The organism is Stenotrophomonas sp. 86156_Sma (assembly GCF_056481625.1).
This window is the reverse complement of sequence record NZ_CM151157.1, coordinates 2,424,987-2,481,469: the sequence shown is the minus strand read 5'-3', so window position 1 is coordinate 2,481,469 and position 56,483 is coordinate 2,424,987. Positions and strand designations below refer to the sequence as shown.

At 66.3% G+C, this 56,483-nt stretch carries 55 protein-coding genes (1 of these 55 only partly in view); 32 read left to right on the top strand and 23 right to left on the bottom strand.

Annotation, left to right across the window (positions count from 1 at the left end):
* Positions 1–13: 13 nt before the first annotated feature.
* The 9 genes from ACZK33_RS11625 to ACZK33_RS11585 form a co-directional block, all read right to left on the bottom strand.
* Positions 14–286 carry a hypothetical protein gene (locus ACZK33_RS11625; RefSeq protein WP_005409616.1) on the bottom strand — a complete coding sequence of 91 codons (273 nt, stop codon included), beginning with the start codon at positions 284–286 and terminating at the stop codon, positions 14–16.
* Positions 287–539: 253 nt separating this feature from the next.
* The gene (gene fusA / locus ACZK33_RS11620) at positions 540–2,576 is read right to left on the bottom strand and encodes an elongation factor G (RefSeq protein ID WP_423174100.1); all 2,037 of its coding nucleotides are present in this window, start codon (positions 2,574–2,576) and stop codon (positions 540–542) included.
* Between the two features lie 441 nt (positions 2,577–3,017).
* On the bottom strand, positions 3,018–3,776 hold the full coding sequence (locus tag ACZK33_RS11615; protein ID WP_313215791.1) for a hypothetical protein: 759 nt from the start codon (positions 3,774–3,776) through the stop codon (positions 3,018–3,020).
* 103 nt (positions 3,777–3,879) lie between these two features.
* Positions 3,880–4,503, bottom strand: coding sequence for a hypothetical protein (locus ACZK33_RS11610; RefSeq protein ID WP_423174099.1), 624 nt, complete (start codon positions 4,501–4,503; stop codon positions 3,880–3,882).
* 107 nt (positions 4,504–4,610) lie between these two features.
* Positions 4,611–5,372, bottom strand: a complete 762-nt coding sequence (locus ACZK33_RS11605; RefSeq protein ID WP_423174098.1) for a heme ABC transporter ATP-binding protein — start codon at positions 5,370–5,372, stop codon at positions 4,611–4,613.
* Entirely contained in the window at positions 5,369–6,412 is a 1,044-nt protein-coding gene (locus ACZK33_RS11600) for a FecCD family ABC transporter permease (RefSeq protein WP_012511012.1), read from the bottom strand. The genes ACZK33_RS11605 and ACZK33_RS11600 overlap by 4 nt, the downstream gene beginning before the upstream one ends.
* Positions 6,409–7,455, bottom strand: coding sequence for a heme/hemin ABC transporter substrate-binding protein (locus tag ACZK33_RS11595; protein WP_100434612.1), 1,047 nt, complete (start codon positions 7,453–7,455; stop codon positions 6,409–6,411). The genes ACZK33_RS11600 and ACZK33_RS11595 overlap by 4 nt, the downstream gene beginning before the upstream one ends.
* A 51-nt stretch (positions 7,456–7,506) precedes the next feature.
* A complete protein-coding gene (locus ACZK33_RS11590) occupies positions 7,507–8,883 on the bottom strand; it encodes a YncE family protein (RefSeq protein WP_423174097.1) in 1,377 nt (458 codons plus the stop codon).
* A 122-nt stretch (positions 8,884–9,005) separates the two neighbouring features.
* Positions 9,006–10,034: an alpha/beta hydrolase gene (locus ACZK33_RS11585; RefSeq protein WP_423174096.1), complete on the bottom strand. Its 1,029-nt coding sequence runs from the start codon at positions 10,032–10,034 to the stop codon at positions 9,006–9,008.
* 278 nt (positions 10,035–10,312) lie between these two features.
* Between ACZK33_RS11585 and ACZK33_RS11580 the strand changes: the two genes are divergently transcribed.
* On the top strand, positions 10,313–11,083 hold the full coding sequence (locus ACZK33_RS11580) for a class I SAM-dependent methyltransferase (RefSeq protein WP_182267782.1): 771 nt from the start codon (positions 10,313–10,315) through the stop codon (positions 11,081–11,083).
* A 126-nt stretch (positions 11,084–11,209) separates the two neighbouring features.
* On the opposite strand, the gene ACZK33_RS11575 is transcribed toward ACZK33_RS11580, so the two are convergent.
* The 5 genes from ACZK33_RS11575 to ACZK33_RS11555 form a co-directional block, all read right to left on the bottom strand.
* The gene (locus ACZK33_RS11575) at positions 11,210–11,599 is read right to left on the bottom strand and encodes a DUF805 domain-containing protein (protein ID WP_058982716.1); all 390 of its coding nucleotides are present in this window, start codon (positions 11,597–11,599) and stop codon (positions 11,210–11,212) included.
* Between the two features lie 189 nt (positions 11,600–11,788).
* Positions 11,789–13,066: a replication-associated recombination protein A gene (locus ACZK33_RS11570; protein ID WP_423174095.1), complete on the bottom strand. Its 1,278-nt coding sequence runs from the start codon at positions 13,064–13,066 to the stop codon at positions 11,789–11,791.
* A gap of 230 nt (positions 13,067–13,296) precedes the next feature.
* A complete protein-coding gene (gene lolA, locus ACZK33_RS11565) occupies positions 13,297–13,935 on the bottom strand; it encodes an outer membrane lipoprotein periplasmic chaperone LolA (RefSeq protein WP_108269874.1) in 639 nt (212 codons plus the stop codon).
* Between the two features lie 111 nt (positions 13,936–14,046).
* Positions 14,047–15,990, bottom strand: a complete 1,944-nt coding sequence (locus ACZK33_RS11560) for a DUF3857 domain-containing protein (protein ID WP_423174094.1) — start codon at positions 15,988–15,990, stop codon at positions 14,047–14,049.
* A 39-nt stretch (positions 15,991–16,029) separates the two neighbouring features.
* Positions 16,030–18,390, bottom strand: a complete 2,361-nt coding sequence (locus ACZK33_RS11555) for a DNA translocase FtsK (protein WP_423174093.1) — start codon at positions 18,388–18,390, stop codon at positions 16,030–16,032.
* 233 nt (positions 18,391–18,623) lie between these two features.
* On the opposite strand from ACZK33_RS11555, the gene trxB reads away from it, so the two are divergent.
* Together trxB and ACZK33_RS11545 are read left to right on the top strand one after the other, a co-directional pair.
* Complete coding sequence (gene trxB / locus ACZK33_RS11550; RefSeq protein ID WP_423174092.1) at positions 18,624–19,595, top strand: thioredoxin-disulfide reductase; 972 nt, start codon at positions 18,624–18,626, stop codon at positions 19,593–19,595.
* A gap of 101 nt (positions 19,596–19,696) precedes the next feature.
* Positions 19,697–20,821, top strand: coding sequence for a GNAT family N-acetyltransferase (locus ACZK33_RS11545; RefSeq protein WP_423174091.1), 1,125 nt, complete (start codon positions 19,697–19,699; stop codon positions 20,819–20,821).
* 123 nt (positions 20,822–20,944) lie between these two features.
* Here ACZK33_RS11545 and ACZK33_RS11540 read toward each other — a convergent pair whose 3' ends face one another.
* Positions 20,945–22,213 (bottom strand): hypothetical protein, encoded by a 1,269-nt coding sequence (locus ACZK33_RS11540; protein ID WP_313215814.1) that lies wholly within the window; start codon positions 22,211–22,213, stop codon positions 20,945–20,947.
* Between the two features lie 72 nt (positions 22,214–22,285).
* Here ACZK33_RS11540 and aat point away from each other — a divergent pair, with 72 nt between their 5' ends.
* From aat to ACZK33_RS11520, 4 genes are all read left to right on the top strand, one after another.
* Positions 22,286–23,026 (top strand): leucyl/phenylalanyl-tRNA--protein transferase, encoded by a 741-nt coding sequence (gene aat, locus ACZK33_RS11535; protein WP_313215816.1) that lies wholly within the window; start codon positions 22,286–22,288, stop codon positions 23,024–23,026.
* A gap of 86 nt (positions 23,027–23,112) precedes the next feature.
* Complete coding sequence (infA, locus tag ACZK33_RS11530) at positions 23,113–23,331, top strand: translation initiation factor IF-1 (protein WP_005409596.1); 219 nt, start codon at positions 23,113–23,115, stop codon at positions 23,329–23,331.
* A gap of 171 nt (positions 23,332–23,502) precedes the next feature.
* The gene (locus tag ACZK33_RS11525) at positions 23,503–23,775 is read left to right on the top strand and encodes a hypothetical protein (RefSeq protein WP_032127354.1); all 273 of its coding nucleotides are present in this window, start codon (positions 23,503–23,505) and stop codon (positions 23,773–23,775) included.
* A 129-nt stretch (positions 23,776–23,904) separates the two neighbouring features.
* On the top strand, positions 23,905–24,282 hold the full coding sequence (locus ACZK33_RS11520) for a hypothetical protein (RefSeq protein WP_032127355.1): 378 nt from the start codon (positions 23,905–23,907) through the stop codon (positions 24,280–24,282).
* 48 nt (positions 24,283–24,330) lie between these two features.
* Here ACZK33_RS11520 and ACZK33_RS11515 read toward each other — a convergent pair whose 3' ends face one another.
* Entirely contained in the window at positions 24,331–24,618 is a 288-nt protein-coding gene (locus ACZK33_RS11515) for a HigA family addiction module antitoxin (protein WP_032127356.1), read from the bottom strand.
* 292 nt (positions 24,619–24,910) lie between these two features.
* Positions 24,911–27,196, bottom strand: coding sequence for an ATP-dependent Clp protease ATP-binding subunit ClpA (gene clpA, locus ACZK33_RS11510; protein WP_049421950.1), 2,286 nt, complete (start codon positions 27,194–27,196; stop codon positions 24,911–24,913).
* A 138-nt stretch (positions 27,197–27,334) separates the two neighbouring features.
* On the opposite strand from clpA, the gene ACZK33_RS11505 reads away from it, so the two are divergent.
* A complete protein-coding gene (locus tag ACZK33_RS11505; protein ID WP_423174090.1) occupies positions 27,335–28,147 on the top strand; it encodes an APH(6) family putative aminoglycoside O-phosphotransferase in 813 nt (270 codons plus the stop codon).
* An 80-nt stretch (positions 28,148–28,227) separates the two neighbouring features.
* Here ACZK33_RS11505 and clpS read toward each other — a convergent pair whose 3' ends face one another.
* On the bottom strand, positions 28,228–28,554 hold the full coding sequence (gene clpS / locus ACZK33_RS11500; protein ID WP_006444529.1) for an ATP-dependent Clp protease adapter ClpS: 327 nt from the start codon (positions 28,552–28,554) through the stop codon (positions 28,228–28,230).
* Positions 28,555–28,666: 112 nt separating this feature from the next.
* Here clpS and ACZK33_RS11495 point away from each other — a divergent pair, with 112 nt between their 5' ends.
* The 10 genes from ACZK33_RS11495 to ACZK33_RS11450 all read left to right on the top strand — a co-directional run bounded on the left by ACZK33_RS11495 (position 28,667) and on the right by ACZK33_RS11450 (position 34,718).
* On the top strand, positions 28,667–29,140 hold the full coding sequence (locus tag ACZK33_RS11495; protein ID WP_088025914.1) for a hypothetical protein: 474 nt from the start codon (positions 28,667–28,669) through the stop codon (positions 29,138–29,140).
* Position 29,141: 1 nt separating this feature from the next.
* The gene (locus ACZK33_RS11490; RefSeq protein ID WP_071227431.1) at positions 29,142–29,603 is read left to right on the top strand and encodes an NUDIX hydrolase; all 462 of its coding nucleotides are present in this window, start codon (positions 29,142–29,144) and stop codon (positions 29,601–29,603) included.
* Positions 29,600–30,742 carry a tRNA 2-thiouridine(34) synthase MnmA gene (gene mnmA / locus ACZK33_RS11485; RefSeq protein WP_107431878.1) on the top strand — a complete coding sequence of 381 codons (1,143 nt, stop codon included), beginning with the start codon at positions 29,600–29,602 and terminating at the stop codon, positions 30,740–30,742. Before ACZK33_RS11490 ends, mnmA begins: the two co-directional genes overlap by 4 nt.
* Positions 30,739–31,353: a high frequency lysogenization protein HflD gene (hflD, locus tag ACZK33_RS11480; RefSeq protein WP_032127363.1), complete on the top strand. Its 615-nt coding sequence runs from the start codon at positions 30,739–30,741 to the stop codon at positions 31,351–31,353. The genes mnmA and hflD overlap by 4 nt, the downstream gene beginning before the upstream one ends.
* A 164-nt stretch (positions 31,354–31,517) precedes the next feature.
* Positions 31,518–32,708, top strand: coding sequence for a methyl-accepting chemotaxis protein (locus tag ACZK33_RS11475; RefSeq protein WP_049421939.1), 1,191 nt, complete (start codon positions 31,518–31,520; stop codon positions 32,706–32,708).
* 98 nt (positions 32,709–32,806) lie between these two features.
* Positions 32,807–33,022: a hypothetical protein gene (locus ACZK33_RS11470; RefSeq protein ID WP_049399379.1), complete on the top strand. Its 216-nt coding sequence runs from the start codon at positions 32,807–32,809 to the stop codon at positions 33,020–33,022.
* Positions 33,023–33,119: 97 nt separating this feature from the next.
* Positions 33,120–33,467, top strand: coding sequence for a hypothetical protein (locus ACZK33_RS11465; protein WP_423174089.1), 348 nt, complete (start codon positions 33,120–33,122; stop codon positions 33,465–33,467).
* A gap of 119 nt (positions 33,468–33,586) precedes the next feature.
* Positions 33,587–33,739, top strand: coding sequence for a hypothetical protein (locus ACZK33_RS11460; RefSeq protein ID WP_423174088.1), 153 nt, complete (start codon positions 33,587–33,589; stop codon positions 33,737–33,739).
* A gap of 6 nt (positions 33,740–33,745) precedes the next feature.
* Positions 33,746–34,051 carry a hypothetical protein gene (locus ACZK33_RS11455; protein ID WP_423174087.1) on the top strand — a complete coding sequence of 102 codons (306 nt, stop codon included), beginning with the start codon at positions 33,746–33,748 and terminating at the stop codon, positions 34,049–34,051.
* 139 nt (positions 34,052–34,190) lie between these two features.
* Positions 34,191–34,718 carry a hypothetical protein gene (locus ACZK33_RS11450; protein ID WP_182267772.1) on the top strand — a complete coding sequence of 176 codons (528 nt, stop codon included), beginning with the start codon at positions 34,191–34,193 and terminating at the stop codon, positions 34,716–34,718.
* Positions 34,719–34,835: 117 nt separating this feature from the next.
* Here the strand turns inward: ACZK33_RS11450 and ACZK33_RS11445 are convergent, their stop codons facing one another.
* Positions 34,836–37,595: a bifunctional diguanylate cyclase/phosphodiesterase gene (locus ACZK33_RS11445; protein ID WP_423174086.1), complete on the bottom strand. Its 2,760-nt coding sequence runs from the start codon at positions 37,593–37,595 to the stop codon at positions 34,836–34,838.
* Between the two features lie 131 nt (positions 37,596–37,726).
* Here ACZK33_RS11445 and ACZK33_RS11440 point away from each other — a divergent pair, with 131 nt between their 5' ends.
* Both ACZK33_RS11440 and ACZK33_RS11435 read left to right on the top strand, forming a co-directional pair.
* Entirely contained in the window at positions 37,727–39,829 is a 2,103-nt protein-coding gene (locus tag ACZK33_RS11440; RefSeq protein ID WP_423174085.1) for a sensor histidine kinase, read from the top strand.
* 4 nt (positions 39,830–39,833) lie between these two features.
* The gene (locus ACZK33_RS11435; protein ID WP_032127372.1) at positions 39,834–41,606 is read left to right on the top strand and encodes an EAL domain-containing protein; all 1,773 of its coding nucleotides are present in this window, start codon (positions 39,834–39,836) and stop codon (positions 41,604–41,606) included.
* Positions 41,607–42,016: 410 nt separating this feature from the next.
* Here the strand turns inward: ACZK33_RS11435 and ACZK33_RS11430 are convergent, their stop codons facing one another.
* From ACZK33_RS11430 to flgA, 4 genes are all read right to left on the bottom strand, one after another.
* Entirely contained in the window at positions 42,017–43,237 is a 1,221-nt protein-coding gene (locus ACZK33_RS11430; RefSeq protein ID WP_019337422.1) for an ATP-binding protein, read from the bottom strand.
* A gap of 91 nt (positions 43,238–43,328) precedes the next feature.
* The gene (locus ACZK33_RS11425) at positions 43,329–43,667 is read right to left on the bottom strand and encodes a flagella protein (RefSeq protein ID WP_049399388.1); all 339 of its coding nucleotides are present in this window, start codon (positions 43,665–43,667) and stop codon (positions 43,329–43,331) included.
* The gene (gene flgM, locus ACZK33_RS11420) at positions 43,664–43,969 is read right to left on the bottom strand and encodes a flagellar biosynthesis anti-sigma factor FlgM (RefSeq protein WP_049421929.1); all 306 of its coding nucleotides are present in this window, start codon (positions 43,967–43,969) and stop codon (positions 43,664–43,666) included. Before flgM ends, ACZK33_RS11425 begins: the two co-directional genes overlap by 4 nt.
* A gap of 75 nt (positions 43,970–44,044) precedes the next feature.
* Positions 44,045–44,701 (bottom strand): flagellar basal body P-ring formation chaperone FlgA, encoded by a 657-nt coding sequence (flgA, locus tag ACZK33_RS11415; protein ID WP_049421927.1) that lies wholly within the window; start codon positions 44,699–44,701, stop codon positions 44,045–44,047.
* Between the two features lie 162 nt (positions 44,702–44,863).
* On the opposite strand from flgA, the gene ACZK33_RS11410 reads away from it, so the two are divergent.
* The 12 genes from ACZK33_RS11410 to flgL form a co-directional block, all read left to right on the top strand.
* Positions 44,864–45,808, top strand: coding sequence for a chemotaxis protein (locus ACZK33_RS11410; RefSeq protein WP_032127374.1), 945 nt, complete (start codon positions 44,864–44,866; stop codon positions 45,806–45,808).
* 137 nt (positions 45,809–45,945) lie between these two features.
* Entirely contained in the window at positions 45,946–46,341 is a 396-nt protein-coding gene (gene flgB, locus ACZK33_RS11405; RefSeq protein WP_005409576.1) for a flagellar basal body rod protein FlgB, read from the top strand.
* Between the two features lie 3 nt (positions 46,342–46,344).
* The gene (gene flgC, locus ACZK33_RS11400; RefSeq protein WP_010485892.1) at positions 46,345–46,752 is read left to right on the top strand and encodes a flagellar basal body rod protein FlgC; all 408 of its coding nucleotides are present in this window, start codon (positions 46,345–46,347) and stop codon (positions 46,750–46,752) included.
* A 23-nt stretch (positions 46,753–46,775) separates the two neighbouring features.
* Complete coding sequence (locus tag ACZK33_RS11395) at positions 46,776–47,459, top strand: flagellar hook assembly protein FlgD (RefSeq protein WP_049421924.1); 684 nt, start codon at positions 46,776–46,778, stop codon at positions 47,457–47,459.
* Between the two features lie 32 nt (positions 47,460–47,491).
* Positions 47,492–48,715: a flagellar hook protein FlgE gene (gene flgE, locus ACZK33_RS11390; protein ID WP_107431886.1), complete on the top strand. Its 1,224-nt coding sequence runs from the start codon at positions 47,492–47,494 to the stop codon at positions 48,713–48,715.
* 32 nt (positions 48,716–48,747) lie between these two features.
* The gene (locus tag ACZK33_RS11385; RefSeq protein WP_032127377.1) at positions 48,748–49,497 is read left to right on the top strand and encodes a flagellar basal body rod protein FlgF; all 750 of its coding nucleotides are present in this window, start codon (positions 48,748–48,750) and stop codon (positions 49,495–49,497) included.
* A gap of 102 nt (positions 49,498–49,599) precedes the next feature.
* Positions 49,600–50,385 carry a flagellar basal-body rod protein FlgG gene (gene flgG, locus ACZK33_RS11380; RefSeq protein ID WP_005409571.1) on the top strand — a complete coding sequence of 262 codons (786 nt, stop codon included), beginning with the start codon at positions 49,600–49,602 and terminating at the stop codon, positions 50,383–50,385.
* 22 nt (positions 50,386–50,407) lie between these two features.
* Positions 50,408–51,100 carry a flagellar basal body L-ring protein FlgH gene (flgH, locus tag ACZK33_RS11375; RefSeq protein WP_423174084.1) on the top strand — a complete coding sequence of 231 codons (693 nt, stop codon included), beginning with the start codon at positions 50,408–50,410 and terminating at the stop codon, positions 51,098–51,100.
* Between the two features lie 2 nt (positions 51,101–51,102).
* Positions 51,103–52,239, top strand: coding sequence for a flagellar basal body P-ring protein FlgI (locus ACZK33_RS11370; RefSeq protein ID WP_049421917.1), 1,137 nt, complete (start codon positions 51,103–51,105; stop codon positions 52,237–52,239).
* A 1-nt stretch (position 52,240) separates the two neighbouring features.
* Positions 52,241–53,440: a flagellar assembly peptidoglycan hydrolase FlgJ gene (gene flgJ, locus ACZK33_RS11365; protein WP_329913552.1), complete on the top strand. Its 1,200-nt coding sequence runs from the start codon at positions 52,241–52,243 to the stop codon at positions 53,438–53,440.
* Between the two features lie 8 nt (positions 53,441–53,448).
* Complete coding sequence (gene flgK, locus ACZK33_RS11360) at positions 53,449–55,329, top strand: flagellar hook-associated protein FlgK (protein WP_423164022.1); 1,881 nt, start codon at positions 53,449–53,451, stop codon at positions 55,327–55,329.
* Positions 55,326–56,483 carry the 5' portion of a flagellar hook-associated protein FlgL gene (flgL, locus tag ACZK33_RS11355; RefSeq protein WP_189719489.1) on the top strand. 51 nt of this gene lie beyond the right edge of the window, so the window shows 1,158 of its 1,209 coding nt (coding positions 1–1,158); its start codon is at positions 55,326–55,328; its stop codon lies off the right edge, out of view. Before flgK ends, flgL begins: the two co-directional genes overlap by 4 nt.

Here is a 56,483-nt window from a genome sequence, read left to right as displayed (position 1 = left end):
CCCCACCGACGGCCTATTTCAACTGCAGGGGGTAGCGCTGCCAGAGGACGTGGACCAGGAACCCGGCCAGCTCGGTGTCGCGCGCGCTCACCGCAGCGCGGATCTTGTCCAGCAGCACCATGTCCGAGCAGGAGCGCACATCGGCGTGGTTGGCCTGCCCGGCCCGGCGCGCGCGGTAGCGCGCTGCGCGCTGCGCGTCACTCATTGCGTACCCGAACTTGGGCGGACGACCGCGCTTTCGCGGCAGGGTCAGCTCCAGGGTTCCGGGGTCTTTGTCATCACGCATGAGAAGGGTGCGGGCGGCGGCGAGCAACGGGGGGTGCGCAATTTATCGTGAGGCATCACTTTAATCCAGCTTTTTCTGCAGTTTTGTTGCGATGCAGTGCATTATCCCGGTGTCGATGCGAATTCATCCACGCATGGCGTGGATCTACTGCAGGGCCTGCAACCCGATCACCCGGTAGATCCACGCCATGCGTGGATGGGCGCTCCCGACGACAAAAAAAGGGAGCCCGCTCACGGGCTCCCCTCGCCTTTCCTCATGCAGCGCGTACCGGCTCGTAACCATGCAGGTGCGCCTCACTGCTGGCCCGCCCCTGGCTGAGAGACCGCAGCGAGGTGGTGTACCCCACCAGCTGCGCCAGCGGTGCGAAACCACTGACCTCGGCACGACCGTCCTGGTCCTCGATGCGGGCAATACGGCCGTGGCGGCGGTTGAGGTCGCCAACCACGTCACCCACCGACGCTGACGGCGAATGCACCGTCACCGCCATCACCGGCTCCAGCAGCTGCGTACCGCCCTCCACCAGCGCCACCTTGATCGCCTCGGCACCGGCACGGTGGAACGCCATCTCCGACGAGTCCTTGGCATGGGTCTGGCCATCGACAAGACTGACCTCGATACCGACCACCGGATGGCCCTGCGGACCTTCCGACAGCGCGGCACGCACGCCCTTTTCCACCGCGGCGATGAAGCTGCGCGGCACCACGCCACCGACGATGCGGTCGTTGAACACGACCTGGTCGTCCTCGCGCGGCGATACATCCAGCACCACGTGCGCGAACTGGCCCTGGCCACCGGTCTGCTTGACCAGCCGCCCCACCACGCCGGCCATCGCACGCAGCGGTGTCTCCTGGTAGGCCACGCGCGGCGAACCTACGCCCACCTCGACCTTCCACTCGCTGCGCAGGCGCTCGACCATCACCTCCAGGTGCAGCTCGCCCATGCCCCAGACCAGGGTCTCCGCCGTGTCGCGATCGGTTTCGACGCGGAACGAGGGATCTTCCTGGGCCAGGCTGGCCAGACCCTGCGCCATCCGGATCAGGTCGGCCGCACGCGCCGGCTCCAGCCGCCAGGCCAGCACTGGCGCCTGTGCCTGGATGTTCTCCAGGCGCAGCGGCTGCGCACGGCCACTCAGCGTTTCACCGCTGACCGCGTCCTTCCAGCCCAGCACCGCGACGATGTCACCGGCCACGGCCTGTTCGATGTCGTGGGTCTGGTCGGCCTGCACCCGCACCAGGCGACTGACACGTCGACCCTGCGGATGCTGCGAACTGGCCACGGCATCACCGACCTTCAAGGTGCCCGAGTACAGCCGCACGAAGCTCAATGCGCCGTGCTGCTGGTGGGTGATCTTGAACAGCAGGCCCGCCAGCGGACCGTCTGGATCCGGCGGCAGCACCACCTCGCCGCTCTCGCTTTCGGCGGTCACGGCAGGCCGATCCAGCGGCGACGGCAGGTAATCGACCACCGCATCCAGCAGCGTCTCGATGCCCTTGTCCTTGAAGGCCGCACCGGCCAGTACCGGCACGCCCGCACCGGCCAGCGTCGCCCGTCGGATCGCCGCGCGCAGCTGTTCGGCATCGATCACGCGACCCTCCAGCCAGGCATCAGCCAGCAGTTCGTCGTGGTCGGCCACGGCCTCGACCAGTGCGTCGCGCTGCGGCTGCCACAGGGTGCGCGCCGCGTCGTCCCAGGGGGTCACCGTGGTTACGGCACCATCCTGCCAGTGCAGCACGCGCTCATCGACCAGGTCGACCCAGCCGTTGAAGTCGCTTTCGCTGCCCAGTGGCACACCGAGCGCCCACGGCCGCGCCCTCAGCTTGTCCTGCAGCTGCTCCAGCACGCGCTCGAACGAGGCGCCGACGCGATCCATCTTGTTGACGAACGCGATCAGCGGCACGCGATGGCGACGCGCCTGGCGCCACACCGTCTCCGACTGCGGCTGCACGCCGTCCACCGCCGAGAACACGGCCACGGCGCCGTCGAGCACGCGCAGCGAACGCTCGACTTCAATGGCGAAGTCGATGTGGCCGGGAGTGTCGATCAGGGTCAGCCGATGCGGCGGCAGATCGCGCGGCGCCCACTGCGCCTGTACGGCAGCAGCGCCGATGGTGATGCCACGTTCGCGTTCGATCGCCGAGAAATCGGTGGTCGCGTTGCCATCGTGCACTTCGCCGACGCGATGGATCTCACCGCTTTTCCACAGCAGGCGTTCGGTCAGCGTGGTCTTGCCGGCATCGATGTGGGCAATGATGCCAAGGTTGCGACGGCGGGAAAGGACTTGGGTGTTCATGAGAAAGGTTCCTGCAAAGCCAACTTCGGGGGCCGCGCACCCCGGTTGGCGACAGGGTGCGCGGCTAGCGTTCGGTCTCGGCGATCTGGTGCATGGCACGTTCTCCTTGGGTACTGGGTAGGGCCGACTGGGTAGAGTCGACTGTTGGTCGACTTACGGGAAATCAGAAACGAAAAGAGCGCCCCGGAGGGCGCTCTGTCGAAGGTCCAGCGATGGCCGTCTCAACGGCCTCGTGGGGCTCCAGGCAGACACGCCCGTTCCGCGCTTGCGCGGGTCAGGGTGAAAAACTTCAGGAGCGGCATCCGGTTCATGGGGCGCATTCTAGACCTGCCAATCTGGCGCGCAAGTGAATATTACGCGCATGAATAGAACGATGAGGCCGGCAATGACCGGGGTCAGATCCCTTTGCCCAATGCAAAGGGCTCTGACCCCTGCCCCGCCTTACTTGCAGTCGTGCAGCTTGCGCGCCTCAGCCACGGTCGCAGCCTGGTCGTCCCCCATCGAGATCCATCCCTTCAACGACATCGCCGGATCCACCTGCGCCTGGCGCGGGCCGCCATGGACCACCACCTCGGTCCAGCTGCCGACCGGCGCCAGCTCCGACAGTCGCGCCGCCTGGTCGTCTTCGGTACTGAACCTGTCGTCCGGACCGGCCGGCGGCGTGGTATTCACGGTTTCCGTCTTGCGGGTTCGTACCCGAAGCGCACCATCAGGGAGCCGCTGGGTGATGACGTCGTAGCGCTCGACGCCATACGCCCACCTGTTTTCGCCAACGCTGCGAGTCTCGCTACCGTCATCAGCCACGGCCACCACCTCGCCTGCCGGCCCGACGACGCCCGCGACAACCCCAAGGCCTGACATCAGTGCCTGATAGACGATCATCTGCCGCTGCTCGGAGGTCAACGCTCCGGCCTTGAGCTTGGCGGCAGGAATCTGCAGGTACGCCGCTTCACTGCACAGCACCAGCACCTGCTGGTCGTCCCAGCTCACCGACATTTCCTCGTTGGCGAAGTACTGCGTCTTCATCCATGTCACTGCAGCACCGTCGCTACTGGAATGCAGAGTCTCGATCAGCGAGGCGTTCTCGGCCGCGTCGGTCAGCGAAACTGGAGATGTCGACGCCGCATTGGCGGCAAATGCAGAGAAAAATGCCGATGCGATCAGCAACGTCCGCGAAACACCTGAAGCGGAGGGCAACATTGAATCAGTCCATTGAATGTAACTGGCGCCGAATGATACAGCGTCCGGATGGCGCGACCCATCAGTCAGCACATGCAGATCCACTTCATTGGAAACCTCCCGCTCAGCGGATGAACAGCGGCAGGGCCAGGATGCTGTCGCACGCCGGCGTGCAGCTGCGGAACTGCTCGGCGAGCACTTCGGCGCTCGGCGCGCCCGGCGCTGGTGTCGCCAGCCGGGTGTGGAAGGGATGGCGTTCCAGCAGCCAGGGCTGCGTCTGCTGCAACAGCCGTAACGACTCCGCTTCGCGATCGCGTACCGAGATCCAGGTCGGCCTTGAGTGCAGGCGGTCGAACAGTCCAGACACCACAACCTCACCGATGTAGGTCATTTCGCCTGCGCGCACGTCGAAAGTCAGCGCTTCGTCTTCGGGCACCGCCCCGACGTATCCATAACCATGTTCGGTCAGGTAGCCGACATAGTGGCGCCCGGCCTTGGCGCGGATGGCGGCCAGACCGGCCCTACAGCCGAACTCGAATTCGCCGCGCAGGTCAGCCAACGGCGACGTCGACCGCGTGCCGCTGGCAAAGATCGTGATCAGCCTGATGTTGCTGGTGGCGCAGTTCACCGACATCACCACGTAGCCCTCGTCCGCGGCCAGTGGAACATCCGGTCGTGCCTTCAGCGTCGCGCACCCACCCAGCACCGTCGCGAGCGCTGCCGCGACCACCCACGAAATCCCTTTCATCGTGCTTGCCCCCTGGTTCTGCCGGAGCATACGGGATCCGCTGCCGCCGCGCCATTGAGGGGCCTGATGCCGCGGTCAGAAGCGCCCAGCGCGACGCCCTCACACCGTCACGTGACCACCACCAGCGGCACCCCGCGCCGCGGGTGCTCCAGCACCACAACATCCTGCTGGTACACGCGGTGCAGGTTGTCCTCGGTCAGCACCTGCAACGGCGTGCCATCGGCTGCCACCCTGCCCTGCTCCAGCAGCACGATGCGGTCGGCATAGCCCGCGGCCAGATTCAGATCGTGCAGCACCACGATCACGCACGCACCGGCCTCGGCACAGGCGCGCACACTGCGCAGCGTGCGTTCCTGGTGACGCAGATCCAGCGCTGCGGTCGGCTCATCCAGCAGCAGCAGCGGCGTGTCCTGCGCCAGCACGCGCGCGAACGTGGTCCGGGCGGACTCGCCGCCGGACAGCTGCTGCACCTCACGCAGGCGCAGCGCCTGCAGTTCGGCAGCATCGATGGCAGCTTCCACCTGGGCGTCATCCACGGCTGGATCCGGCGGATGTGGGAGCCGCCCCATCGCCACCACTTCTTCCACACTGAAGGCAAAGCGCACGCCATGCTCCTGCGGCATCACCGCACGCTCGCGCGCCAGTGGCCCGGCCTTGTAACCGGCCAACGGCTTGCCGAGCAGACTTACTTCGCCTGCGTCGGCACGCAGGTCACCGGCAGCCACCGCCAACAGCGTGGATTTGCCCGCGCCGTTCGGGCCAACCAGGGCGGTCACCGTGCCCGGCTCGAACGCCAGCGAGATGCCATGCAGGATCTCGCGCTGCTGGCGGCGCACCACCACCTCGTGCAGCTTCAGCAGCGCGCTCATGGGGCCGCCTTGCGGCGCTGCTGCAGCACCAGCCAGAGGAAGAACGGTGCGCCCAGCGCGGCCGAGAACAAGCCCAGCGGAATCTCCGCGGGTGGATCAAGCGTGCGTGCGGCGGTGTCGGCCACCACGATCAGCAGTGCGCCCAGCAGGCCGGACAACGGCAGCAGCCAGCGATGGCCCGGACCGACCAGCAGGCGCGCTACGTGCGGCACCACCAGGCCGACGAAACTGATCGAACCGGCAAACGCCACCGCTGCGCCCACCAGCAGCGCACTGAACGCCACCAGACGACGCCGCGTGCGGGTCACATCCAGCCCGAGGTGCTGTGCCTGGCGTTCGCCCAGCGCCAGCATGTCCAGCGGCGTGGCCAACCGCTGCAACGCAAACACGCCGATGGCAAACAACGGCACCACGGCCGCCACATCGGCCCAGTTGGCGCGCGCCAGCGAGCCCATCTGCCAGAACACCAGCGACTGCAGCTCGCTTTCGCTGGCGATATATGTAAGGAAACCGATCAACGCCGAGCAGAACGCCGCCATCGCGATGCCGACCAGCAGCAGCGTGGCGTTGCCCGTACCCTTGCCGGGCCGGGCCAACGCGTAGGTCAGGCCGATGGCCAGTGCGCCGCCAGCGAACGCGGCCACCGGCACCAGCCAACCGGCCGCGCCCGCAGCACCCAGCACGATGGCGGCAACTGCACCCAGTGCGGCACCTTGGCTGACACCGACAATGCCGGGATCGGCCAGCGGATTGCCGAACAGGCCCTGTAGGCTGGCACCGGCCATCGCCAGCGACGCACCGACCATCGCGCCCAACAGAGCACGCGGAATACGCAGCTGCCAGACCACGGCGAGGTCGCGGCTGCTGACCGCCTGTGGATCGAGCAGACCCAGCTTCACCGCCAACGCCTGCATCACCTCCATCGGCGGCAGCCGCAACGGACCCACGGCGAACGAGGCCAGCACTGCCCCCAGCAGTGCCAGCAACGCCACCAGCAACATCGTCCGCCCGCGACGGCGGCGCCGATCCGCCGGACTCATGCCTTCGGCAACGCCGCCAGGGCCTTGGCCAGCGCCAGCGCACCAGCACCGGAACCGACACTGGTGTACTTCAGCTGCACATCCGGCATCACCCAGACCCGATTGGCCTGCCCGGCCGGGGTCTGCTTCAGCGTCGGGTACGCCTTCCACAGGCCCTCGGCACCGCCGAACAGCTGCAGGTCATGCTCGGTCACCAAGATCACTTCCGGTGCCGCCGCGACCACGCCCTCATTGCTCAGCTGCGAGTAGTTCTTCACTCCCGCTTCGGTGCCGATGTTGACGCCACCGGCCAGTGCGATCAGCTGCGCCGACGCACTGTCGGCACCCGCAACGGTGGGTGAGCCACCGGCGCCGGTGGCCGACACGTGGATCAGTCGTGGCGCATGGCCCAGGCCCTTGCCAATCGCTGCAGCCTCATCGAGCTGGCGCTGCACCTGCGTGGCAAGCGTCTGCCCTGCCTCGGCCAGCCCTAGTGCGGCGGCGACCTTGCGCACCTTGTCCGGCGCCGGCTGCAGGTCATCGATGACCACCGCCGGTTCGCCCACCTCACGCAGCTTCTTCGCCAGCTCGGTGTGGCGGCGCAGGCTGTTGCCGAGGAACAGCGAGCCCTGCAGGCTCAGCACGCCCTCCACGCCCGTGGTGCGATTGAACAGGAACTGGTGCGGGGCAGCCAGGCCAGCCTGGGTGGTGGTATTGGTCGGCGCGGCGAACACCTGCTTGTCCAGTCCCAGCGCCTCGATCACCGCGATCACGTCGTCACCACCGGCAATGATGCGGCTGGTATCGGCCACCTCGACGTCGGCGCCGTCATCGGAATGCACCTTGGCCGGCAGCACGGCCTTCTGGTCGCGCACGGCCGGCATATCGGTGCCGGCCACGCGCTGCCAGCCAGCCGGCAACGCGGCTTCGCCAGCCGCGGTCGCGGCGGCAGGCTCAGCCAGCTTGCCAGTGTCCGAGGGCGTCGATGAACCGCCACAGGCAGCCAGTGCCAGCGAGACAGCCAACGGAAGCGCACACAGGCGCAGACGGGACGCGATGTTCATGCTCGTTCTCCTTGCTGGCGGGGCGACGCGCACGCCGCCCTGCCGTGTGACTTACTGCTTCGGGGTGATGCGGGTGATGCGGTCACCCTTCGGGTCTTCGGCGCCACGCGACTTGTTCACCGCGAACACGTTGCCCTTGCCATCGGCACGGACGTGGTTCGGCAGCGTGCCGCCGTCGAGGTTGGCGACCACCTTGCCGTCACCGTTCACCACGGTGACCGTGCCAGCGCCACGGTTGCTGACGTATGCCAGGCCGGACGCATCATCGAAGGCGACGTTCAGCGCGCCGGCGCCGACCGGCACATCGTGCAGCACCTTGCCGGCGGCCACATCGACGATCAGCAGGTTGTCGGTGCCCTGCGAGGCCACATACAGGCGGTTGCGCGCTGCGTCGAAGGCCACGCCCGAGGCACTGATCGAGTTGCCCAGGTCGATGACCTTCTCGACCTTGCCGCTGGCCACGTCGATCACTGCCGCTTCCGGGGTGCCGATGCTGACGGTGAACAGCTTGCCGCCCTTCTCGTCCAGCACCAGGCTCATCGGAGTGAACTTACCGTCGTCCACGCCGGACTCCAGCATCACCGCCGGCAGCTCCTTGAGAGTCTTGGCGTCGAACACCGACAGGTGGTCCTCGCCCGTGGCCGAGGCGAACACCTTGCCGTGGGTGCCATCAACCACCACGTCGCGCGCGTGCGGCACGGCATCGACCGGGAACTGGTGGACCAGCGACAGGTCCTTCTGGCGGTAGACCGCGATGGAGTTCTGGCGGGTGTTGGTGACCCACACGTTGCCGTTGGTGTCATCCACGCCGACGCCGTAGACCGCGTACAGCGCACCGTTGGTGCTGCCCGGCACCTGCGCCGGGGTGATCGCCTTGGTCACCTTCAGCGACTTCGGGTCCAGCTTCAGCAGCTGCGACTGGGTCACCGGCGGGCGGCCCACGGCCGAGGTAACGAATAGCGCGTTGCTGGCGGCGCTGTAGGCGGACTGATACAGGCCCGGCACCAGCTTGTTGGACTGGGTGGCGAACTGCGCCTGGCCGGACAGCGGCAGCTGCGGCGAGACGCGCAGCTTCAGCACGGTGGCTGCAGCCGGCTGGCTGGCGCGCACCACCACCGGGTGGGTACCAGGCACGGCATCGGCCGGAATGCTCAGCTGGGTCTTGAAGTTGCCATCGGCATCGACCACCAGCGGCTGCGTGTTGAGCACGCTGTCGCCACGCAGCAGGCTGACTTTCTGGCCCGGCACGAAACCGCGACCGACCACGTCGGCAGTGCTGCCGGGAACCACGTTCTCACCGCGCGAGACGACCTCGCCCTTGAAGGTGGCGTTGGCCGGCTGATCGAACACCGGCTGTGCGGTGGCGGTCACGACCAGCAACAGGCCAGCGGCGAGAGAGGTGAGACGGAAAGACGGACGGAACGACATGGAAGGCTCCTTGCACACGTAGGCCGCGCCACGTGACGCGGGATTCATCGGTTGCCTGGGCCGCTGCACATCGGCAGCCTCGCCTGGGTAGTGGGGTCGCATGCCTTGGCATGCGAAGGGATTCATTCGGCGGCGTTGTCACCACCGTTGGGCGCGCCGTCACCGGCGCTGCGGTCGGTCACGCCATACAGCTCGTGCAGCGCAGCGTGGAACGACGCGGGCAGCATCGGGCCATGGCCGAGGCCGGGGAACTCGCGGTACTGCACGCGCATGCCCGGCACCTTGCCCAACCGCTCGGACAGCTGCATCGCCGCATCCGGGGTGGCACCACCGATGCGGCGCAGGTGTGCGACCACGCGCGGATTGTTCATGTCGCGCTTGCCGCGATCACCAACACGCTCGGCACCGCCCAGCATCAGCCAGAGCTTTGCTGGCTGGCCATGCACGTTCTGCACGAACTGCTGTTCCGGATCACCCAGCGCCGCGCCCTGGCTCCACCACAGCGACGGACTGGCCGCCAGATAGGACTGAAAGGCGGCGGGACGGGTGTACAGCGCATTGAGCACGAACAACCCACCCAGTGAGTGGCCCCAGAGTGCTTGCTGCTGCGTATCAATGCGTGCGCGGCGCTCGACTTCCGGCTTGATGCGGCGTTCGATCACATCCAGGAACGCGGCAGCACCACCGCCAACCGCCTGGGTCGTACCGCTCTCGTCGTCGGCGCGGTCGATCCACGCGGTGTAGTCGCGGGTGCGCGCCTTGGAATCGATGCGCAGGTCGTTGTCGTAACCGATCAGCACCAGTACCGGCGGCGCCTTGCGTGCCGCCAGCTCGGCCAGCAACGGCTGATCCAGCACCATCGCCACCGCATTGCCATCCAGCGCGTACAACACCGGCAGCGGCACCTTGCCGGCCTTGGCCGGGATCGCCACATTCACCCGCCAGCGGCGTTGCTGGTCAGGGCTGTCCACCACGAACTGCTCGAAGCGATAGCTCGCCGCCGGCTCGTCGAGCACGGTGTGGCCGATCTTCTGCAGCGGATTGCGCTGCTGGGCATGGGCGTACGGGGTGGCCAGGAGCAGACCCATCATCAAGGCGACCAGGCCGCGGGCCAGTGGACCACGGCGCGAAGGCGGGACGAAATGCTTCATCAGCGGCGGCAGAAGCGGCTCACGGCCGCCGGTTCACAAGGGACCGCAGTCTACCTTAAACGCGAATGATTATCACATCGATCGAACGTCACACTGTGTATCACGCGCGCATGAGGGCCTTCGGCACGAAACGAGGCAATGGGCAGGCTGGATTCGCGCCACGGCCATACGGCAAGCTAAGCGGTATCAACAAGAACAGGGACTGTCATAGCGTGTACGCCATTTGCCGCAGCCTTGCCCGAAAAGGGCTCGACACGATTCGCCCACACGTCTTCCCCGTGAGCATCCCGACCACCGAGAGGCCCGCGTGCAACATCTGCGGTTTCCGCCTGCGAGCATCCCGCGAAGCCATCGCCGAAAGGGAAGCCCGCAGCTGTATTGGCTGCGGATCCACTCTGCGCTTCCGTGCCCTCATGGCAGCCCTGCAGTCGGAGATGGACCAAGCGCGGGAGATCCGCGTGCTTGAGCGGATCCCCAGGCGCGGACAGATCAAGGGAATCGGCATGACCGACGCCCATATCTACACTAATGCCCTGCGGCGCAAGTTCGATTACATCAATACCTACTTCCACAAGCGCCCCATGCTGGACATCCGTCACCCAGCCGCACACTACCTGGGAAAATATGACTTTGTTGTCAGCTCAGATGTGCTGGAACACGTGGATGGGCCCTGCGAGCGCACGCTCGGAAACCTGCGTGCATTGCTGAAGCCGGGCGGGCTGCTTGTGCTCACCGTTCCCTATGGATTTCACGAGGTCACGATTGAGCACTTCCCTGAGCTCAACGACTACCGGATCGAGGGCAAAGGTGCGGATCGGGTTCTTGTCAACATCACCAGCGATGGCAGGGAGCAACGATTCTCTGACCTGTCCTTCCATGGTGGTGACGGCTCAACTTTGGAACTGAGGATCTATTCGTATCCTCACCTGGTGCGATTGCTGGGGGAAGCCGGCTTTGTTGACGTCAAGCTGCACGATAGCCAATACCCGCAATGGGGCATCATCCACGACAGTCTGCTGGGCTTGCCTATAACGGCACGCGCTGCATAGGCCGTCAGCCCCCTCCGGTATCCTGCCTCGCGCAACCGGCACCCCCATGGAAATGACGAAGCCGGCGAAACGCCGGCTTCAGTTCATTGCCCTGGTAGAGTCGAGCCATGCTCGACTCCCGCAGCCTCACGGCCCCGTGGGCACCGGTCCGTACACGTTCTCCTGCGGCGTGCCCGGCAGCAGCGAGAAGATCATGATCACAATGCCACCGCCCGGCACCAGCGCCAGCAGGAACAGCCAGCCCGACTGGTTGCAGTCATGCAGGCGGCGCACGGTCACGGCAATCAGCGGCACGATCGTGGCCAGCCACATCACGCCCAGCAGCACCACCATGCCGATCAGGATGCCGGCCAGTGCATCGGGACTGTTGCGCAGGAGGATCGCCAGCACGCCGGCCAGCAGCATCACTGCCGTTGCGACCAGGAACAGGAACAGCTGGTACATCCAGTACTCGCGGCGGTTGGCGCGGCCCTCGAACTGGGCGTAGCGCTTCAACGGCAGAATCATTTCCTGCACGGCATCGATCCTTGAAAGAGAAGCCGCGCAGTGTGCCAAATGCACGCGCTACGGACAATGTTGCAACGAACCACGCTCGGCTGCCATTGCCCCCTGTAGAGTCGAGCCATGCTCGACTGCTGTTCCAGAAGGCACCCGTAGCCCGTGCAAGAGCGAAGTCGAGCATGGCTCGACTCTACATGAACCGGGTCAGCGGCCCTTCGCGGCGCGCGCAGCCTCGCGCTCGGCGCGCAAACGATCCAGCTTTTCCTTCAACTTGATTTCCAGCCCGCGCGGCACCGGGTTGTAGTACACCCGTTCGCCCATCGCATCCGGGAAACCGGTCTGGTCGAGCGCGATGCCACCCTCCGCATCGTGGTCATACTGGTACTCGGCGCCGTAGCCCAGTTCCTTCATCAGCTTGGTCGGCGCATTGCGCAGGTGCAGCGGCACTTCTTCTGTGCCGCTCTCGCGCACATCGGACTTGGCCTGGTTGAAGGCCGCATAGCCGGCATTCGACTTCGCCGTGCTGGCCAGATAAAGCACCAGCTGGGCGAACGCGAGCTCTCCCTCCGGACTGCCCAGCCGCTCATAGATGTCCCACGCTTCCAGCGCCATGCTCTGCGCACGCGGGTCGGCCAGGCCGATATCCTCGATGGCCATGCGGGTCAGCCGACGCGCCAGGTACGACGGATCGCAGCCACCATCGAGCATGCGGGTCAGCCAGTACAGCGCGGCGTCCGGGTTGGAGCTGCGCACGGATTTGTGCAGCGCCGAGATCTGGTCGTAGAACTGCTCGCCGCCCTTGTCGAAGCGGCGGGTACGATCGGCCAGCACCTGGGTCAGGGTCTGCGGCGTGATGCGCCCATCCTCCCCGCCCGCCAGCTCAGCGGCGATCTCCAGCAGGGTCAGCGCACGGCGCACGTCGCCGTCGGCGGCGGTGGCGATTTCCAGCAGCAGCTCGGGAGCGACCTCGATGTGCTCTTCACCCAGGCCGCGTTCGCGGTCACCCAGCGCACGCTCCAGCGCCTCAACGATGTCTGTGGGCGAAACGCCTTCCAGCACGTGCACGCGGCAACGCGACAGCAGCGCCGAGTTCAGTTCGAACGACGGGTTCTCGGTGGTGGCACCGACGAACAGGATGGTGCCGCGCTCGATGTGCGGCAGGAACGCATCCTGCTGCGCCTTGTTGAAGCGATGCACCTCATCGACGAACAACACGGTGCGCCGGCCTTCGGCGAACCGTTGCGCCGCCTCGGCCAGCACCTGGCGCACTTCCGGCAGGCCGGACAGCACGGCGGAGATCGCACGGAACTCGGCGTCGGAATACTCGGCCAGCAGCAGCGCCAGCGTGGTCTTGCCGCAGCCCGGCGGCCCCCACAGGATCATCGAATGCACGCGCCCGGATTCGACTGCGCGACGCAGCGCGCTGTCCGGCGCCAGCAGGCGCTTCTGCCCGACCATCTCGTCGAGGGTGCGTGGGCGCATGCGCTCGGCCAGCGGGCGCAGATGTTCCCGATCGACGCTCAGCAGATCGGGGCCAGGGAAGGAAGTTGAACGATGTCTTGCCACACGCTCATTGTACCGCGAGAGCGTGCCAACCAAGGTTGGCACCCACCAGCGCCAGGCAACAGGAATCGGTAGTGCCGGCCGCTGGCCGGCAGATCAGAAGCGTGTCAACCAAGGTTGACACCCACCAAGGCGTTTCCGCCCAGAGATCAGTTGCCGATGACGTCGGTGCCCTTCGGCGGGGTGAAGCTGAAGGTGCCGGCGGCGAAGCCCGGGTTGCGCTTCCAGCCACTGAAGCTGATCACGGTACGCTGGCCAACCGCATCGGTGATTTCCATCCTGGCCAGGCCCTGGGCGTTGAAGCCCAGCGCGGCGTACTGGAAGCTGGCTTCGGTCTCGCGCTTCGGCGACAGCGACAGCCACTGCAGGCCGTCGCGCTGCGCGGCCTCTTCGCTGACGTCGTACTGCTGCTCCAGCAGCGCCGGGTTGATCAGCGCGGTCAGCGGGCTGTTCTGCTCTTCCTTGCCCTGCTCGCGCACGGTGGCCTGCTCCAGGTCCGGCTCATACATCCAGACCTTCCTGCCGTCAGCCACGATCAACTGCTCGTGCGGGCGCACGTATTCCCAACGGAACAGGCGCGGCGCCGACAGGGCCACGCGACCACTGGTTGATTCCTTCACCTTGCCACGGCTGTCGAACACCTGCTGGCTGAACTGCCCATCCAGGCCCTTCAGGCCGCTGGTGAAGGTCTTCAGGTCATCGCGGGCGCCAGCCCAGGCGCTGCCGGCGGCGGCGCAGGCCACGGCCAGGGTGGTGGTGGCAAGGAAACGGCGGAAGCGGAAGTTCATGCGGGAATCCTGTGGGCGCGGGCGCCAGGAAAGGTGGTTGCCAGTGTGCCCGGGGAAAGATGAATGGGCGATCAGGGCGACATTATGCCGCCCCGAACGTCCATCGGCGATTCAGCCGCCGGAACCCGGCAGCTTGCCGTACAGCACCTGCCCGCGGAAGCCGCGCCGCACTTCGCGGTACAGCGCGCGGAACGCCGGATAGTCGTGCGGCTGGCACAGCGCCTCTGGTCCACGCACCGCATTCTGCTGCAACCGGTGATGGACGATCACGTCCTGGCCCTCGCGACTCCAGTCCACCCGGTACTCGCCGGCGGCATTGGCAAAACGCTGACTGGCCGGGATGGCGATGATCGGCGCATTGGCCGGGAACTGCAGGCGATAGGTTTCCTCGCGCAGGCTGGCATTGCAGTAGAACGGCGTCTCGTTGGCCGGCGCCGAGGCGGTGGCGTACAGGCCACGCACCGATTCGCCACCCGGCGGGTCCGGCACGGCCATGCCTCCGGCCACGCCGAAGTCGGCGTAGTCCTCGGCCTGGAACGCCATGCGGTAGCCAAACGGCCGGGTCAGGTCCACCGGCACGCCCTGGATCTGCAGCTGCCCTCGCCCATCGAAACCGGACGCGGCCATGATCTGCTCTTCAGCGCGCGCACGGTTCTGCGCGTTGAGCTGGGAGAACTGGGCGCGCATGCCGATCTCGGCGTTCTCGCCCAGCTTCGGAATGGTCTCTCCACGCAGGTTGCCGTTGGCGTCGAAGGTGAAACGTACTTCCATCGAGGTGGCGTTACGCTCCGGCGTGTTGGCCGGGGTGCGCGCCAGCGTAGCGTCGCGTGTACGCATCACCGGCGCACCGAGGTCACCTTCCGGCAACTGCCCGAAGCGCGCCCAGGCGGTGGTCGAATCCAGGTACAGATCGAATTCGGGGATGTAGGTGATGGCGTGGTTGAAGCGGCCCAGCACCGGAATCTTCGGCAGCGTCGGGCCACCGCCGGCACCGATCAGCACTGGCGAGCTGGCGATGCCTTTGGCCGCCAGCAGCGCCTCCAGGATCGTCACATGGTCCTTGCAGTCACCATAGTGGTTGTCGAGGATGCTCTGCGCACTGTTCGGCTCCAGGCCACCATTGCCCAGGTACACCGCCACATAGCGGATGTTCTGCGCCACCCAGCGGTACAACGCGTCGGCCTGGTCGCGACGGTCGCTGATGCCAGCGGTGATCTCATCGGCGAGCGCCTGCAGTTCCGGCGTGACCTGCGCGGCCGGGCCGGCCTTGAGCTGGTATGCACGACCCATCTGCGACCAGTCACGATAGGTGCTGGCCATGATGTTCGGGCCGAACTCCCAGCCCGCCGCCGACCAGTTCTGCGCCGGCATGGCTTCGCGACGCTGGTAGCGCCAGCGCCACTGTGCCTGGCCGTTCTTCACCGTCGGGCGATCACTGCCCTGCACGCCGCGGCTGTCGACAAACATCGGCAGGTTGGCCGGCGCACTCAGGGTGACCTCGGCGTCCTCGTACTCGGTGAACACATTGAAGGTCTCCCACAGGCCGAAATAGCCCGGGAAGTACGGCGTGGCCTGGGTGCGGCGCACCTGGTAGTACAGACGGGTGCCCGGGGCCAGGTTCGGGAACACGATCACCCGCACCTTGCGGTCGGCATACATCGCCGCCGAGGCGCTGGAGTAGCTTTCCTGGGTGTAGATGCGGTCGGCCGGCACGTCGCGGCGCTGGCCGTCGGCGGTGATGGTGTAGGCGCCGAGTACTTCCAGCGTCTCCATCTTCTCGCTGTAGCTCAGCCGCACCTGGCTGAACTGCTCGACCGAGGCCTTGGTCTTGAGCAGGACTTCGTAGGTTTCGGTCTGCACATTGCCTGCATCCGGCCGCACCTGGTAGTCGGCGCGGTAACGGACAATGCTGAAATTATTGCTGGCTTCGGTATCGCCGCTGGTGGAAGGCGGCGCCGTGGCGGGCGCGGAGGTGGCGGTGTCTGCCAGTGCCGGGCCGGCAGCCAGGAAGGCTGCCAGCGCCAGTGCCAGCGCGCTTGGTACGGGGTGAAGCATGCGTCGGTTCCTTGGACGTCGTGGGGGATACGTCGGGTCTTACTTCGGCGGCGGCGGTGCCAGCACCGTGCGGTCGCCGTTGTGCTCGGGCGGGCTGACCACGCCGGCCGCTTCCATGGCCTCGATCAGTCGCGCTGCACGGTTGTAGCCGATCTTCAGCCGGCGCTGCACGCCGGAAATCGATGCACGGCGGGTCTCGGTTACCACCCGCAGCGCTTCGTCATACAACGGGTCGGACTCGTCGCCGGACGAACTGTTCTCGGGCAGGCCGGTGGCGCCGACGACCACGCCGTCGCCCATCGTCTGCACTTCGTCCAGCACGCCGTCGACATAGTCGGCAGGGCCCATCGCCTTGAGGTGCTCGACCACGCGATGCACTTCATCGTCGGACACGAACGCACCATGCACGCGCTCGGGCAGCGCGGTGCCCGGCGGCAGGTACAGCATGTCGCCGTGGCCCAGCAGTGTTTCCGCGCCGGACTGGTCGAGGATGGTGCGCGAGTCGATCTTGGAGCTGACCTGGAAGGCGATACGGGTCGGGATGTTGGCCTTGATCAGGCCGGTGATCACGTCCACCGACGGGCGCTGCGTGGCCAGGATCAGGTGGATGCCGGCCGCACGCGCCTTCTGCGCCAGGCGCGCGATCAGCTCTTCCACCTTCTTGCCGACGATCATCATCATGTCGGCGAATTCGTCGATGAAGATGACGATGAACGGCAGGGTTTCCAGCGGGCGCGGCGCCTCGCCCATTTCCGGGTTCGGCTTGAACAGCGGGTCCATCAGCGGCTGGCCGGCGTCCTGGGCTTCCTTCACCTTCTTGTTGAAGCCGGCCAGGTTGCGCACGCCCACTGCGCTCATCAGCTTGTAGCGGCGCTCCATCTCGGCCACGCACCAGCGCAGGCCGTTGGCGGCCTCCTTCATGTCGGTGACCACAGGTGCCAGCAGGTGCGGGATCCCCTGGTAGACGCTCAGTTCGAGCATCTTCGGGTCGATCATCAGCATCCGCAGGTCTTTCGGCGAGGCCTTGAACAGCAGGCTCAGCACCATCGCGTTGACCGCCACCGACTTGCCCGAACCGGTGGTACCGGCCACCAGCAGGTGCGGCATGCGTGCCAGGTCGGCCACGGTCGAGCGGCCGGCGATGTCCTTGCCCAGCGCCAGGGTCAGCACGCTGGTCGACTTGTCGTATTCCTTCGAACGCAGCAGCTCGGAGAGGTAGATCATCTCGCGGGTGACGTTGGGAATTTCCAGGCCGATCACCGATTTGCCCGGAATGACGTCGACCACGCGCACCGACTTCACCGACAGGCCGCGCGCGATGTCCTTGTCCAGCGAACTGATCTGGCTGACCTTGATGCCCGGCGCCGGCTCGATCTCGAAACGGGTGATGACCGGGCCGGGGTTGGCACCGACCACCTGGGCATCGATGCGGAAGTCCTTCAGTTTGAACTCGATCTGCCGCGACAGCGCGTCCAGGGTTTCCTTGTCGTAGCCCACCGGCTGCGGCTTGGGGTCGTCCAGCAGCGCGAGCGGCGGCAGGTCCGAGCCATCCCCGTTGACGCCACGGAACATCGGGATCTGCGTGTCGCGCTTGGCCCGGTCACTCTTCTCGATCACTGGTTCCGGGCGCGGCTCGATCTTCACCGGCTCGCGCTTGGCGCGCACCTCGGCATCAGCCTTGCGCACTTCCTGGCGTTCCTCGCGCATCACCCGAGTCTGCTGCCACTCGGTGACTTCTTCCTTCTTGCGCGCCAGCAACGGCGCCAGCGACATCACGCCGCGACCGATCCTCTCCATCACCGTGAACCAGGACAGCCCGGTGGCCAGGGTGATCGAGGCCAAGAGCAGCACCAGCACGAACAGGTTCGCGCCCAGCGCACCGAAGCCCACCGTGAGCGAATTGCCGACCAGCTTGCCGAGGATGCCGCCGGCACTGGAGACGTCGCCACTGAACAGGCGCACATGCAGGAAGCCGGTGCCGGCGATCAGGAAACCGACCAGGCCAACCAGGCGCAGCGCCGGGTCCAGATCGTTCTCGCCCTTGCTCTCGCGCTTGAGGCCGAACATGGCGATCCACGCCAGCGCGCCCAGCACCACCGGCAGCAGGAAGGCGATGTAGCCGAACAGCTGCAGCAGCACGTCGGCGATCCAGGCCCCGGCGCGGCCGCCGAGGTTGTGCACCGGCGCAACCACGCTGCCGGTGTGCGACCAGCCCGGGTCGGTCGCTGAATAGGTGAACAGACTGGCCGCCAGATACAGCAGCGCCGGCGCGATGGCGATCAGGCCCAGATCGCGCCAGAGGCGTTGGCGGCGTGGATTGTCGGTCGTCGCCGCCGCGGCCGTGCGACGTGACGCCTTGCTGTCGTCGGACTTGGAGCGTTCGGGGACCTGCTTCGCCACCTTAGACCATACCTTTGGAATGCGCTGTTAGTGATTGATAATAAATGAGACGGCGTCAGTTTTCAGTTATGCGGCATCTGACAGGGCAATCAGAGGGCCGGAACTGCTGCTGGATGACGGCGTTCTGTTCATCGGCTTGAATCGCCCTGCCCCAGCCGCCACTCTATGACCAGCCACGGATGCTGCGCAAACATCGCCAGCGCCTTGTCCCATCTACCTTTTCGCGAGTCTACATGAGCACCAGCCCGCCCTCCCGCCACCAGCGCCTCGTCATCCTCGGTTCCGGCCCGGCCGGTTGGACCGCCGCCGTCTACGCTGCCCGCGCCAACCTGAAGCCGGTCGTCATCACCGGCCTGCAGCAGGGCGGCCAGCTGATGACCACCACCGAGGTGGACAACTGGCCGGGCGACGCCCACGGCCTGATGGGCCCGGACCTGATGGCGCGCATGCAGGCCCATGCCGAGCGCTTCGAGACCGAGGTCATCTTCGACCACATCCACACCGCCGATGTGTCGCAGCGCCCGTTCAAGCTGATCGGCGACAGCCACGAGTACACCTGCGATGCCCTGATCATCGCCACCGGCGCCACCGCCAAGTACCTGGGCATCCCGACCGAGGACGAGTTCAAGGGCCGCGGCGTGTCTGCCTGCGCCACCTGTGACGGCTTCTTCTACCGCGACCAGGACGTGGTCGTGGTCGGCGGCGGCAACACCGCCGTGGAAGAGGCGCTGTACCTGTCCAACATCGCCCGCAAGGTCTACCTGGTCCACCGCCGCGACACGCTGAAGGCGGAAAAGATCATGCAGGACAAGCTGTTCAAGAAGGTGGCCGAAGGCAAGATCGAGACCGTCTGGCACCACCAGGTGGAAGAAGTGCTGGGCAATGATGCCGGCGTGACCGGCGTGCGCGTGAAGTCCACCCTGGACGGCAGCACCCGCGACATCGACGCCCACGGCTTCTTCGTGGCCATCGGCCACCACCCGAACACCACCCTGTTCGACGGCCAGCTGGCGATGAACAACGGCTACCTGGAAATCCGCTCGGGCCTGGGCGGCAACGCCACCCAGACCTCGGTGGAAGGCGTGTTCGCCGCCGGCGACGTGGCCGACCAGCATTACCGCCAGGCGATCACCTCGGCCGGTTTCGGCTGCATGGCCGCACTGGACGCCGAGCGCTACCTGGACGCACAGGGCAAGGCCAGCTGAGTCGCTGACCGCACCGTGCAGCGTCGAGCCATGCTCGACCCAGGCAAAAGGCCGACGCCAACGCGTCGGCCTTTCTGTTTCATCTGCCCTATCCTTCGCCCATGCCTTACCCCCGCTTCCTCGACTCCCCGCAGTCCATTGCCGCCACCGACTGGGACGCCCTGCACGACGGCCGCAACCCCTTCGTCAGCCACGCCTTCCTCTCGGGCCTGGAACAGCATGGCTGCCTGCGCGAGGACTGGGGCTGGCAGCCCCGGCACTTCACATTGTGGGAGGGCAACACGCTGGTCGGCGCCATTCCGGGCTACCTGAAGACCAACTCGCACGGCGAGTTCGTGTTCGACCACGCCTGGGCCAACGCCTATGCCCGCCACGGCCGCGACTACTACCCGAAATGGCTGGGCGCGGTGCCGTACTCCCCGGTCACCGGCCCGCGCCTGCTGGCCCGTCATGATTCAGAGCGCGCCGCATTGCTGTCGGCGTTGCGTGACGCATTGCCGGCACTGGGCGTGTCGTCGGCCCACATCAACTTCCATACCGCCGGCGACGAGGCGCTGTTCGCCGATGACTGGCTGCTGCGCGAGGATGTGCAGTTCCAGTGGCAGAACCCGGGCGACTGGGCCACGTTCGAGCAGTTCCTCGGCGCGATGGACCACAAGCACCGCAAGAACATCCGCCAGGAACGCGCCAAGGTCGTTCGCCAGGGCATCGCCTTCCGCGTGGTGCACGGCGACGAAGCCAGCCGCGCCGACCTGCAGGCGATGTACCGCTTCTACCTGCAGACGTTCCTCGAGTACGGCAATGCCCCGGCGCTGACCGAGACCTTCCTGCGTCATCTGGCCATTTCCTTGGGTCAGGGGCTGGTGCTGTTCCTGGCCGAACAGGACGGCGAGCCGATTGCCGGCGCGCTATGCCTGCGCGGTGGAGACACGCTGTACGGCCGCTACTGGGGCGGCGCCACGCTGCCCGGCCTGCACTTCGAGGCCTGCTACTACCAGGGCATCGAATACTGCCTGCGCGAAGGGCTGACCCGCTTCGAGCCGGGCGCACAGGGCGAGCACAAGCTGGCACGCGGCTTCCTGCCGACGCTGGTGCGCAGCAGGCACTGGGTGGCCGATACGGAATTCGCAGAAGCGCTGCTGGACTGGTGCCGGCAGGAGCGGCGCGATGTGCGTCGTTACCAGCAGGCATTGCAGGGGCATGGGCCGTTCCGCGTAGAGCCGTAGAGTCGAGCTTGCTCGATTGGCGCGGCACCGAAAAACGTGCCAACCAAGGTTGGCACCTACCAGGGCAATGAGGCGTGCCAACCAAGGTTGGCACCTACCAGGGCGATGTCGAGGGCGCTGTGCTCAGGTGCACTGCCAGAAGTGCCCGCTCACCCGGCACTTTGCACACCAGAACGTATAGAGCATGCCGCCGCTGCCCCACAGCAGCGTGCCCTCACCCGTGGTCGGCAGTGTCGAATCCAGCTGCATCACGAACGGCATCTCTTCGCCGCAATCGATGCACGCCGGGTACCAGGCACTCTGCACCCAGCTCGGCGCGCCGCCCACGCTCGACAGGTTCTGCCGATGATTGGACTGGCCCCAGTCCTGTTGTTGCCAGCGCGCACTGTCCATGGCGACCAGACCCACCTCGGCCTGCATCAGGTCGCCACTGTCGGTGGGTGTGTTCGGTACCTCACGGTGCTGGCTGGGGTGGCAGCTGGGCAGGCCGGCCGCATCGTGGCGATAGAAACGCACGGGCGGGTCTTCCCAGCCGCAGCAGTCCAGGCACAGCCCCAGCGTGATCTCGCCCGGCGCGCCCGGCTGCAGGGCGGCGGCATCGGTCTGCAGCAGGCGCTGAAGCGGCGCATGGCAGCTGCTACACAGCGCTTCCAGCGGCCCTCCCATGTGCCCGGCGTGATGCACCTGCCCACCATTCCAGGTCGGGTGCAGGCGCCAGATGCGCCTGCGCCAGCTCGGCTCGTCCGCCTGCTGCGCGCGATGCTGTTCGCGGCCGAAGCGGAAGTGCAATGGCCGCTCGCCATGCAGGCGACGCGGCTGCGACCCATTGGCCACGCCGGCCCAATGCGCCCAGACCTCGGCATCCAAGCGCCCCCAGTCGACCAGGTAGCCGCGAGCAATGGCGTAGGTCTCGGGCTGGGCGGCGAGCAGCAGCGCCCTGGCCCGCGCCATTTCGCGATCGTCATCGGCTTCAGCCAGGATCTGCGCCCACTGTGCGGCAGTGGTAGAAGGCAGGCCCCGCCATACCTGCGAAGCCAGCTGCAGCTCATCCTCACTGGTGATCGCCAGCAATGCCTCCCAGTCGTCCTGCAGCAGCTGTGGCGCCTGATAGCTGGCGAACTCCATCACGCTCGTCAACACGTCACCGCGCTCGCCCGCGCGATAGCGGCGCCACGCGTCGGCCGCGACCGCGGGCACCGCGTCATCCGGCAGCAGGTCCAATGCCATGTCGAGGAAGGCCGAGCCCGGCGAAGGCCGCGCCAGCGCCTGCAGCATCAACTCTCCCAGTTGACGCGGCTGTTCAGTGGCCAGTGACAGCAGCATGCCTTGGCTGTCGTTGCGCGTGCGCGGGGCGTCATGCAGGTCGAGGATGGCGCTGATCGAGTCACTCATTCGGAGGCTCCTTGCCGGTGAACAGTGATGGTGCCAGACATCACGAATCACCACGACGAATACAATGGCCCCATGACCCGCCAGCTGCCCTGGCGCCTGGCCGATGCGCCGGACGCCCCCTTCCCTCCGGCCGAGACCGCACTGCGCCAGCCCGATGGCCTGCTGGCGGTGGGCGGCGACCTGCATCCGGTGCGTCTGCTCAATGCCTACGCCGGCGGTATCTTTCCGTGGTTCAGCGAGGGTGAGCCAATCCTGTGGTGGTCGCCGGACCCGCGCATGATGTTCCGCACCGATGGCGTGCACCTGTCCAGCCGCTTCCGCCGCCAGCTGCGCAGCAGCACGTGGGAGGTCACCGCCGACACCGCCTTCAGTCGTGTGATGCGCGCCTGCGCCGCGGCACCTCGGCCCGGCCAGGACGGTACGTGGATCAGCCCGGCGATGGTCGAGGCTTACAGCCAGCTGCACGACCTTGGCTTCGCCCATTCCTTCGAAGTCTGGGACCGGCAGACACTGGTCGGCGGCATCTATGGCGTCGCGATCGGTGCCATGTTCTTCGGCGAGAGCATGTTCAGTGGCGCCAGTGGCGGCTCCAAGATCGCCCTGGCCGCGTTGGCAGCCACCCTGCGTGGCTGGGGCTGGGAACTGATCGATGCCCAGGTGGAGAATCCGCACCTGCTGCGGATGGGCGCCGAGCACCTGCCGCGGGCGGACTTCCTGGAACACGTCCGCCAGGCCGTCCACCGTGACGGCCGTGAAGGCCCCTGGACCCAGGCGGTAGGACGCTTGCCAGCACAGCGTTTGGCCGGGGGTTAACACAAACTTTGCAAGCCGGGCCCATCACGCGTAAAATACCGCGCCTTAGGCCCAGCGTGGCCGTTTTCTGAACCGCACAGGACTACATGTCGAAAGACGATTCCATCGAGTTCGAGGGCACCGTCAGCGAGACGCTGCCGAACACCACTTTCCGCGTTCGTCTGGAAAATGGGCACGAAATCATCGCCCACATCTCCGGCCGCATGCGCAAGAACTACATCCGCATCCTCACCGGTGACCGGGTCAAGGTTGAAATGACCCCGTACGACCTGACCAAGGGTCGTATCACCTACCGCATGAAGTAAGCGGTCGGCGCATTGCGCCACTCCGACAGGGCCGGCCTCACTGCTGGCCCTTTGTCGTGCGCGGAAGAAAGCGACCGGCACCGGGACCGCTCGATTTTCGTCCTTGTCTGAAATCCAGCCTCGCGCCGGCACTCTAGACTCAACGCGTTCTTCACAGAAGGCGTTGCGCGCATGACCTACCTGATCGTCCTGGACCCCCAGTCCGTCACCAGCCGCTGCTACGCCAGCAAGGGCCCGGACGGCACCTGGTTCGGCCAGCCCTGTCTGGTCTGCACCAGCATGGACGCCTCGCACCCGCTGTACCTGGCAGTGCAGCGCGAGATCGCACATGCGGGAGGCACACTTAAGCAGCGCCTGCATATTCCACATGAGGCAGTCGCATTCGTCATCGAGGATGGCGGCGACCAGGGGCGCCAGCAGGGATTCCGCTCAATCGCGGCCTGATGCGCCAAAGGTCATCGTGACCGATCTCACCGTGGCGTCGGTCAGCCCTGCTTGCGGCAGATTCGCATTTGCAGCGGCGGCGGCATCTTGGGATCCGATCCAGTCCGGATCGCCGCCCCCTGCCCCGCCATGAACCTGTCTTCCCTTCTCATCCCCCTGGCTTTGTCTGCCGTCACCCTGCTGGCGTCGTCCGCCCATGCCGCCGACACCGCGCCGGCACAGTGCGTATCACTGACCGGCGAACAGCAGATCGTTCGCGCCGGCGCCGACAAGAACATCCTGCTTCGCTCCGGCGAAGACCACTATGTTGTGCATTTCCGCAACAGCTGCCCTTCTGCCGTACTGGCCACCCGCCTCGGCTTCAAGACCGACGGCAAAGAAGCTGACGAGCTGTGCAGCGAGGGCCGAAGCGCACTGGACACAGGTCGCGGCAGCTGCGAGGTTGCACGCATCGAGCCGATCGATGCCGAGCGATTCAAGCGTGAGGCGCGCCGCCGCAGCCGCTGACCCCAGACAGGACAAGGGCGGCCGAAGCCGTCCTTGTCGCGATATACGTCAACGCGTCGCGGCAACCAGCGACAACACTCTCGGTTGCGCGCGCTGCCGTGCCAACCAGAGATCGTAGCTGGATTGCAGCCCCATCCAGAAAACCGCAGTACTCACCCCCGCCATCTCAAGGCGGATGGCCAGGTCAGGACTGATGCCCGCCTTGCCGTTCAGAACCCGCGAAAGGGCTACCCGCGACATTGCCAGGCGCTCGGCCGCTTCGGTCACAGACAGATCCATTGGATCAAAGACCATTGCCTTGATCGCCTGCCCGGGATGCGGATGGTGATGAATCATGCGCGGCCTCAGTGATAGTCCAGGTAATCCAGCAGCTCCACGTCGCTGCCGGCGAAACGGAAGGTAAGTAGAGCCGCTCGAGGCCCCTGTGGCGAAAACCGATGATCATCACTGTATCCTGTATCGTTTCGCGATACAAACAGGGCAACACCCTATCGCGACCAGAAGACAGCATTGGCACCTCCGTTCCGTTCAAGCAAGGCCGCGGACGACAGTCCCACTGGAAATGACAAGGGCGGCCGAAGCCGCCCTTGTCATTTCCAGTCTTTCACGCCAAACCTATGGCATCAGCTCATTCCACCGTGACCGGCAGCAGCCGCTCCGGCTCGGCCTGGGTCTCGACCACCAGCTCGTCATCGCGGACATCGATGCTGACCTTGCCACCGTTGACCAGCTTGCCGAACAGCAGCTCGTCGGCCAGCGGACGCTTGATCTTGTCCTGGATCACGCGGGCCATCGGGCGGGCACCCATCAGCGGGTCGAAACCATGGTGGGCCAGCCAGTCGCGCGCGGTCGGGGTGGCCGACAGGCTGACGTGCTTGTCCTGCAGCAGCATCTCCAGCTCGATCAGGAACTTGTCGACCACGCGCAGGATGTGCTCGAAGCCCAGCGCCTGGAACTGCACCACCGCGTCGAGGCGGTTGCGGAATTCCGGGGTGAAGCTGCGGCGGATGGTCTCCATCGCGTCGGTGGCATGGTCCTGCTTGGTGAAGCCGATCGAACGCCGCGAGGCCTGCGCCGCACCGGCATTGGTGGTCATCACCAGCACGACGTTCTTGAAGTTGGCTTCACGACCGTTGGTATCGGTCAGCACACCGCGGTCCATCACCTGCAACAGGATGTTGAAGATGTCCGGATGCGCCTTTTCGATCTCATCCAGCAGCAGCACGCAGTGCGGCGTCTTGACGATCTTCTCGGTCAACAGGCCGCCCTGGTCAAAGCCGACGTAGCCCGGAGGCGCACCGATCAGGCGGCTGATCGAATGCGGCTCCATGTACTCGGACATGTCGAAGCGGACCAGTTCGATGCCCAGCTGCAGCGCCAGCTGCTTGGTCACCTCGGTCTTGCCGACACCGGTCGGACCGGCGAACAGGAAGTTGCCGATCGGCTTTTCCGGGTTGCCCAGGCCCGAACGGGCCAGCTTGATCGCCGAGGACAGCGTCTCGATGGCCGGGTCCTGGCCGAAGATCACCATCTTCAGGTTGCGCTCCAGGTGCTGCAGCACATCCTTGTCGGTGGCGCTGACCTGCTTGGTCGGGATACGCGCCATCTTGGCGACGATCGCCTCCACTTCCTCGACGTCGATCAGTTCCTTGCGCTGGCCTTCCGGCAGCAGGCGCTGGCGGGCGCCCGCCTCGTCGATCACGTCGATGGCCTTGTCCGGCAGCAGGCGGTCGCCGATGTGCTTCACCGACAGGTCCACCGCAGCCTGCAGCGCCTCGTCGGAATAGGTCACACCGTGGTGCAGCTCGTACTTGGACTTCAGGCCCTGCAGGATCTCGTAGGTCTCGCCGACGGTCGGCTCGACGATGTCGATCTTCTGGAAGCGGCGGGCCAGCGCCCGGTCCTTCTCGAAGATGCCACGGTACTCCTGGAAGGTGGTCGAGCCGATGCAGCGCAGCTCTCCGGACGCCAGCGCCGGCTTGATCAGGTTGGAGGCATCCATGGTGCCGCCCGACGCCGAGCCAGCACCGATGATGGTGTGGATCTCATCGATGAACAGCACCGCATTGGGCACCTTCTTCAGCGCGGTCAGCACGCTCTTCAGGCGCTTCTCGAAGTCGCCGCGGTACTTGGTGCCGGCCACCAGCGCGCCCAGGTCGAGCGAATAGATCACAGCATCGGCCAGAACGTCGGGCACCGAGCCCTCGACGATGCGGCGGGCCAGGCCCTCGGCGATGGCGGTCTTGCCTACGCCCGCCTCACCCACGTACAGCGGGTTGTTCTTGCGGCGGCGGCACAGGACCTGGATGGTGCGCTCGATCTCGTCGGCTCGACCAACCAACGGGTCGATGCGACCGGCCCGGGCCTGTTCGTTGAGGTTGCTGGCGAACTCGGTCAGGGCATCACCCTTCGGCTCGCCCTCCCCGCCTTCGATGCGGCCTTCGCCCTCGGAGGAGGACGACGGCTGCTCGCCTTCCTCGCCCAGCTTGGCGATGCCGTGGGACAGGTAATTGACCACATCCAGCCGGGTGACATCCTGCTGGTTGAGGTAGTAGACGGCGTGCGAGTCCTTCTCGCCGAAGATGGCGACCAGCACATTGGCGCCGGTGACCTCCTTCTTGCCCGAGGACTGCACGTGGTAAACGGCCCGCTGCAACACGCGCTGGAAGCCCAGGGTCGGCTGGGTATCGCGGCCGTCATCTTCGGCCAGGCGGGACACGGAGGCCTCGATGGCCTGCTCCAACTCCTGGCGCAGGCGTTCGGCGTCGGCGCCACAGGCCTTCAGTACGGCCTGGGCGGACGGGTTGTCGAGCAGTGCCAACAGCAGGTGTTCGACCGTCATGAACTCATGCCGGGCCTCACGGGCGCGCTTGTAGCACTGGCCAATGGTGTGTTCGAGGTCTTTGCTGAACATGGATTACTCCGGCGGCAGATGGGGACAATATGCGGCCTGACTACGCGATTTCCATCACCCTAGCGGATTGCTGCGTTCAGATGGCGTTAGCAGTGCGAATCGCTTGATCTTCATTCACCCCAGGACAGCCCACCCGGCATGAGCGAACCCTACCTGAGCCGCTGGCGATTGCGGCGTGATGGCGCAGCCATCGAAACGCCCCATGCCCAGCTCTGGCCGGTGCTGACCGCCGCCGGCGAACCGGCGATGCTGAAGGTCAGCAGCGAAACCGAAGAGCAGAACAGCCATCGCCTGCTGCGCTGGTGGGACGGTGACGGCGCCGCCCGCCTGCTGGCCCACGAGGGGCCGGCGATCCTGATCGAACGTGCCGGCGGCGACTCGCTGCGGCAACGTTCGATCGAAGGCGACGATGACACCTGCACCACGGTCCTGTGCCAGGTCCTGCAACGGCTGCACCGGCCACGGAGCGCACCGCCAGCGGAACTGGTCTGCCTGCGAACATGGTTCGCCGACCTGCTGCAGCCAAGGGCTGCGCTGCCGCCACTACTGGAACAGTGCAGATCACTGGCGGAGGGACTGCTGCAGCAGGAACAGGAGATCCGGCCGCTGCACGGCGACCTGCACCACGACAACGTGCTGGATTTCGGCGCGCGCGGCTGGTTGGCGATCGACCCGAAGCGGCTGCTGGGCGACCGCGCGTTCGATTACACGACGATGTTCAGCAATCCGGACCTGTGCGGCCCCGGCATCCATGTGGCCACCCGACCCGAGCGGTTTGCCACCCGGCTGGAACAGGTCGGCGCGCTGGCGGGCCTGGAACGCACGCGCCTGCTACGCTGGATCGCAGCCAGCGCGGGGCTGTCAGCGGTGTGGTTCCGGGATGATGGCGACCCCGCCGAAGTCGACGAGGCGGTGGCGAGAATGGCGCTGGCGGCGTTGGCGGAGGGCTGATCCCGCGCTCTGGTAGATGCCCACCTTGGTGGGCACACCGGGTCCGGAGTCGATGTGCCCGGACGAAAACCGGCAGCCGGTCAGGCCTTTTCCATCGTGCACAGCAGCGGGTGCTGGTTCATCCGCGAGTACTCGTTGACCTGGGCGACCTTGGTCTCGGCCACTTCGCGGGTGAACACCCCGCACACGCCGCGGCCACGGGTATGGACGTGCAGCATCACCTGCGTGGCCTTGTCCAGGTCCATGCTGAAGAACTGCTGCAGCACGTCCACCACGAAATCCATCGGGGTGTAGTCGTCGTTGAGCAGCATCACCTGGTAGAACGGCGGCGGCGCCACTTCCGGGCGCGCGGGCTCCACGGCAACGCCGTGCTCGTGATGGGAATCGGGGGAAGACTCATGGGGCATCTGCCCATTATAGAGGCACGGGCCAGCCTGCGTCGGCCTGCCGCAGATTGGACGGCACGCACGCCCACCGTCACAATTGCATCCTCTCTCAACACTGTTTCACAGGATCTTCATGAAAAGGACCCTTCTCCCCGCCCTGCTGATCGCCCTGGCCGCCGCCGGCTCCGCCGCCGCCGAAACCCAGGCCGACAAGGCCGTGGCCCGCCACCTGGACAAGCTGGGCTATACCTACGAGGTCGACGAGGACGGCGACTACCGCATGGTGTTCGACGTCGAGGGTGACCGCACCCAGATGGTCTACGTGCGCTCGTCGGTGGAAGATTTCGGCACCCACAACATCCGCGAGATCTGGTCGCCGGCCTACAGCGCCAAGACCAAGCAGTTCCCGGTGGCCGTAGCCAACCGCCTGCTGGAAGATTCGCAGGACGCCAAGATGGGCGGCTGGGTGAAGCAGGACACCACCGCCATGTTCGTGGTCAAGATCGACGCCGATGCCACGGCCGACCAGCTCAGCGACGCCATCGATGCGGCCATCCGCACCGCCGACGCCATGGAGCTGGAACTGACCAAGAAGGACGAGTTCTGAGTTGAACACCACGCCGGACCCGCGCTGGGCACCGCACGCCACTGTCGCCACCGTGGTGGTCGACGGTGGCCGCGTGCTGCTGGTCGAGGAGACCATCGACGGCCGCCAGGTGCTGAACCAGCCGGCCGGCCACCTCGAGCCGGGCGAAAGCCTGGCCGAGGCAGCCCTGCGCGAGACCCGCGAGGAAACCGGCTGGACGGTGCAGCTGACCCACTTCATCGGCTGCTACCAGTGGACGGCCGGCGACGGCACCACCTTCCTGCGCTTCTGCTATGCGGCGCGTCCGGTCTCGCACGACCCGGCGCAGCCGCTGGACACCGGCATCGATCGCGCGCTGTGGCTGACCCCGGCCGAGCTGCAGGCCGCCACGGAGCGCCTGCGCAGCCCGCTGGTCTGGCAGGTGGTAGCTGATTTCCTGGGTGGCCAGCGCCATCCGCTTTCGCTGGTCCGGGAGGTCGCATGAGCACTCCGCGCGTGATGGTGGGCGTCTCCGGTGGCGTCGACTCCTCGGTCGCCGCCTGGCGGCTGGTGCAGCAGGGCGAGGCCGTAGCCGGTCTGTTCATGCAGAACTGGGCCGACGACGGCAGCGGCGACTGCCGCGCCGAGGACGACCGCCGCGATGCGGTGGCCGTCTGCGGCCTGCTCGGTATCCCGTTCCACTTCCGTGATTTCTCCAGCGAGTACTGGCAGGGGGTGTTCGAGCACTTCCTGGCCGAGTACGCGGCCGGCCGCACCCCGAACCCGGACGTGCTGTGCAACCGCGAAGTGAAGTTCAAGCACTTCCTGGATGCCGCCCGCGAGTTGGGCGCCGAACGCATTGCCACCGGCCACTACGCGCGCGTGGCCCAGCGCGGCCACCAGTGGCTGCTGCTGCGTGGTGCCGACCGCTCCAAGGACCAGAGCTACTTCCTGCACCAGCTGGGCCAGGCGCAGCTGGCGGCCACCCTGTTCCCGATCGGCGACCTGGAAAAGACCGACCTGCGCCGGATCGCGCGTGACGTCAGCCTGCCGACCCACGCCAAGAAGGACTCCACCGGCATCTGCTTCATCGGTGAGCGCGACTTCCGCGAGTTCCTCGGCCGCTACCTGCCGGCCAAGCCCGGGCAGATCCTGGACCCGGCCGACGGCAGTGTGATCGCCGAGCACCCAGGCGTCTTCTATTTCACCCTGGGCCAGCGCGAGGGCCTGAACATCGGCGGCGTGCGCGGCCGCCCGGCCGCGCCGTGGTACGTGGTCGGCAAGGATGTGGCCAGCAACGTGCTGTACGTGGACCAGGACCGCGACAGCAAGTGGATGCTGTCCGACCGGCTGCGCTCGGAAACCGCGCACTGGATCGCCGGCGCGCCGCCGGCGCGGCGCTTCGAGTGCACCGCCCAGACCCGCTATCGCCAGCCCGACGAGCCGTGTACGGTCGAGGTGCTGGACGATGGCAGCGTGCTGGTCACCTTCGCGCGCCCGCAGCGCGCCGTTACCCCAGGTCAATCACTGGTGCTGTATGACGGTGATGTGTGCCTGGGTGGCGCGGTGATCGCCGCCACCGATGCGCCGCTGGAGCAGCGCCTGCGCACCACCCCTTCCCCTTTTGAGGTAATCGCTGCATGAGTTTCACTGTCGACGACCGCGTCCTGGCCCTGGCCGGCATTGCCCAGGCCCTGCAGCAGGTACGCCGCATCGCCGATACCGGCCATTCCGACGCCGCCGCCGTGCGCACCGCCGTGGACAGCGTGTTCCGCGTCGACGCGTCTTCGCCGCAGGAGGTGTTCGGTGACCGCCATGCATTGAAGGCTGGGCTGCGCCTGCTGCACAACTACTTCCGCAGCCAGGGCCAGGACCCGATCCTGCCCAAGCTGGCCCTGTCAGTGCTGCAGCTGGAGCGCCGCTTCGTGCAGGACGGCGCCACCGTGAACAAGGTCGCCTCGGGCATCGAACGCGCCCAGCGCCAGGCCGTCGAGCTGGGCGACAGTGGGCACCCGGACGTGCTGGCCAACCTGGGTGGCCTGTACGCCGACACCATCAGCCACCTGAAGCCGCGGGTGATGGTGCAGGGCAACCCGCATTACCTGGGCCAGGCCGGTGTGGTCGCCGAGATCCGCGCCCTGCTGCTGGCCGCGGTGCGCTCGGCGGTGCTGTGGCGGCAGCTGGGCGGCAGCTACTGGGACTTCCTGTTCAGCCGCAAGGCGATGATCGAGGCCGTGGACCGCCAGCTGGCCTGAGCCCCATGGGGTCGGATCCTTTTCCGGCAAGGAAAGGGCTCTGACCCCGAAGCCGCCGAGGCGTCGGAAAACCGGCGCATTCAGAATGCACTTCGAGGCATTTCGACGTTAAAGAGAAAGGGGGTACGGCCGATACATCCTCCGTGCACCTCCCGAGAACGTCCATGTACTCACGCATTTTCATCCGTCTGGCCGCCCCCCTGGCTCTGACCCTGCTGCTCCCCTTCGCCATCGGTTTCGAATGGCCGGCCGCCCTGCGCTGGGCGATCCTGACCACGATGACGCTGAGCTGGCTCGGCTTTGCGTGGTGGACCACCCGCGCCCAGGCGCACCGTTCCCCGGAACACGCCCGTGTCCTGCGTGAGCAGGACCAGCTGCTGACCGAACTGCGCAACTTCGTCGGCAACGAGATCGACGGTTCGCGTGGCGAAGTGGAACGCGCCCGTGACCTGATCCGCCAGGCGGTGTCCAGCCTGGGCGGCAGCTTCGACGCCATGAACCGCAAGTCGCGCCAGCAGAGCCAGGCCCTGTCGCGCATCGTCGATCGTGCCGGTGATGAAGGCAATGCCGGCCTCGACGTTGCCCGTTTCGCCCAGCACGCCAGCCATCGCATGGAGCAGCTGGTGGAAGCACTGGAACAGGTGAGCGGCCAGAGCAGCACCACCGTGCAGCACATCGACCAGATGGCGCAGCACCTGGATGGCATCTTCGCGCTGCTGGAAGACGTCAAGTCGATCGCTGACCAGACCAACCTGCTGGCCCTGAACGCTGCAATCGAAGCGGCACGTGCCGGTGAAGCCGGTCGTGGCTTCGCGGTGGTCGCCGACGAAGTGCGCAACCTGTCCGAGCGCTCGACCACCTTCAACGAGCAGATCCGCAAGCTGGCGCACAGCTCCAAGGACGCCATCGCCAAGGTGCGCGAGACGGTCTCGCACATGGCCTCGCGTGACATGGACCGCTCCCGCGAAGCCCGCCAGGAAGCAGCAGCGATGCTCGACAACGTCGCGCAGATCAATGCCTCGCTGGGCGACGGCATGCGCGAAGTCTCCGAGTGCGCCCGTTCGATCGATGGCAGCGTGGCCGAGGCCGTGCGCGCCCTGCAGTTCGAAGACATCGCCACTCAGGCCCTGGGCGGCGTGCACACCCACCTGGACCGCCTGACCGCGATCAACCGCGAGGCGGTGGCCCTGCAGGAACTGCTGCACCGCAATGGCGGGGTGTTCGACGAAGAGATCGCCACCGCCCTGCAGCGCACCGGCAACCGCCTGCGCGAACTGCGCAGCGAATGGGAACGCCCGCCGCACAAGCCGGTCGCCCAGCAGAGCATGGGCGCTGGCACCGTCGAGCTGTTCTGATCCTGATGTCCGCTGCCGCCGCCGGCAGCCCGCAAGGCCCCGGTTCTTCCGGGGCCTTTGCCTGTGACCCGCCGTTGGATGCATCCTGTACACGCACCATGACCCTGATCCGCGCCCTGCCCTCCCTCGCCGACACCGAGCGCCCGCGCAACGCGAGCGTGCGTGAGCAGCTGCAGCAGCTGGAAGAGGTGGCCCGCGAGGAGATCCGCGAACTGCAGCAGCTGGCCGATGCGCGCCCTGCCCTGTCCCGCACGGACGACGCGCTGCTGGGTCTGGCGTGGGACCTGGGGTTGGATGGGGAAGCCTTGAGGTAGATCCACGCCATGCGTGGATGGTCTTCACCACCACCCGCTCCAAACCCATGGCATGATCCGCCCATGCCACCTACGGCTGGACACGGAGTGTCGTCGCATGAGCACCACGTTCATGACCTGGCTGGGATTTGCTGTGATGGTGTTCATCGCGGTCACCTTCACCTGGCGCCCCGCCTACGCCACTTTGCGGCCACCCCGGCATCGACCTGTCGCATTCCTGTTCGGCAGCCTGCTCTTCATGCTGATGGCCTTTCTATGTGCCTGGGCGCCGGCAACTGCCATCAACACCGGGCATGTTCATCTGAGCCATCACCGCTCCGGCACCATTGATGCATGGCGGGACATCGAGCCGATGACCTTCTGGCTGATCATCGTCGCGGAGTACGCGTCCGGGCTGTTGATCGCCAGCTATTCCATTGCGGGCATCGCATTGATGAAACGGTAGATCCACGCCATGCGTGGGTGCATGCGATCGCCCTTCCACACTCCATCCCTTCGGACTTGTTGCATGGCCTGGATAACAGGCACGGGACACACTCGCCGCTCCCCCTCCCTGGCAGCCGCATGACATTCAATCCGGAAGAAGCGCGAGAAACCTTCGAACAGTTTCTGATCATCATGGACGATCAGATTGAATGGCTGATCGAACAAGCACAGCTCCGCGGCGTCGACCTTGACGGCAGCCTGGAGAGCCTTGATCGCCTGGAGACGCTGTAAACGACGATGGCTGCAACGCAGTCGGAGGACGAACAGGATGGCCTGAGGATTGTGTTTGCACGATATCTGGGCGATGTAGTGTGGGAGCATCACGGCGGGAACTGGACTCTGCCACTCGATGACCCCAAGGACATAAACTTCAACATGCCGGTTATCGTGGGGCACTCGTCCTGCCCGTGGCTGGAATTCAATCCCATCCATACGATGCATTGCTATGCCCTACGCCCAAAGGCTGGAATGCTCCGAAGCATCGTCGCGCACAGTGTTGATCCACAGATTCTGGATCTCAGCGATCTGGTGGAAGACGATTGAATCCAGGAGACTGCTCGATTCACTGGACCGCCCCGCGAGGACGGTAGCTGGTTTCGGGCAACATCCACGCATGGCGTGGATCTACTGGGGTGGCGAAATCGCTATGGCATGATGCGCAGGTCCTGTTCATGGAAGACCGATGGCCATCGCCCTGATCGCATTGCTGCTGATCGAAGTCCTGCTGCTTGTGCTGTGGGCGCCGTTCTTCTTCCGCACCGGCATCGTCCTGTTCAATCAGCGCATCGCCGCTACGCCGGCAGAGCTGGCGCAGCTTTCGCTGGCCGGGTTGGAGCATGATCTGCCGGCCGATACCTGGCTTCGCCTGGTGTTCCGCGCACTGCCGGACGGCAGTGTCGCCTTTCGCGAGAGCTTCGCGCCGAGCTTTGGCGGTCGCTACTTTCCGCTGATGCGCGGGCGGGTGATGATCGACGCGCAACGCAGGGAGGTGCGGGTGGTCGGGCGGTGCAGCTGGTTCGCGCTGGGCCTGACACTGATGCTGGTGCCCATCATCCTGGTCCGCCCGGCTGCGTCGCCGATGCTGGTGGCCCTGCTGCTGTTCTACATGGGCTATTTCATCCAGCGCCGACGCTATGCACACGTGGTCGAAGCAGTGCGCGCACGAATTCGCTCCGAATTTCCGCAGCGAATGGTTGCCGCATCGCAGTAGATCCACGCCATGCGTGGATGATCGCGAGCACCGGCATTCGTGTCGACCAAGGTCGACACCTACCAGAGCGGTGCGTCGGCGTGCGGCGATCCCGCCGGGCAAGGCCCGGCGCCAACTTCAGCGTGCCAGCACGACCTCGCTGGCAGCGTCTGTGCGCCCAGGCGCTGGATGCTGCTGCCGCAGCCACTGCGCCAGGTCGCGCGGGCTGAGCGGGCGCGAATACAGGTAGCCCTGGATCTCGTCGCAGCCCTGGCGCCGCAGCATGTCTTCTTCCTGGTGCGTTTCCACGCCCTCGGCCACCACCTTCATGCCCAGCGCGTGACCCAGGTGCACGATGGCCTGGGTTACTTCGGCCGTGCCCGAGTCATGCAGCATGCCCTGCACGAAACTGCGGTCGATCTTCAGGCGCCCCACCGGGAAACGGTTGAGGTAGTTCAGATTGGAGAAGCCGGTACCGAAATCATCCACCGCCAGCGGCACGCCATGCCGTTCCAGCACGTCGAAGCAATGGCGCAGGATGTCGGTGTCACGGATCAGCGCCGACTCGGTCAGCTCCAGCTCCAACCGCTGCGGCGGCCAGCCGTGGGCATGGCAGATCTCGATCACCCGCTCGGCAAAGCCACGGTCACGCAACTGCACCGCCGACACATTGACCGCGATGCGGTCGAAACACAGCCCGGCCCGGTCCCAGGCGATGGCCTGGCGGCAGGCTTCGTTCAGCACCCAGTCGCCGATGCGCACGATCTCGCCGCACTTCTCGGCAATCGGTATGAACTCGGCCGGGCTGCAGTAGCCGATGCCGGGCCGGTGCCAGCGCAGCAGTGCCTCGATCGCCGGTGGCTCGCCCTGGTGCGCATGCAGCAGCGGCTGGTAGGCCAGGCTGAACTCTTCGCGTTCGATCGCCCCGTGCAGGGCATGCTCCAACTCGAGCTTGCGCTGGATGCGGGCCAATGCGTCCTGGCTGTAGTACTGGTAGGTGTTGCGCCCCGCTTCCTTGGCCGCGTACATCGCGGCGTCGGCGGCACGCAGCAGTGAATCGAAATCGGTCTGCGCATCGCCCAGCATCGCGATGCCGACGCTGGCACCGACCTTCAACGTGGTCTCGCCACGGCGCAATGGCTCGGCCAGCGAAGCGATCAGCTTCCGTGCCACGTGGCCGGCGTCTTCCGGCTCGGCCAGGTCGCGCAGCACGACGATGAACTCGTCGCCACTGAAGCGGCCGAACAGGTCGTTGTTGCGAAGGTTCTGGTGCAGGCGGGTGGCGGCGGCCTTCAGCAGCGCATCACCGGTGGCATGACCGAAGCTGTCGTTGATGGTCTTGAAGCCGTCCAGGTCGATGAACAACATCGCCAGCGAGGTGCCGCGGTCGCGCGCTTCCTCGATGGCTTCGGCGGTCTGCTCGCCGAGCAGCACACGATTGGGCAGACCGGTGAGCAGATCGTAGTGCGCCAGCAGCTCGATGCGCTCGTTGGCCTCGCGCTCGCGGGTGATGTCACGGAACAGGACCACGAACCGAGGCGGCAGGCCGTCACGGCGATCCAGCTCGATCAGTACCTGCACCCACACGCGCAGGCCAGACTGGCGGTAGAAGCACAGGTCCAGCTGTTCGGGCAGCCCGCCGCCGGCAATCCGGACCAGTGCAGCCTCGAAGGCATTGCGCGAATCTTCGGTGTACAGCGCCAGCGCCTGATCGAGGGTGATCGGCTCCTTGCGCAGCCCATGGATGCGGTAGCACTCCTCGGTCCACTGCATGTGCCGGGTCTGCACTTCGATCTCGCAGCCGCCGATGCGGCCCAGCGCGGAAACACGGTTGAGCAGTTCTGTACGCCAGCGGATCAGTGCATCGGTCTGGTGCTGCTCGGTGATGTTCTGCACCTGGCCGAGCAGGCGCTTGGGCTGGCCATCCATGTCCAGCAGCGGCTGCATCCATAGCCGCAGATGCTGCGACGGTTCGTTGCCGCGGGTCAGCTCCAGCTCGAGGTTGGCGGCCCGGCCGTCGCGCCACAAGCGCCGCCATGCTGCGCGTAGCGCACCACGCGAGCGCGGATGCAGCTGCTTCAGCCAGCGCCGCTGGCCGGGTACGGCCCCCTGCTCCAACGCCAGCAGCGAACGCAGCTCCGGCGACCACCAGAAATGACCACTGTTGGGGTCGAACGACCAGCTGCCCATGCTGGCGATGCGCTGGGCCTCGCTCAGGTGCAGCTGCTGCTCCTGCAGCAGCGATTCGAGCTGCTTCTGCTGCTCGATATCCGTATGCGTGCCGACCATGCGCAGCGGCTGGCCATCAGCGGTGCGCGCGATCACGCGGCCGCGGTCCAGCACCCAACGCCACTGGCCATCGGCCTGGCGGAAACGGAACTGTGCGCTGTACTGTTCGCTCAAGCCACGCAGATGCTCATCCAGTGCAGCCCGCACCTGTGCGATGTCCTCGCTGTGCACGCGGGCCAGAATCTCGGTAGCGGTTTCATCGCCCAGTGCCGGGGTGCGCACCACACGGTCGCTGGGAATGTCCCAGTCCCAGAGGCTGTGGCCAGCACTGTCCAGCGCCAGCTCCCAGCGCCCACCGCCGCCGAGCGGCACCGGCTCGGGAATGCTCAGCGTGAAGGCCAGCAGGTTGCCGGCGCCATCATGCACGGCGCGCAGGTGGCCGTCGTAGTGCCCGTGCGGGCCACCCGGCAGCGTGCAGGCCACGATGCCGCCATCGGCGGCCATCAGGCGCAGATCTTCCAGCATCGGCGCATACGCAGCCACGGTCGCCGGCAGGCCATGCTCGCGCGCAGCCGGATTGGCCGCCAGCGGGCGGCCCGTGCGGTCGACGATGACCAGCGCCGACGCAAGCGGGTGCTGCAGCAGGCTGGCGATGATCCCTTGGTCCACGCGATCTTGCTCCGGATGACACGCCCGTCAGCGGGGCACGCAGTGGTTAACGGCGCCTGCGGCGGATAATTGAGTGGTCTGGGCGCACCTGCGCGGTAAGATGGCCGGCGCCCCTTTCTTCCGCCCTGTCCATGCCCGCAGAACCGACCGGCAACGCCCCAGTTCCCGACCCGCGGATGGCGCAGGCGCTGAGCCGCGACCGGCGACGGGTGGTGCTGAGCTACCTGGCGATGGCGCTGGCCTGGATGATCTCCACCGACAGTGCAGTGCAGGCACTGGTGCCCGACCCGCAGCAGGCGGCCTTGTGGCAGGGCCTGAAGGGCTCGTTCTTCGCCCTTGCCAGCGCCGGCCTGCTGTATCTACTGCTGCGCCCGCTGGCCGAGCATGTGCTGCACACCCATGCACGCCAGCAGGCCTCCGAGCTGCGCCTGCGGCAGATGTTCGAAGGCAACCCCGGCCCGATCCTGGTCTACGACCTGGACACACTGGCGATCCTCGATGCCAATCCGGCGGCCTGTACGGCCTTCGGCTGGGACCGTGACGAACTGCTGGAGCAGACCATCGATTCGCTGTGGCCGCCAGGCCAGGACCAGGCACTGCAGACCAAGCTGGAGGCGATCCGCGAGGCACCGGAGGAACTGTGCATCCTGCGTACCCAGCTGCAGCTGCGCGACGGCTCCCTGCGTCAGATGGAACTTCGCTCCAACGCCATCAGCTATGACGGCCACAACGCCCGCCTGCTGATTGCCATCGACCGCACCGCCGAAGACCTGGCCCAGCTGCGCCGTGACCAGGCGCTGGCGCGGGTCGAAGAAGCCCACGAGCTGGCACGCATCGGCGCCTGGGAGCTGGACCCCTCCACGGGACTTGGCCGCTATTCGAACCAGGTCTATCGCCTGCTCGGTCGCCGCCCGCCCGAGGCGCGGCGCTGGCATCGCTTCGACGAACTGCTGGTGCCGGCCGACCCGGCCACCGCCACCCAGACCGAACAGCTGCTGGCCGAGCTCTGCTCCGGCGATCCCGTGCAGGTGGACGTGCTGTTGCCGTTGCTGTCGATGGATGGGCGCGCCTTGATGGTGCATCTGCGTGCGGCCAGCGGCATCGACGAGGCCGGCCGCAACCGCGTGCTGGGCACCCTGCAGGACGTGACCGAGCGCGAGCAGTCGCGACGCCTGCTGCGCGAGCGCGAGGAACAGTTCCGCGAGCTGGTACGGGTACTGCCCGACGGCGTGGTCATCCTCTCCGACGAACACGTGCTGTACGCCAACGCCTGGGCCGCCAGCCTGTTCGGCTATGGCAGCCACACCCTGCTGGGCGAACCCCTGTCAGCACTGGTGGACAGCGCCGATCTGGCCCGCGTACGCAGCCAATTGCGTGCAGGCCAGCCACACCTGGGGCCCGGTCACAGCAGCGTGGTGGCGATGCAGCGTGCGGATGGCCGCAGCTTCCATGCCGGCCTGGCGGTGGGCGAAGTGCGCTATGGCGGACGCGACTGCAAGCTGCTGATCGTGCGCGACCTGAGCGATTCCGAACGCACCCGCAGTGCACTGGAAACCAGCAACCGTGAACTGCAGGCGATGGCCGGCCGCCTGTTCTCGCTGCAGGAGGATGAGCGCCGCGCGATCTCGCGCGACCTGCACGACGATATCGGCCAGGCGATCACCGCGATCAAATTGTCTGCGTATGCCGCTCAGGACGAGGACGATCCACAGCGCCGCGGCGAGGACCTGGCACAGATCGTCAGCCTGGCCGATACCACGGTGGCCAAGCTGCGCGACATCTCTACCCTGCTGCGCCCGCCACAGTTGGACGCGCTGGGCCTGGAAGCAGCCCTGAGCTGGCAGGCACGGGTGCTGTTCCGATCGTCGCCCGTGGAACTGCTGGCCGAGATCGAGCGGCTGCCGCATCGTCCCGACAACAGCATCGAACAGGCCTGCTTCCGCATCGCCCAGGAAAGCCTGACCAACGTACTGCGCCACGCCCGCGCCAGCCAGGTACAGCTGCAGCTGCGCGATGTCGGCCAGCGCGGCCTGCACCTGCAGATCCGTGATGATGGCGAGGGCTTCGACCCGGACGGTCCGCGCGGGCTGGGCCTGATCGTGATGCGTGAGCGTGCGCAGAGCGTCGGTGGCCATGTGCGGATCGAATCCGCACACGGCGAAGGCACCCTGATCGACGTACACCTCCCCTACCAGGCGGCCAGCATGGCCGCCGTTGAGTCACTGGACTACTGAGCCTATGTGGAATCCCAACCAGCCCCCGGTCAGCATCGATGATGCGCCTGATCGCCTTGGCGCCGGCAACCCCGAGCTGCAGGCGATGGTCGCCGAGGCGGCCTCGGGCGGCACCGCACTGATGTTGATGCACGTGGACATCGACCACTTCGCCTCGGTCAACGAAAACATGAGCGCCGAGGTGGGTGACCAGGCCCTGGTGCTGGTGGCGCAGCGGTTGCAGTCCTACCTGCGTGGTCGCGGCAAGCTGTGGCGCCACGGCAGCGATGAGTTCCTGATCGCAGTGCCACGCACCGCCGACGTGCCATTGCCGGAGGACTTCGCAGAGGAGATCCGGCAGCAGATGGAGCTGCCGCTGTCGGTGCTGCCGTACACCTTGTTCATGACCGGCAAGCTGGGCGTCAGCCTGTGCCCGGACCATGCCAGCAGCACCTCGCGCCTGCTCGATCATGCCGAGGATGCGCTGTACCAGGCGGCCCGCGAAGGCGGCAACGCGGTGCGCATCCACGCCGTGGATACGCCACCGAGCGCGCACAGCGAAAGCATCATCGCCCGCCAGATCGTGGACGCCATTCCCAACGGCGAACTGAAACTGCGTTACCAGCCGCTGGTCAGCGCCCGCGATGGCCACGTGGTCGGCATGGAAGCGCTGCTGCGCTGGCAGTCGCCGACGCTGGGCATGCTGGTGCCGGAGCGCTTCATGCGCACCGCCGAGCGGCTGGGCATCATCGTGCAGATCGGCACCTGGGTGCTGGAAGGCGCGCTGAAGCAGGCACGCCTGTGGCGCGACCAGGGCTTCGACGACTTCACCATCGCGGTGAATGTCTCCACCCTGCAGCTGCTGCGGCCCAACTTCTTCGCTGAAGTCATGGGCCTGATCCAGGCCGCGGGCGTGCCGGCACAGATGCTGACGCTGGAGATCAACGAAAGCGCGCTCACCAACAACGTCAACTTCGTGCACGAGACGCTGGCCAATCTGCGCAACGAAGGCATCAGCCTGAGCCTGGACAATTTCGGCACCGGCGATTCCAGCCTGAGTGCACTGGTCCGCTACCCGGTGGACAAGCTCAAGATCGACCGCAGCTTCATCAAGAGCGCACCGGCCGGCAACCGTGAGGCGGCCATCGCCCGCGCGATCATCGCCATGGGCCACCAGCTGGGCATGACCGTGATCGCCAACGGTGTGGAATCGCAGGCCCAGCTGGGCTTCCTGCGCCGCAACGACTGCGATGTGTTCCAGGGCTACCTGTTCGGCGAACCGATGTCGGCCGATGCCGCCGGCATGACCCTGCGCCGCCGCTACCTGCGTCCGGAAGCCTTTGCCGAGACCCGTCCCGACCGCACGCTGCTATTGCTGGACGACGAAGAGAACGTACTGCGCTCACTGGTGCGTCTGTTCCGTCGCGACGGCTACCGCATCCTGGCCGCCGGCAACGTGCGCGATGCATTCGACCTGCTGGCAATCAATGACGTGCAGGTGATCCTGTCCGACCAGCGCATGAGCGACATGAGCGGCACCGAGTTCCTGGGCCGGGTGAAGATGCTGTACCCGGACACGATCCGCCTGGTGCTGTCCGGTTACACCGATCTGAACACCGTGACCGACGCGATCAACCGCGGTGCGATCTATCGCTTCCTGACCAAGCCGTGGAACGACGACGAGCTGCGCAAGCACATCCACCAGGCGTTCCGCACCTACGAGGAGCAGCGCCGCAGCAACGCCGGTCCGGCGCCGGTGGAAAGCGGAGATGGCGGTGAGGATCGCCCATTGCGGTAACGATCCCCTCTGGTAGAGCCGGCCGCTGACCGGCTGCTCTGGATGTCGGGTTCAATGAGGTTGCCGGCCAGCGGCCGGCACTACCCGAAGCGCGGACCCGGTCGGGGACAAGCCCTGGTAGAGCCGGCCGCTGGCCGGCTGCTCTCGATGCCCAGTTCAATGAGGTTGCCGGCCAGCGGCCGGCACTACCCGAAGCGCGAACCCAGGTCGGGGACAAGCCCTGTAAGAGCCGGCCGCTGGCCGGCTGCTCTGGACGTCGGGTTCAATGAGGTTGCCGGCCAGCGGCCGGCACTACCCGAAGCGCGAACCCAGGTCGGGGACAAGCCCTGGTAGAGCCGGCCGCTGGCCGGCTGCTCTGGATGTCGGGTTCAATGAGGTTGCCGGCCAGCGGCCGGCACTACCCTGAGCAGTCAGCGCGGCTGCTTCACCGGCAGCACCACGCGGAAGCGCGAGCCCACGCCCGGGGTGCTGTCCAGGTCGATGCGGCCGTGGTGCTTGTTGATGATGCTGTAGGAGATCGACAGGCCCAGGCCGGTGCCGCTGCCGACCGGCTTGGTGGTGAAGAACGGATCGAAGATGCGCTGGCGCAGTTCCGGCGAGATGCCGCCGCCGGTGTCTTCAAACTCGACCCATACATGATCGCCATCGACGCCGGTACGCACCGTGATCGTGCCGCGCTCGGCGATGGCGTGGCCGGCGTTGAGCAGCAGGTTCATGTAGACCTGGTTCAATTCCGACGGCAGGCACTCCACCAGCGGCAACTGGCCGAACTCCCGCACCAGGGTGACCTTGTACTTCAGCTCGTTCCAGATGATGTTGATGGTCGATTCCAGGCCCGCGTGCAGGTCGACCAGCTTCCACGACTCGTCGCGGCCGGAATACGAGAAGTCCTTCAGATCACGCACGATGCGCGTCACCCGCTCGATGCCTTCGCGCGACTCGGCCATCAGCTGCGGCAGGTCGCGGCTGATGAAATCGATGTCCAGGCGGTCACGGATATCGTCGATTTCCGGAATCAGCGCCTTCGGGTCCGGCGCCCGCAATGCGCGCTCGTAGGCTTCGATCACGGTGAACAGGCTGCGCAGGTACTCCTGCAGGCTGCCCAGGTTGGAGTGCACGTAGCCGATCGGGTTGTTGATCTCGTGCGCGACGCCTGCGGCGAGCTGGCCGATCGAGGCCATTTTCTCCGACTGCAGCAGTTTTTCCTGGGTACCGTTGAGGCGCAGGTAGGCCTGCCGCAGCTCTGCATGGCGCTGCTGCAGTTCGCGTTCGTAGTCTTCCTGGCCTTCGATATGGCGGAACAATGCCAGGAAGTGGCCCTGGCCCACCGGGCCGTGGTGATACAGATGGGCGATGACCACGCCCTCGCCCAGCGGCAGGCTGCCGTTCCAGTGACCATGCTGGCGCGCCTGCTCCAATGCATCAGGCGGCAGCAGTTCACGCAGGCGCTGCGGCGGTGGCAGGCCGCCGCCCTCACCGCTGGCCAGCAGGTTCTGCGCGGCCGGGTTGGCCAGGGCCACCTGCCCGTCTTCGGTGAACAGCAGCAGCCCTTCGCGCAGGCGCTCAAGCAGCGCCTGCAGCACCGGCTGCGGCGGAAGGGGGGCGGTAACCAGGGCATTGGCAGCGGACACGGCGACTCGGGGCATTCGAACAGGCGCCCAATATACGCGGTCGTGCGGCGGGCTTCAGCCCGCGGGGGTGGGATGTGCGACCGCCGTCGCGTCAGGCGATGGCGAGTGGGCGCCGCGCAGTGACCGTATGCGACTGGCCCTTGGCATCATAGGAGGAGGAGGCCTCGGTACGCCCGAGCTGGCGCAGCGCCCAATCGACCTCGCGGCGCCGGCGCGACAGCAGCACGCCATTGGCTCGGTTGCGTTCGGCCAGTTCCTGGAGGTGATCCCCCTCACCAAGCGGCGGCGTGCCTTCCAGTGCACGCAGCGCCTCCAGCTTGGCACCGGTCGCCCGGATCAGCGCGTGTACGTCATGATCGACCAGCGCCTGACGTTCAACGTCAAGCGCCTGGGCCAGCCGCTGCAGTTGTTCGCTCATCGGCGCGGTCATCCGTGCAGCTGCTGATCCAGCTCAAGCATGCGCGATGCGATCGCGTCCGGATTGATCTTGTAGGTGCCGTTCTGCAGCGACTCGCGCACTGCGGCCACACGCTGGGCGTCGATTGCCGGGGCGGTGGTCAGCTCACGCTCGATGGCCTGCAGATTGGTGGCCTCGCCGGTCAGGCGCAGGCTGTCGGCCGCTTCGACCGGGCGCGTCGCCGCATCGGTGCTGACGCCGGGCTTGTTGGCCGGGGTCGTCACGCTGCGCAGTGCCTGGGGGACCTGCAGGTTGCCGTCGATTTTCTGGCTCATGGGGTGTCCTGGAGTTGCCGTTCACAAGGGATAACGGCCGCAGGGCCGTGATCTTTAGGGATATTTTGCGGTAAATCAACGCGCCACGATTACGTCACCGGCGGCATCGACCGTGCCCTGCACGATCCGCCGCGAGGACAGGTTCTCCACCGAGACCCGTTCGTTTTCACCGGCATCGCCCATCGCACGGCCTGCAATACGGACCTCGACCGAGCCGCGACGCGAAACCAGGGCCACATTGTCTCCTCGCTTGATGAGACGCTGCACCACCAGATCGTTGTTCGACAGCAGGGCTCCGGCCTGCAACGGACGGCGGGCGATGCGGCCGATCGCTGCATTCGGATCGGCCAGCACCGCACCGGCAATCCGGGCGGCGTCACGCTGGGCAGTGGTGATATCGGCGGCGGTGAGGGTTTCTCCAGTACCGATTCCGCGGTTGAGCACCAGCACGGTCTGGTTGCGCCGCACCTTTACTGGTACGAACAGGCGCCACCCGCCGGCATCGGGGCAGCTGACTTCAACCGTGGTGTTGGCGGTGGGCTGCACCTGCAGCGCGCCACCACACCTGGGCAAGCGCAGCGCATCGGCCACCTGGGCCTCGCCCTCGCTGCCTGCCGGCAGCGTCGACAACGCGGCGGTGCGGATACTGGCCACCGGCTGCCAGTCGGCGGCAACCGCCCACGGCGAGGCCAGGGCCAGCGCGATGGCGAAGAGCGATGTGACCCGGCGCATGGCGCCTCCTGTCGATGGGATCTGGCCCTGGTGCGTGCAAGGGGTGTGCCAGAGGGGCTTGTGTAGAGTCGAGCTTGCTCGACTCTACAGAGGCAGGGTCGAGCATGGCGCGACTCTACAAAAGCGCTCAAGTTCGGCGCCTACCCCGCCGATACAGCAGCCATGTCCCATGACCTGCTCAACCGGATCGACCAGCGGACCCGACTGGCCGGCCACAATCGCCTGGCGCTGCTGCTGTTCCGCCTCGGCGGACGTCAGCTTTTTGGCGTCAATGTCTTCAAGGTGCAGGAAGTCCTGCGCCGCCCGGAGCTGTTCCAGGTGCCCGGACTGCCCAGCCAGTTCGCCGGCGTGGCCGACGTCCGTGGCCGCTCGGTGCCGGTGCTGGACCTGGGTCTGGCCATCGGCCACCCCGAGCGTGAGCCCGATGCGGACACCTCGCCCGGCTACCTGGTCGTCACCGAGTTCAACCGCTCGATCCAGGGCTTCCTGGTCAGCGGCGTGGAGCGCATCGTCAACATCGCGGTGGAAGACATCCACCCGCCACCGGAACTGGGCGCCGAATCGAGCTATCTGACGGCGGTGACCCGCTTCCAGGGCGAGTTGATCCAGGTGATCGACGTTGAAAGCGTGCTGGCCGATATCGCCCAGGTACGCGGTGAAGCAGTACTCGACCCGGCGATGGCAATGCCCGCCGACGGCCCGCAGCTGCAGGTGCTGGTGGTGGACGACTCTCGTGTAGCCCGCCAACAGATCCGCAGCGTGCTGGACCAGCTTGGGGTCGGCGCCACCCTGCTTTCCGACGGCAAGCAGGCGCTGGACCACCTGCTGCAGATCCAGGCCTCGGGCGAGAACCCCGCCGAGCGCTACGCCATGGTCATCTCGGACATCGAAATGCCGGCCATGGACGGCTATACGCTGACGACGGAAATCCGGCGCCATCCGGGCCTGGCCGGCCTTTACGTCCTGCTGCATACCTCGCTGTCGGGCGTATTCAACAATGCGATGGTCGAGCGCGTCGGTGCCAACGCCTTCGTCGCCAAGTACTCGCCGCACGAACTGGCCGACTTCGTGCTGGACCGCCTGCGCAAGGTCGCGATGGCGGCCTGAGGCCTCTGATCCGGTAGTGCCGGCCGCTGGCGGGCAACCGCGGACAATCCGGGAAGCCGGCCAGCGGCTGGCACTACCCTCTCGAATCTGGCACACCCCTTGCAGCTTCCCGGGCAACGTTCCTGTGGGAGTGCACCGTGCGCAACCTGATTACCGACTACCTGGGCGTCCACGCCCAGGCCATGCCGTTGCGCGAACAGCGGATGAAGCTGATCGCCAGCAACCTCGGCAATGCCGACACTCCCGGCTACAAGGCCCAGGATCTGGACTTCGATGCCGCCCTGCGCCACGCCCAGGGGCAGGATGCCAATGGCCTGATGGCCACCACCCACGAGCAGCACTACGAGATCAGTAGTGGCCTGAACCCGTTCCAGATCGCGCGCGAAGGCGTGCAACCCAGCCTGGACGGCAACACCGTCGATCCCGATGCCGAGCGTGCCGCCTATGGCCGCGCCGCACTCGAATACCGCGCCTCGCTCAGCTTCGTCGAGAGCAAGGTGCGTTCCATGCTGACCGCGATCACGGGGCAATAAGCCATGAGCAACCTGCCGATCTTCGATATCGCCGGCTCCGCGCTTCAGGCGCAGTCGGTGCGCATGAGCACCATCGCCTCCAACCTCTCCAACGCGGACACCGTCGCCGGTTCCGCCGATGCCGTGTACAAGCCGCTGGAGCCGATCTTCCAGGCCGTGACCAGCAAGAACGATCCGAACATCACGTCGGTGAAGGTCAAGGAGATCACCCAGAGCGAGGCAGCGCCGATCAAGCGCTACGAGCCCGGCCATCCGCTGGCCGACGGCGATGGCTACATCTACCAGCCCGACGTCGATCCGGTGGCGCAGATGGTCAACCTGATCTCGACCTCGCGCAACTACCAGGCCGGCGTGGAGATGCTGACCACCGCCAAGGAACTGGCCCTGGCCACCCTGACCATGGGCCGCTGAGGCCCGCAGCACTGGATACCGCCATGACCACCGCCGTCAACAACCAGACCAACCAGGACGTCTACGCCGCGCTCGGCCTGAACGCCCCGAACAGCAACGCCACCAAGAAGAAGAACACGCTGGACCAGGCCGATTTCCTGCGCCTGATGACCGAGCAGCTGCAGCACCAGGATCCGCTGAAGCCGATGGACAACACGCAGATGGTTGCGCAGATGGCGCAGATGTCCACCGTGCAGGGCATCACCGATCTGAACAAGACGGTGAAGGGTTTCCAGGAATCGATGGCCAGCGACCAGGTGCTGCGCGGTGCCGCTCTGGTTGGCCACCAGGTACTGGTGCCGTCGGAAAAGCTGGTACTGGAAAAGGAAGGCAGCGTCGAAGGCACGGTGGCTGCGCCCTCGGCCGGCATCGTGACCGTCGACATCACCGATGCCAACGGCACCAAGGTCACCTCGCTGAGCGTAGAAGCCAAGGCCGCTGGCGAAACCGCGTTTCAGTGGGACGGCAAGGACGCCAACGGCAAGCGCATGGAACCGGGCAAGTACTCCATCGTCGCCAACCACGTCGACACCGCCGGCAAGAGCACCAAGCTGTCCACCTTCGTGCAGGCCCCGGTGGAGAGCGTGACCGTCGGCTCCGACGGCCTGTACCTGAATCTCAAGGGCCTGGGCACGGCCCCGATCGACTACGTGCTCCGCGTCAGCTGAGCCGCACATTCCGCATCTACCAGGAGCATCCCATGGGCTTCAACGTCTCCCTGTCCGGCATCAATGCCGCCAATACCGACCTGAGCGTCACCGCCAACAACGTCGCCAACGTCAATACCGCCGGCTTCAAGCAATCACGCGCCGAGTTCGCTGACCTGTTCGCCTCCACCAGCTACGGCCTGTCGAAGAACCAGACCGGCTCGGGCGTGCGCGTTTCCAACGTGGCCCAACAGTTCATCCAGGGCCACAACGAGCAGACCGGCCGCAGCCTGGACATGGCGATCTCCGGTGAGGGCTTCTTCACCATGAACATGAACGGCTCGCGCGTGTACTCGCGTGCCGGCAACTTCCAGACCGATTCCGCCGGCTATGTGATCAACCCGCAGGGCGCGCGCCTGCAGGTGTTCGCGCCGAACGCCGATGGCACCAACTTCGATGCCGGCCGCCTGGTGGACCTGCAGCTGCTGACTACCGACAGCGCGCCGAAGCAGACCAGCGAAGTGAAGGTCGGTTTCACCCTGCCGGCCAACGCCAAGCAACCGACGGTCACCAATTTCGATCCGACCGACTCGAACAGCTACAACCACTCCAGCGGCGGCATCACCGTGTACGACTCGCTGGGCGTGAGCCACATCCAGGTCTCGTACTTCGTGAAGGGCGCCAACCCCAACGAGTGGACCGTGCGCAACTACGTGGATGGCCAGCCGGCCGGCGCACCGACCCCGGTGACGTTCGACAACAGCGGCAAGCTGACCAATCCTGCCAACGGCAAGGTCAGCCTCGGTACTTTCACCCCGACCACCGGCGCGGGCCAGCTGAACATGACGCTGGATATCAGCGGCTCGACCCAGTACGGCGAGAAGTTCGCGCTGCGCAACACCCAGCAGGACGGCTACGCCGCCGGCAAGCTCAACGAGATCACCGTGTCGGAAACCGGCGTGGTCTATGCCCGCTACTCCAACGGCGACGACAAGCCCCTCGGCCAGGTCGCACTGACCACGTTCAACAACACGCAGGGTCTGGAGCAGAAGGGCAACAACCTGTGGGTGGAGACGTTCGAGTCAGGCACCCCGCGCACCGGCATGCCGGACACCTCCAACCTCGGCAAGATCCAGGCCGGCTCGCTGGAAGCGTCCACCGTCGACCTCACCGAGCAGCTGGTCAACATGATCACCGCGCAGCGCAACTTCCAGGCCAACGCGCAGATGATCACCACGCAGGACCAGATCACCCAGACCGTCATCAACATCCGTTGATGACCTGCTGACCCCGTCACGGAACTCCCCGCATGGATAAAGCCCTTTACGTGGCGATGACCGGTGCCCGCGCCTCCCTGCAGGCGCAGGGTACGCTCAGCCACAACCTCGCCAACTCCGACACTCCCGGCTTCAAGGAAGCGCTGGCCAACACCGAAGCCTTCCCGATCCGTGGCCCGGGCTTTGCCTCGCGGGTGGATGCGCTGCATGTCGACGCCGGATTCAACCGCACGCCCGGTTCGCAGCACATCACCGGCAAACCGCTGGACCTGTCCCTGCAGACCGGCACCTGGCTGGCCGTGCAGTCCAGTGACGGCAGCGAGGCGTACACGCGCGGCGCGGCGTTGTCGGTGACGCCGAACGGCCAGCTGGTGACCTCCAGCGGCCGCCCGGTACTGGATGACAACAACAACCCGATCGCCATTCCGCCCTACCAGGCGATGGAGATCGGTGCCGACGGCACGCTCTCGATCATTCCGCAGGGCGAAGGCCCGCAGACCATGGCGCAGATCGGCAGGATCAAGGTCGTGCAGGCACCGGATGAGCGCCTCGAACGCGGCCTGGATGGCCTGTTCCGCAACACCGACCCGCTGCAGCCGTTCGCACCGGCACAGGGCACGGCCGTGCACAGCGGCCAGCTGGAAGGCAGCAACGTGGATGCCGCTGGCGCGCTGGTGCAGATGATCCAGCTGCAGCGCCAGTACGAAATGCAGGTGCAGGTGATCAAGCACGGCGACGAAAACGCGCGCAGCGCCAACAGCATGCTGCGCCTGGGAAGCTGACGGAATTCCGGCGCCGGTTGATGCCGGCGCTGGCACACCGCTTGCACACCCGCATACAAGGGCCGCACCACGCGGCCGGCTTCACCAGACAGGACATCGAAGATGAACCAGGCATTGTGGATCGCGAAAACCGGACTGGATGCGCAGCAGATGCGCATGTCGGTGGTTTCCAACAACCTCGCCAACACCAACACCACCGGCTTCAAGCAGGACCGTGCCAGTTTTGAAGACCTGCTGTACCAGCAGGTGCGCCAGCCCGGCGGCTCCTCGTCGGCGCAGACGCAGCTGCCCACCGGTCTGCAGCTGGGTACCGGCGTGCGCGTGGTCGCCACCGCCAAGAACTTTGAACAGGGTGGCCAGCAGCAGACCGGCCGTGCCCTGGACGTGATGGTCAATGGCCGCGGCTTCTTCGAAGTTCAGATGCCTGATGGCAGCTCGGCCTACACCCGTGATGGCTCGTTCAAGATCAACCAGGACAGCGAGCTGGTCACCAACAGCGGCTACCCGGTGCAGCCGGGCATCCAGATTCCCGAAGGCGCGCAGTCGGTGACCATCGGCACCGATGGCACCATCAGCGTGAAGATGGCCGACGGCGCCGCCTCGGTGGAAGTCGGCGCACTGACCCTGACCGACTTCGTCAATCCCGCTGGCCTGCAGGCACGTGGCGAGAACCTGTTCCTGGAGACCACTGCGTCCGGCCCGGCACAGAACGGCAACCCCGGCCTCAACGGCCTCGGCACTGTGGTGCAGGGCGCGCTGGAAGGCAGCAACGTCAACGTGGTGGAAGAGCTGGTGTCGATGATCGAAACCCAGCGCGCCTACGAGATGAACGCCAAGGCGATCTCCACCACCGACTCCATGCTCGGCTACCTCAACAACAAGCTCTGACCGGCCAAACCGGGAAACTGCCATGTCGCCCATTTCCAACTTCGCCCGCACTGCTCTCGCCTGCGCCGTGGCCGCCCTGCTCGGTGGCTGCGTGATCGCGGGCGACGTGCGCCCCTACCCGACGATGGCACCGATCCAGCCGATCATGCCGCCGCAGGCACAGCCGACCGCCGGCGCGATCTACGCTGCCGGCCCGACCCTGCAGCTGTATTCGGACCGGCGCGCACGCGATGTTGGCGACCTGTTGACCATCACCCTGCTGGAAAGCACCACCGCGCAGACCAGCGCCAACACGGCCACCAACAAGGAATCGAACCTGAGCCTGGGAACGCCGACCATTCTCGGCGCTCCGGTCACCCTCGGCGGCAAGGACATCCTGAGTGCCACAGCCAAGGGCGCGCGTGACTTCACCGGCAAGGGCAACAGCGCGCAGAGCAACCGCCTGCAGGGCAGCGTCACCGTCACCGTGGTCCAACGCCTGCCCAACGGCAACCTGGTGGTGCAGGGGCAGAAGAACCTGCGGCTCAACCAGGGCGATGAACTGGTACAGGTGCAGGGCATCGTGCGCCCGGGCGACATCAGCCAGGACAACACCATTCCGTCCAGCCGCGTGGCCGAGGCCCGCATCGTCTACGGCGGCCGCGGTCCCGTCGCGCAGTCCAACGCGATGGGCTGGCTGAGCCGCTTCTTCAACTCCGGCCTGACGCCGTTCTGAGTATGGCCATGAAACTCTTCTCCTCTTCTTCCTGGCAGCGACGCATGGCGTCGTTCGTCGCGCTGATGCTGCTGGTCGTGGCTGCCCCGGCCAGCGCCGAGCGCATCAAGGACCTGGCCCAGGTCGGCGGCGTACGCGGCAATGCGCTGGTGGGTTATGGCCTGGTGGTCGGCCTGGATGGCAGCGGCGACCGCACCAGCCAGGCACCCTTCACCGTGCAGAGCCTGAAGAACCTGCTCGGCGAACTGGGCGTCAACGTGCCGCCGAACGTCAACCCGCAGCTGAAGAACGTGGCCGCCGTGGCGATCCACGCCGAACTGCCGCCGTTCGCCAAGCCGGGCCAGCCGATCGACATCACCGTGTCCTCGATCGGCAACGCGGTCTCGCTGCGGGGCGGTTCGCTGCTGATGGCGCCGCTGCGCGGTGCTGACGGCCAGATCTATGCCATCGCACAGGGCAACCTGATCGTCGGCGGCTTTGGTGCGCAGGGCAAAGACGGTTCCCGTGTCTCGGTGAACGTGCCGAGCGTTGGCCGCATTCCCAACGGCGCCACCGTTGAACGCGCCCTGCCCGATCCGCTGGCCAATGGCGGCGACATCACCCTGAACCTGCACAACAACGATTTCACTACCGTCTCGCGCATGGTCGCCGCGCTCAATAACGCGTTCGGCGAAGGCGCTGCACGCGCAGTCGATGGCGTGACCGTCGCCGTCACCGCACCCACTGACCCGGGCGCGCGCATCGGCCTGCTGGCCCGCATCGAGAACCTGGAACTGACGCCGGGCAGCGCCCCGGCCAAGGTGGTGGTCAATTCGCGTACCGGCACCGTGGTCATCGGTCAGCAGGTGCGCGTGGGACCGGCTGCGATCTCGCATGGTTCGCTGACCGTGACCATCCAGGAAAACACCAACGTCAGCCAGCCCAATGCGCTGTCCGGCGGCCGCACCGTGGCCAGCCCGCAGTCGACCATCACCGCCACCAACGACGGCAGCCGCATGTTCAAGTTCAGCGGCGGCACCACCCTGGACGAGATCGTGCACGCGGTGAACGCCGTGGGCGCGGCACCAGGCGATCTCATCGCGATCCTGGAAGCCCTGAAGCAGGCCGGCGCACTGAGTGCCGAGCTCGAGGTGATCTGATATGCGCATCACTCCCGCATTCGATCTGCACCCGGCGCAACAGAACGATCCGGCCAAGATCGACAAGGTCGCGCGCCAGCTGGAAGGCCAGTTCGCGCAGATGCTGGTCAAGAGCATGCGTGACGCCAGCTTCGGCGACTCGCTGTTCCCCGGCGAAAACAAGATGTTCCGCGAGATGTACGACCAGAAGATTGCCGAGGCGATGACCCGCGGCAAGGGCCTGGGCCTGTCGGGCATGATCAGCCGGCAGCTGTCCGGCCAGGCCGCCGACGGCCCGGCGCTGGATACCCGCGTGGACCCGGCCAAGGCCAGTCGTGCCTACCAGCTCAATGCACCGGCAAAGCCGGCACCGTCGCTGCCACTGGAAGATGGCAGCCAGGCCGTGCGCCTGCTGCAGCAGATGGCCGCCGGTGCACAGCACGGTGCGCAGGCGGCAGTCGCACCGATGGAACAGGCCCTGGACCTGATCGCCGGGCGCGAGAGCAGCAGCATGCATCGCTCGTTGGGCACCGACGATCCGTACATCGGCAGCCTGCAGGGCGAGAACTGGGCCGCCAACAGCGACCAGTGGTCGGCCACCGCCAGCAATCGCGGCACCGCGATCAGCCCGGCCGATGCGATGGCCACCCGTACCGCCGTCGCCCAGCTGGGCGAGCACACCCCGGAAGGCTTCGTTGCCAGCATCTGGCAGCACGCGCAGAGTGCAGCCAAGGAACTGGGCGTGGATGCCCGCGCCCTGGTCGCCCAGGCGGCGCTGGAAACCGGCTGGGGCAAGCGCCACATCAAGCACGCCGATGGCAGCACTTCGCACAACCTGTTCGGCATCAAGGCCAATGGCTGGAACGGCCAGCGCGCCGTGGCCGGCACCCATGAGTATGTGGATGGCGTGCGCCGCAACGAGACCGCCAGCTTCCGCGCCTACAGCTCCCCGGCCGAGAGCTTCGCCGACTACGTGCGCCTGCTGAAGACCAGCCCGCGTTACCAGCAGGCCCTGCAGGCCGGCACCGACGTGCAGGGCTTCGCCCGCGGCCTGCAGCGCGCCGGCTATGCCACCGATCCGCGTTACGCGGCCAAGATCGCCGCGATCGCCGGCGGCCCGACCATCGAGCGCGCCGTCAGCGCCGTCGCCGATGCCGGCTCGCGCCTTGGCCAGACCTTCGCCAGCACCGCAACCGCGGCGCTGGGTATCACTCGTCGTTGAGGAACCCCATGTCCAGCGTACTTTCCACCGGTACTGGTGCCCTGCTCGCCTTCCAGCGTGCGTTGGCGACCACCAGCCACAACGTCGCCAACATCAACACCCCTGGCTACAGCCGGCAGAAGGTCGACTTCGCCACGTCTGATCCGCAGAACTACGGCTTTGGGGACGTTGGCAGCGGCACCCGCATCACCGATATCCGCCGTGCTGCCGACCAGCTGGCCATCTCGCGCCTGCTCGACAGCAGCGGCGAGCTGGCACGCCTGAAGCAGCTTTCGGGCATGGCCGACCGGGTGAATGCCCTGTTCTCGGACCCGGCCACGAATGTCGCCGGCTCCTGGTCCAACTTCTTCGACGCCGTCAGTGGCCTTTCGTCCAACGCGGCCGGCACGGCCGACCGGCAGAGCCTGCTCGATGGCGGCAAGGCCCTGGCGAGCCGCTTCGTGCAGCTCAACACGCAGATGAACAACCTGAGCAGCGAGGTCAACAACGGGCTCATTGCCGGCGCCACGGAAGTCAATCGCCTGGCACAGGAGATTGCGCAGATCAACGGCGCCATTGGCAGCAACGTGGCCAACGCGGCGCCGGACCTGCTCGATCGTCGCGACCAGCTGATCTCGCAGCTGATCGGTTACACCGGTGGCACTGCCGTCGTCCAGGATGGCGGCGTGATGAACGTCTATACCGCAGGCGGCAATGCGCTGGTGGTGGGCACGACCGCGTCCAAGGTCACTACGGTGACCGATCCATACCAGCCCGAACGCCTGCAACTGGCGCTGGAAACCCAGGGCAACACGATCACGCTCGATCCCAAGGCAGTGGGCGGAAAGATCGGCGGCATGCTCGAGTTCCGCGATACCGTGCTGACACCGGCCCAGGCCGAACTGGGCAAGCTCGCCGTCGGCCTGGCCGAGAGCTTCAACCAGGCGCACCACCAGGGCGTGGACCTGTACGGCAAGATGGGCGGCGACTTCTTCACCATCGGCAACCCACGCGTCACGCCCAACGCGAGCAATACCGGTACCGGCAGCCTCACTGCGACCTATGGTGACCTGTCCAAGCTGGAGGCACAGAACATCGTCCTCAAGTTCGACGGCACCCAGTGGCAGGCCACCCGCGCCGACACTGGCGCCACCGTTGCGTTGACCGGTACCGGCACGACCGCCGATCCGCTGGTGATCAATGGCGTCAAGCTGGTGGTCGGCGGCACCCCGGCCACCAACGACCGTTTCCTCCTGCAGCCGACCGCGGGCGTCGCCGGAAGCCTGGAAACCGCCATCACCGATCCCTCCCGCATCGCCGCAGCGGCAGCGGTCAAGGGTACGGCTGCACTGGCCAACACCGGCACCGGGAAGCTGACCGGCGTCACCGTCAGCGATGTATCCAATCCGAACCTGCGCGATCCTGCCGCAATCGTGTTCACGTCGGCGACCACCTACACCATCAACGGTGGGCCGCCGCAGACCTACACACCGGGCCAGACCATCAGCGCCAATGGCTGGAGCTTCGTGCTGGACGGTGCACCGAAGGTCGGCGACACCTTCAATATCAGCCCTACTCCGGCAGGCTCGTCGGACAACAGCAACGCGGCAAAGCTGGCCAAGGTCGAGGACGCCAAGGCGTTCAACGGTGGCACCGTCACCCTCAACGGTGCGCTGGGGGGGTTGACCACGCAGGTCGGCGCGGCGGCACGTTCGGCCGAGTACTCGCTGGACGCGCAGCAGGTCATCACAGACAAGGCGCAGGCAGCCCGCGACGAGATCTCCGGCGTCAACCTGGATGAGGAAGCAGCCGACATGCTGCGGTTGCAGCAGGCCTATCAGGCCGCCTCACAGCTGATCTCCACCGCCGACAACATGTTCCAGACCATCCTGGGAGCCGTCCGCCGATGAGCAGCCGAATTTCCACCGGGATGATGTTCAACCAGTCCGTGTCGCTGATGCTCGCCAAGCAGTCGAAAATCAGCCACCTCGAGCAGCAGATCGCGACTGGCAGCAAGATCACCTCCGCCAAGGACGACCCGGTCGCTGCAGGTACGGCCGTTGGCCTGGACCGTGTCGTGGCCGGGCTCGAGCAGCTCGGCAAGAACGCCAACAGTATGCAGAACCGCCTGGGTCTGCAGGAAAACGCCTTGGCTCAGGTCAATGAGCTCATGTCGCGCGCCGTGGAGTTGAGTATCCAGGCCAACAGTCCGGTGCCCAAGGCCAGTGACCTCAAGGCTATCGTCAGCGAGCTGAAGACCATCCAGGAAAGCCTGCTGTCGCTGGCCAATTCCAGGGATGGCAGCGGACGCTACCTGTTCGGTGGCAGCAACGACGCTGACGCCCCGTTCCAGCGAAGCGGCGGCACCGTGACCTACAGCGGTGACCAGAACCAGCGGCAGGTGGAGGTGGCACCGGGCCAACTGGTCTCCGACGCCCTGCCCGGCAGCGAGATCTTCATGCGCATCCCCACCGGCGATGGCCGTGTGGATGCCAGCGCGGCAGCCGGCAACACCGGCAGTGGCCTGTTGACCTCGGTCAGCCGCGACGGCAGCGGCAGCTGGGCCGGCGGCACGCTCAATGTCCGCTTCACCGGCACTGCCGAAGGTGCCTATGAGGTGGTTGATGGCACCGGCACGGTGGTCGGCAGCGGAACCCACAAACCCGGCGAGGACATTGTCGTTGGCGGCGTGCGCATGCGCATCGAGGGCAAGCCAGCCGCCGGTGATCAGTTCAACGTCAGCGACGCGGGTAGCCGCGACATCTTCTCCACCCTGGACAAACTGGTCGCTGCACTGGAAACCGACCCGTCCACCGAAAGCCAGCGCACGGCGCTGCAGAACACGCTGCAGTCCAGCATCCGCGACCTCAACAGGGCCTCGGAAACGATGATCGACGCCCGCGCCAAGGGCGGCGCCCAGCTGGCCGCCATCGATACCGCGGCCAGCGCCCGCGAAGCCACTGCCGTCACCGTCAAGAGCACGCTCTCGACGATGCGCGACCTCGATTACGCCGATGCCATCGGCCAATACAAGCTGGAGACCGCCGCCCTTCAAGCCGCCCAG

Coding starts and splice junctions, on each gene's coding strand:
- ACZK33_RS11625 (WP_005409616.1), bottom strand. CDS start 286: ATGCGTGATGACAAAGACCCCGGAACCCTGGAGCTGACCCTGCCGCGA.
- fusA (WP_423174100.1), bottom strand. CDS start 2,576: ATGAACACCCAAGTCCTTTCCCGCCGTCGCAACCTTGGCATCATTGCC.
- ACZK33_RS11615 (WP_313215791.1), bottom strand. CDS start 3,776: ATGTTGCCCTCCGCTTCAGGTGTTTCGCGGACGTTGCTGATCGCATCG.
- ACZK33_RS11610 (WP_423174099.1), bottom strand. CDS start 4,503: ATGAAAGGGATTTCGTGGGTGGTCGCGGCAGCGCTCGCGACGGTGCTG.
- ACZK33_RS11605 (WP_423174098.1), bottom strand. CDS start 5,372: ATGAGCGCGCTGCTGAAGCTGCACGAGGTGGTGGTGCGCCGCCAGCAG.
- ACZK33_RS11600 (WP_012511012.1), bottom strand. CDS start 6,412: ATGAGTCCGGCGGATCGGCGCCGCCGTCGCGGGCGGACGATGTTGCTG.
- ACZK33_RS11595 (WP_100434612.1), bottom strand. CDS start 7,455: ATGAACATCGCGTCCCGTCTGCGCCTGTGTGCGCTTCCGTTGGCTGTC.
- ACZK33_RS11590 (WP_423174097.1), bottom strand. CDS start 8,883: ATGTCGTTCCGTCCGTCTTTCCGTCTCACCTCTCTCGCCGCTGGCCTG.
- ACZK33_RS11585 (WP_423174096.1), bottom strand. CDS start 10,034: ATGAAGCATTTCGTCCCGCCTTCGCGCCGTGGTCCACTGGCCCGCGGC.
- ACZK33_RS11570 (WP_423174095.1), bottom strand. CDS start 13,066: ATGCGCCCACGCACCCTCGACGAGATGGTCGGGCAGAAGCGCCTGCTG.
- lolA (WP_108269874.1), bottom strand. CDS start 13,935: ATGAACTTCCGCTTCCGCCGTTTCCTTGCCACCACCACCCTGGCCGTG.
- ACZK33_RS11560 (WP_423174094.1), bottom strand. CDS start 15,990: ATGCTTCACCCCGTACCAAGCGCGCTGGCACTGGCGCTGGCAGCCTTC.
- trxB (WP_423174092.1), top strand. CDS start 18,624: ATGAGCACCAGCCCGCCCTCCCGCCACCAGCGCCTCGTCATCCTCGGT.
- ACZK33_RS11545 (WP_423174091.1), top strand. CDS start 19,697: ATGCCTTACCCCCGCTTCCTCGACTCCCCGCAGTCCATTGCCGCCACC.
- ACZK33_RS11540 (WP_313215814.1), bottom strand. CDS start 22,213: ATGAGTGACTCGATCAGCGCCATCCTCGACCTGCATGACGCCCCGCGC.
- aat (WP_313215816.1), top strand. CDS start 22,286: ATGACCCGCCAGCTGCCCTGGCGCCTGGCCGATGCGCCGGACGCCCCC.
- infA (WP_005409596.1), top strand. CDS start 23,113: ATGTCGAAAGACGATTCCATCGAGTTCGAGGGCACCGTCAGCGAGACG.
- ACZK33_RS11525 (WP_032127354.1), top strand. CDS start 23,503: ATGACCTACCTGATCGTCCTGGACCCCCAGTCCGTCACCAGCCGCTGC.
- ACZK33_RS11520 (WP_032127355.1), top strand. CDS start 23,905: ATGAACCTGTCTTCCCTTCTCATCCCCCTGGCTTTGTCTGCCGTCACC.
- ACZK33_RS11515 (WP_032127356.1), bottom strand. CDS start 24,618: ATGATTCATCACCATCCGCATCCCGGGCAGGCGATCAAGGCAATGGTC.
- clpA (WP_049421950.1), bottom strand. CDS start 27,196: ATGTTCAGCAAAGACCTCGAACACACCATTGGCCAGTGCTACAAGCGC.
- ACZK33_RS11505 (WP_423174090.1), top strand. CDS start 27,335: ATGAGCGAACCCTACCTGAGCCGCTGGCGATTGCGGCGTGATGGCGCA.
- clpS (WP_006444529.1), bottom strand. CDS start 28,554: ATGCCCCATGAGTCTTCCCCCGATTCCCATCACGAGCACGGCGTTGCC.
- ACZK33_RS11495 (WP_088025914.1), top strand. CDS start 28,667: ATGAAAAGGACCCTTCTCCCCGCCCTGCTGATCGCCCTGGCCGCCGCC.
- mnmA (WP_107431878.1), top strand. CDS start 29,600: ATGAGCACTCCGCGCGTGATGGTGGGCGTCTCCGGTGGCGTCGACTCC.
- hflD (WP_032127363.1), top strand. CDS start 30,739: ATGAGTTTCACTGTCGACGACCGCGTCCTGGCCCTGGCCGGCATTGCC.
- ACZK33_RS11475 (WP_049421939.1), top strand. CDS start 31,518: ATGTACTCACGCATTTTCATCCGTCTGGCCGCCCCCCTGGCTCTGACC.
- ACZK33_RS11470 (WP_049399379.1), top strand. CDS start 32,807: ATGACCCTGATCCGCGCCCTGCCCTCCCTCGCCGACACCGAGCGCCCG.
- ACZK33_RS11465 (WP_423174089.1), top strand. CDS start 33,120: ATGAGCACCACGTTCATGACCTGGCTGGGATTTGCTGTGATGGTGTTC.
- ACZK33_RS11460 (WP_423174088.1), top strand. CDS start 33,587: ATGACATTCAATCCGGAAGAAGCGCGAGAAACCTTCGAACAGTTTCTG.
- ACZK33_RS11455 (WP_423174087.1), top strand. CDS start 33,746: ATGGCTGCAACGCAGTCGGAGGACGAACAGGATGGCCTGAGGATTGTG.
- ACZK33_RS11450 (WP_182267772.1), top strand. CDS start 34,191: ATGGCCATCGCCCTGATCGCATTGCTGCTGATCGAAGTCCTGCTGCTT.
- ACZK33_RS11440 (WP_423174085.1), top strand. CDS start 37,727: ATGCCCGCAGAACCGACCGGCAACGCCCCAGTTCCCGACCCGCGGATG.
- ACZK33_RS11435 (WP_032127372.1), top strand. CDS start 39,834: ATGTGGAATCCCAACCAGCCCCCGGTCAGCATCGATGATGCGCCTGAT.
- ACZK33_RS11425 (WP_049399388.1), bottom strand. CDS start 43,667: ATGACCGCGCCGATGAGCGAACAACTGCAGCGGCTGGCCCAGGCGCTT.
- flgM (WP_049421929.1), bottom strand. CDS start 43,969: ATGAGCCAGAAAATCGACGGCAACCTGCAGGTCCCCCAGGCACTGCGC.
- flgA (WP_049421927.1), bottom strand. CDS start 44,701: ATGCGCCGGGTCACATCGCTCTTCGCCATCGCGCTGGCCCTGGCCTCG.
- ACZK33_RS11410 (WP_032127374.1), top strand. CDS start 44,864: ATGTCCCATGACCTGCTCAACCGGATCGACCAGCGGACCCGACTGGCC.
- flgC (WP_010485892.1), top strand. CDS start 46,345: ATGAGCAACCTGCCGATCTTCGATATCGCCGGCTCCGCGCTTCAGGCG.
- ACZK33_RS11395 (WP_049421924.1), top strand. CDS start 46,776: ATGACCACCGCCGTCAACAACCAGACCAACCAGGACGTCTACGCCGCG.
- flgE (WP_107431886.1), top strand. CDS start 47,492: ATGGGCTTCAACGTCTCCCTGTCCGGCATCAATGCCGCCAATACCGAC.
- ACZK33_RS11385 (WP_032127377.1), top strand. CDS start 48,748: ATGGATAAAGCCCTTTACGTGGCGATGACCGGTGCCCGCGCCTCCCTG.
- flgG (WP_005409571.1), top strand. CDS start 49,600: ATGAACCAGGCATTGTGGATCGCGAAAACCGGACTGGATGCGCAGCAG.
- flgH (WP_423174084.1), top strand. CDS start 50,408: ATGTCGCCCATTTCCAACTTCGCCCGCACTGCTCTCGCCTGCGCCGTG.
- ACZK33_RS11370 (WP_049421917.1), top strand. CDS start 51,103: ATGGCCATGAAACTCTTCTCCTCTTCTTCCTGGCAGCGACGCATGGCG.
- flgJ (WP_329913552.1), top strand. CDS start 52,241: ATGCGCATCACTCCCGCATTCGATCTGCACCCGGCGCAACAGAACGAT.
- flgK (WP_423164022.1), top strand. CDS start 53,449: ATGTCCAGCGTACTTTCCACCGGTACTGGTGCCCTGCTCGCCTTCCAG.